This window comes from Bradyrhizobium sp. BTAi1 (genome assembly GCF_000015165.1).
Classification (GTDB): Bacteria; Pseudomonadota; Alphaproteobacteria; order Rhizobiales; family Xanthobacteraceae; genus Bradyrhizobium; species Bradyrhizobium denitrificans.
The window spans coordinates 111,632-169,136 of sequence record NC_009475.1 but is presented as its reverse complement, the minus strand read 5'-3'; the positions used below and the strand labels follow the sequence as shown (position 1 = coordinate 169,136).

The following is a 57,505-nucleotide window of genomic DNA, read 5'->3' as shown; positions in this document are numbered from 1 at the left end:
ACTTGATGCAGCTTGGAATGATCGGCCTCGGTCGGATGGGCGGCAACATCGTGCGGCGACTGTTGCGCACTGGGCACGGCTGCGTCGTCTACGACCGCAACCCTGAACGGGTCTGGCATTTGGCTGACGAAGGCGCGTCCGCTGCGGCAAGCCTCAAAGACATGATCGCGAGGAGCGACCGTGCCACATCTGGGTCATGCTTCCGGCGGGAGAGATCACGGAAACAACCATCCGGGAGCTTTCCGACTTGCTCGAGCCGGGCGACGTCATTATCGATGGCGGCAATTCGTTTTACAAGGATGACATCCGCCGGGCGCGCCAACTTGCGGCGAAAGGACTGAAATGCATCGATGTCGGCACCAGCGGCGGCATCTGAGGCAGTCAGCGCGGCTACTGCATGATCATTGGCGGAGACAACGAGATCGTGGAGCGCCTCGATCCGATCTTCTCCGTACTTGCCACCGGTTTTCGGAACTCACGTGCACCCCGGCCGCGAGCGGCGCGACGAACGGGTGGAGCGCGGCTATCTGCGTGCCGGGCCGGACATTTCGTCAAGATGGTCCACAATGGCATCGAATATGGTTGATGCAGGCCTATGCCGAGGGTTTTGAGATCCTCAAACATGCCAATTCGCTGGAATTGCCGGCCGAACTGGGCTTCGAGCTCGACCCGAGATTGCCGAGGTTTGGCGACGCGGCAGCGTGATCGCCTCGTGGCTTCTTGATCTCACCGCCATGGCGATTGCCGCAGATCCACAGCTTGAGGCGGTCGACGGCTATGTCATGGATTCCGGAGAGGCCGTTGGACCGTCAATGCGGCGATCGAAGAGGCGGTGCCTGCTCCGGTGCTGTCGGCCGCTCTCTATGCGCGCTTTGCCTCGCGCGCGCAGCGCAGCTTCGCCAACAAGATGCTGTCAGTCAAGCGCAAGGTTTTTGGCGGATACCAAGAGGCGAAAGGTAGCTGAATAGATTTCGGCGATAACTGCGAATGATCGATAGGCTGAAAATAGAAGAGAACGCGGCGACGCCCGCTCACTAAAGCACGTTCGTCATTCTTGGGATCACCGGCGACCTGGTCTACCGACTCTTGATGCCGGCGCTCTACAATTTTGCGCTGTGGAAGTGCTTGCCTGCTGATTTCGCCATCGTCGGTGGAAGCAGCAGCGAAATCAGTATCGAGTAACTCCGGAATGTTTTTTCCGCAGGCGTTGCAGCGCTACACCGGAGCCAAGGCGGAAGAAGCCCGGCTCGAAGCTTTCGACCAGAACGCCTGGGAAAGTGTCATTCATCGGTTGGCCTATGTGAGTGGTCACGTCGACGATCCCGTGACCTTTCAAAACCTGTTTCGATGCCTCACCAGACTAAAGCCCGACACGGGAGGCAATGTCCTGTTCTATTTAGCCCGAGCGCCGCAATTCTTCGTGTCCGTTGTGCAACGGATCGGCGAGGCGGGTCTTGCAAGGGAAGGAGAGGGAGCATGGCGGCGGATCGTCACCGAAAAACCGTTCGGACGCGATCTCGCTTCGGCAAAGGTGCTTAACCAGACCAGTCTGCAGGTCTTCCGCGAGGATCAGATTTTTCGGATGGATCATTTCCTGGGCAAGGATACGGTCCAGAACATCCTGGCGTTCCGATTCAATTTATCCCGCCTGACATCGGTGAGACGGCGGCTCGAGAAGGCCCGGCTAAGAGTGGCGCTCGAGTTTTGAGTTCCTCGTCTCCGCCGCCATCAGTTATGAACGCCTTTCTCCAGCCCCACAAGCTTCGCAGGGCTGCTGCAAGATCAAGCGCGCTCATGAGCGGCTGCGACGTTTGATCATTCCGTGGTCGGTCCAGACCCGCCGGACCCGGGAACGGCGATACCGCGCGCGCGCGGCCAGACCAGGCGGTCGACCTGCCACCTCAAACCCTTCAATCTCATCTCGAGTTCGATATTCGGATATTGCGGCTCGTTCATCCTTAGTGTCATTAAGAAGCGCGTCGGGGTCCGGAAGAACGCGTAGCTCGTGGCCTCCCACAACGTGCTCGATCGGCCCGATCTTCGTGCGTCCGAATACCAGGCGATGAGTCCGGACGGCGAGATAACGCGGTCCGCTACGGGATCGAACACATATGGACTTAAGGCCAGCGCGAAAGCGGCGCCGATCGCTTCCGGCCCGCTTGCGCCATAGGCCTGCGTTGCGAGCGACGCCGTAACGTCCGCTTTCAGCTGCGTCCGAACGCTCGGCCAGTCGATCAGTTGTGCAACAACGCGAGTATCGCTGGCTTCCAGTGCCCGATCAAGCCGATACAGGGTCACATACGGATAGGACAGATAACTGGCGAGCAAAGCGCCGAGAACCACATATGCCACCGTGCGGCGGCGAACGTGATGGTGCGCCGCTATCACCTCGGTCTCCAGGTATGCCATGTCGATCTCCCGTCGCAGCTTCGCTACGTATTGCGGTCCCAGCAGCGTCCATGAGGTTGCCATGCAAGCCGTGACGTGTGTTGATCTGCCTCAATCCTAGAAAAATGGGATCGCCATCCTGATTGATCGCGTGGGATTGGTGGGAGAATTCGAGCTCTTGGTCTTCTTGTCGAAGGAGGCGACTTTATCTTCCCCCGCCGCATCACTAGAACAAAATCGCTGTGAGTTCTCGGTTCAAGATGACGCTCATTCTTTCAGTTCGGACCGATTGATAAGCAGTTTCATCCATATAACTATTACCTCTCACACTGTCACAGTCGGTCGAGAAATAATGGCATTCAAGTTCAAGGAGGTGTTCTCGGGTACGCCGGCTGCACTGAGCGTTGACCCTGCCCAGGCGTTAGCGGCCTTCCGAGCGCAATCCCGTCTCGTAAACGGCGTTGACAGCGCCGTCTCGATTCGCCAGTTCAGCGTCCAGGTAGACGAGCCGGCGGGCAGGACACAGCACCCAATCCAGTGGAGTACATCTTAGCGGCCCTGGGCTCTTGTCAAGAAATCACCTACCGACTCTATGCCGATGCGCTCGGCATTCCCCTCAATGGCGCTTCGGTTCGGCTTTCGGGCACGATTGACTTGCGCGGCTCGTTCGACGTCGAAGGGGACGTTCGGCCGGGTTATCAAGTCATTAAAGCCGAGGTAGGTTTGACAGTTCGGCTTCCGAAGGCGAGTTGGCGCGCCTGAAGGAAATCGTCGACCGTCATTGCCCCGTGCTGGACATCTTACAGAATCCGACCCCGGTGCAGCTTTCACTTCGTGTGGACCGATTGCGGAGCGCGGCTGAGTGAGCCGCCTGCCGTTCGCGTCATCCCCGGAAGGTCGTTCGAACGATCTAAATGGCTGATCAGTTCGGGAGGATAATGGTCCCGTGAGCCGGCCCTTTTTGGCGGAGACGGCTCGAGGGCTTCGGGCCCTGAGCATCCTCGTTGAGGGTACGTGCGGTCTTCCACTGCGCAGCAGCACTGGAGCTTCCGGTTGGCTTACCCCTGTGGGTCACCGCCAAATTCGCGAGAATTCCCCGCCCCATCCGAATTTGTCAGCTGAAGCGGCGAGCGCGTAAGGCGCCACTGCATCCAACAAGGACGCGCAGGCTTGTTATCGATTGTCGAGCTGTTAAAGTCTCCCAGTTGAACGAGACCGCAAAGATGTCAGACAGTCTTTCCAACGAGGGGCTGCCGCTCACAACCAGGGGGGCATTGGTATTGGCCGCCTTTACGACCGCCTTGGCGTTCAGAATCATTCTGCCCAACCTGCCGTCGAGGATTGCGGCTGTGTCCGGCTTCGACGATCCCGCGACGATCTCCCGGCATACAGGTCTCATGACGGCGGCCTATACGGCTGCCATTTTCGTTTCCGCTCCCTACCTTGGAAGGATCTCGGACGGCTGGGGGCCGTCGTCCCGTGCTCGTTCTGGGTCTTGCAGGATTTTCGACCAGCCTGATGCTGTTCGAACTTACCAGCGATTTGTTGCTTCTTTACACGGCGCGTGCGCTGGCCGGAGTTTCGGCGGCGGCAATCACACCGGTGGCGCTGGCGACCGTTGGCGACTGGTCTCCCGATGATGGGTGGCGTGCGCGGCGGTTCGCCTGGATCGGAGCGGCGACCATGATCGGCTTTATGGTTGGTCCGCTGCTCGGCGGCACCTTCCGTCCTGAGCTCGAAGCAAGCTCAACTTGATGCAGGAGCTCCGCTGTTATGGCCAATCGTGCTCGCGCTGGTTAGCGCCTGCGTGATCGCACGGACTGTTCCCGTCACGAAGAGCGCACCCAGTTCACCTGCAATACAATCTTGCTCCGCGGCACCGATGAACCGCGGACTTCCCAAAGCCCGCTTGTGCTGGCCGCGATCGTTGCGGGCTCGGTCGCGGCGTTTGACGTTCACCTGGCCTTGCGCGGCAATCTTGGCTCAAGCGCCTCCGGGTTGACCATCGGATTGATGCTCGCCGAGTGCAGCGCTGTGATGCTGCTCGCCCAAATACTCGTGTTCTCGCCGCTTGTGCCGCCGAAGGCGACGCGCTGGTTGATCGCGCCCGCACTAGTCTAGGCATGCTTGGCCTCGCTCTTGCTCTCCCTTCGGCCGCGACAACTGCGGCAGCACTCGCGCTTGGCGTCGGCGCGATTGCGATGGCTGCAGGAATAGCTGCACCGATCATCACCTATTGGATCTCCCTGATCGCGGGTGAGCACCAGGGCGAGGATTTGGACCGATGGATTGAGGCCGTGGGCTCGGCCGCTGCTGGCCTGTTGCTGTCACTTGGGTTGTCCAACGCCATGTTCGCCATCGCAAGCGCGCTTGCACTCGCCGGGATGATCATCGCCGCGTGGTCGGCAAGCGGTTGGCATAAACACCGGGATCAGCTGGTTTTTCCGCAGAAATCGGGAGTTCCGCCGAGCAATCACCCGAGCGCGCCGAGTTGGCTCCGGAACAAATAACTTCTCCCATGGGTCCGTAGCGATGTGCAGTCGCAAACGGCATCAGCGGCCATCGGGCCTTTGCAATCGGAGCAGCGGGACGGCCTCGATTGTGTCAATTGCCACAGCAATCGAGATTCTTACCGCGAATTATACGGACGCGACTGCGCGGCGTGTCACCGCACGGCCAGCTGGCAGATCGCGGGCTATGTCCATCCGTCCGTGACATCGAAGGACTGCGTCCAGTGCCATCAGGCTCGGCCGAGCCATTACATGGAGCACTTCGTGATGATGGACCGCATGATCACTGATCTAGAGACCGCCGAAGTCAACCAGTGTACCTTGCCACCGACAGACTCATTTAACAAACATTGGTTGGCCGAAGCATCACTTCCGGTCCGGGGCTCGGCGAATAGACACTCTGGAATTGCGGATTCCTTGGCCGTGGGAGGGGAAGCGCGGCGCACGACCAGGCACGAACTATTGAGGCCGAGGCATGCCCGGTTGCCAGCATCACTTGGTTAACGACAGGCCAGACCAGTGAGACGGGTATCGGCCCCTTCCGCCCGGGAAGGATGCTTGCCGAAGGCTGAAGCATCGGCACGCTCCTTGCTGGCGAGCTCCAGGAGTCCCGGCAAGAGTCTACATTTCGTCTCAGCCCGATGCGCAAAAGGACGATTTACGATGAGATCCGTCTTGGTTAGAGACATAATTGAGCCTGATCGAAACAACTTTACGCTTCTGCGCCTGGTTGCGGCACTTGCCGTCCTGGTCTCTCACGCGTTTTTCCTTCGCGCTGGCACGAGAGCCGACGAGTTTGTCGGCACAACCGTCTACAACCTTGGTGATCATGCCGTTAATGTTTTTTTTGTGCTGTCGGGGCTGACCGTTGCGGCAAGCTTGGCTCGCTGCCGGAACTCGATCGACTTCATCATCGCTCGTGCATTGCGCATCTTTCCTGGCTTGATCCTCTGCACGATCGTCATCGTGGCCTCCGGGATTGTGCTCGCCGAATGCGGCGTCGCGAACTACTTGGAAGACGCGCGCGTGCTGGAGTACATGGTGAAGACGATCTCGCTCAGCACCGGGGCCGCCGAACTCCCGGGACTGTTCAGGCATAATCCCTATCCATCGGTCGTGAACGGCTCCCTCTGGACATTAAAATTTGAATTCTTATGCTACCTGCTGCTGGCCTTAATGGGCAGCATGCGGCTTCTGACGCCGGGTATGATGACGAAGCTCTTGCCGATTGGGTTCGTTGCAGTGGCCGCGTTTCTGGCCTATCGGCACGGTGGCCAGCCGGACCAACTCGTGCAGTTCGCTCGTTTTTGGTTGAGTTTTTCTTTTGGCGTCGCACTCTTCTTGTTCAGGGACCGAATCGTGTTGTCATGGGGCGTGGCAGTCGGACTTGGGGCCGCGATGTGGTTTGTGCTCGGCACGGGATTGGAGCGGACCGTCGCGCCGATTGCAATCGGCTATCTCGCCGTTGTTCTTGGAACGGTTCGCCTTCGATGGCTTCGTCACGCGACCAACAAGCTGGACCTCTCGTACGGTGTCTACATCTACAGCTGGCCTATCTCTCAAGCTGTCCTGACGGCATGGCCTGATATCGGGACTACTAATCTGATTTGTTTATCCGCACTGCTTGCGATGGGTATTGCTGCGCTGTCCTGGCGCTTGGTCGAGAAGCCGAGCCTTGACCTGACGGATATTTTGGACCAGCGGGATAGAGACTACTGCATCGCTGCGCTCCGATCCAGATGCTGCAGTGTCGGCGCCGATGTTTGCGGCGCCGGGGGCCGGTAGCTCAGCGATGAGTGCGGTCGGATCGTGTTGAAGTGCTTGCGCCATTGCTCGATGACGACAGTGGCCTCCTTCAGGCTGTAAAAGATTTCACCGTTCAGGCATTCGTCGCGCAGTTTGCCGTTGAAGGACTCGCAGTAGCCGTTTTCCCATGGGCTGCCGGGCGCAATGTAGAGCGTCTTTGCTCCGAGCTTGGCGAACCAGTTGCGCACGACCTTGGCTGTCATCTCCGCGCCGTTGTCCGACCGGATGTGTTCTGGCACACCGCGTTCGAGCATTACGTCGGCCATCGTCTCGATGACACCGAAGCTGTTGATCCGGCGAGCCACCCTGATTGCCAGGCATTCCCGGGTGAACTCGTCGATCAAAGTCATCAACCGCAGCTTGCGCCCATCGTGGGTCTGCGCCTCGACGAAGTCGTAGCTCCAGACATGATTACGATGCTGCGGCCTCAAACGGATGCAGGATCCGTCGTTGAGCCAGAGCCGACCCCGCGGCTTCTGCTTCCTGGGTACCTTTAGCCCCTCACGGCGCCAGATCCGCTGGACCCGATCACATCCGACGTGCCAGCCGGCATCGACCAGCAGCGACGTGATCCGACGATAGCCATATCGCCCATATTGGGACGCGAGAGAGATAATCGCTCTCGTCAACGCATCCTCATCAGATCGAACGATGGTGGCGTATCGCTGTGTTCCGCGGTGCTGGCCGACGATCCGGCAGGCCTGGCGTTCGGAGAGACCGTACTTCCCTCGAATGCCATCGACCGCCTGCCGGCGCCGTTCGGGGCTTATAAGTTTCCCGAGGCAACGTCCTTGAGCACCTGCTTCTCCAGCGACAGATCGGCAACGAGACGCTTGAGGCGGATATTCTCCCGCTCCAGATCCTTCATCCGCTTCGCCTGATCGAGCTCAAGACCACCGTATTCCTTTCGCCAGCGATAATAACTCTGCTGCGAAATTCCGGCTTCCCGGCAGGCCACCGGCGCGGCCTTGCCCTGCGACATCAACACTTCAATCTGGCGCAGCAGCACCACGATCTGCTCCGCATTGAACCTCTTCTTCGGCATGATCAAAGCTCCTTTCCAAGCTCACTTTCTCACAAAGCTTGGTTCAAAAAAGCCCGGTCAGGTCATTCACAGATCCGCCTTTCCAGATAGGCCTCAAATCCGACGCGGAATGACGGGGTGAGGGAGCGAGGAGCCGTCGTGGAGAATTCAGCGGCGGTCGGCCGTGATCACCGGATTGACTTGTTTCGCGGCCTGTCGCTGTGGCTCATTTTCATTGACCACATTCCCGAGGTCTACCTCAACAGAATCACGCCAAAGAATTTTGGCTTCAGCGATGCTGCGGAGATTCTGGTCTTCTTGTCTGGTGTCGCCTCCGGGATGGTTTACACCCCCATTGTTCGACAATCTGGACTGAGGATTGCTCTCCAGCGGGCGATCAAACGTGGCTTCGAGATCTACTTTGCCCAACTCTGCACCACCGCGCTTCTCTTGCTCATAGCGTCTTTGCTGGCGATCTGGCAGCCGGATCTCCTGCACCACGCAAATGTGGCCGTATTCTTTGCCGATCCCTTCGAGGCTTTGTGGCAGGCGGTGACGATGAGGTATTCGCCCGTCAACCTCGATCCGCTGCTGCTGATGATCACGCTGCACTTCGCGCTAGTGTTAGTTCTGCCAGGCATTCTCCGATATCCGGCAGCAACGCTCATGGCCTCCGCTTTGCTCTACGTTACGTCACACCTGCTGGATTGGTACATTCCGGCTTATCCCGCGGGCCAAGTGTATTTCAATCCCATGAATTGGCAGTTTCTCTATGTGATCGGGGTGTGGTGGGGCGCAAAGCCGGCTCACGCCGCACTCCACTATCTCGACTTGAAGCTTTGGATGCTTTTGGCGGTCGGGTACGTCGCGTTCTCATTCTTTATTGCACTGGGATGGCAATTTCATTCCCTGGAAGCTTACGTACCCGCGCCGATCTTTCGATTGATCTATCCAATCGACAAGGGGCATATGGATATTCTGAGATTGCTGCACTTTTTCGCGCTGGCATTCGTTATCAAAAAAGGTCTCCCAGCCGACATCCCAGACCGATGGCAGCACTACTTGCGTCCGGTGCTTTGGTGTGGCGAGCATCCCCTCGCGGTGTATTGCGCAAGTGTGCTGCTATCGTTTGCAGGTCATGCCGTCTTGCGAATGGCATGGAACAATTTCTTGACGCAAGCGCTGGTGACTCTGGGCGGTATCGTGATCATGACAGGGATCGCGGCCAAGCTCGCGCACCTAAATCAATCCCGCGGGAGCCCCGCTCCCATTTGATGCCGCGCCATTAGGTTCAGTAAACGCGCCAAACCCGAGGCGTCGCGGTCCCGCCACGGGTGGCGGGACTGCGACGCAAAAGGCGTTGAGCGCTTGCTCCTTGCGGCCTGTTTTGTTCGGCCTTACTTCGCACCCGTGTGATGCGGGACATCCGAATTTGGCCCCCCACTATAATGATGGCTTCCGCCAGCACCTTTTTTCTTATCGGAAGCCATGCCCATGTCCTTCTTCCCCATGTGATGGGGGACTTCGGTCTTCGGGCCACCGGAATAATGGTGGCCATTGTTCTCAGTATCGGGAGTCGTTTGCGTGCTCTGGGCAAGAGCAGACCCCGTGGCCAGGGCGGCGACTGCAGCGATGGCGAGCATCTTTGTCAGGTTCATGATTTCCTTCTCCGGGCAGCGATAATACCGACCTTGGCTCTGATAATACCGACCTTGGCTCTAAAGATAAAAGCAGAATCGAACGTCTGCCAATTGATCCATGTCAAAAGCGCGTTCTAATTCGCCCCTTTATGCTGCCTGCAATTTCGGCAAAATGCGCCGCATGCTTGCGGAGAGCGGGTTGCGAGACCTTCTGCCAGCCTCTGTTTTGATAAGAAGCATGGGGTTGATTTGGCGCAAGTCTCGGCGGCCAAAATCGGTCGATTATTATCGAGTGCCGAACAGCTTTAGAGGCGGCCCGTGCCAACCGCTCCTGCCGCAAGCCTAACAGTCCACCAGTGACCTGACGGATATTTTGGACCAGCGGGATAGAGACTACTGCATCGCTGCGCTCCGATCCAGATGCTGCAGTGTCGGCGCCGATGTTTGCGGCGCCGGGGGCCGGTAGCTCAGCGATGAGTGCGGTCGGATCGTGTTGAAGTGCTTGCGCCATTGCTCGATGACGACAGTGGCCTCCTTCAGGCTGTAAAAGATTTCACCGTTCAGGCATTCGTCGCGCAGTTTGCCGTTGAAGGACTCGCAGTAGCCGTTTTCCCATGGGCTGCCGGGCGCAATGTAGAGCGTCTTTGCTCCGAGCTTGGCGAACCAGTTGCGCACGACCTTGGCTGTCATCTCCGCGCCGTTGTCCGACCGGATGTGTTCTGGCACACCGCGTTCGAGCATTACGTCGGCCATCGTCTCGATGACACCGAAGCTGTTGATCCGGCGAGCCACCCTGATTGCCAGGCATTCCCGGGTGAACTCGTCGATCAAAGTCATCAACCGCAGCTTGCGCCCATCGTGGGTCTGCGCCTCGACGAAGTCGTAGCTCCAGACATGATTACGATGCTGCGGCCTCAAACGGATGCAGGATCCGTCGTTGAGCCAGAGCCGACCCCGCGGCTTCTGCTTCCTGGGTACCTTTAGCCCCTCACGGCGCCAGATCCGCTGGACCCGATCACATCCGACGTGCCAGCCGGCATCGACCAGCAGCGACGTGATCCGACGATAGCCATATCGCCCATATTGGGACGCGAGAGAGATAATCGCTCTCGTCAACGCATCCTCATCAGATCGAACGATGGTGGCGTATCGCTGTGTTCCGCGGTGCTGGCCGACGATCCGGCAGGCCTGGCGTTCGGAGAGACCGTACTTCCCTCGAATGCCATCGACCGCCTGCCGGCGCCGTTCGGGGCTTATAAGTTTCCCGAGGCAACGTCCTTGAGCACCTGCTTCTCCAGCGACAGATCGGCAACGAGACGCTTGAGGCGGATATTCTCCCGCTCCAGATCCTTCATCCGCTTCGCCTGATCGAGCTCAAGACCACCGTATTCCTTTCGCCAGCGATAATAACTCTGCTGCGAAATTCCGGCTTCCCGGCAGGCCACCGGCGCGGCCTTGCCCTGCGACATCAACACTTCAATCTGGCGCAGCAGCACCACGATCTGCTCCGCATTGAACCTCTTCTTCGGCATGATCAAAGCTCCTTTCCAAGCTCACTTTCTCACAAAGCTTGGTTCAAAAAAGCCCGGTCAGGTCAAACGGGTTAATCCGAAGCTGCACATGACGGTCACGATGTCAGGCGCCGAAGGGACGGACTGGAAGGGCCCGCGAGGACGTCTCACCAAGGAATTGCTCACGCACACGATTCCTAATCTCTCTTCACGGAGAGTGCATCTGTGCGGGCCGCCATCGATGATGGAGGCAACCAAGGCGATCCTCACCGAGCTCGGAGTTGCTCCCGGGCAAGTGAAGACCGAAGTGTTTGGGGCGACCAAGCCCAAGCCGTCGGCCGCGGGAACCTCCTCAAAACCGACTGCTCCCGCGACGGGGCCACTGGTCACGTTTTCGAAGAATAGCAAGTCCGCCAAGATTCATGTCGATCAGAGCATCCTTGAGCTCTCCGAGGAGCTTGCCATCGGAATCGAATTCTCCTGCCGCGTCGGCACCTGCGGCGTATGCAAGGTGAAGATGACTTCCGGCGAAGTCGAGATGGCGGTTGAGGACGCTCTCGAGCCTGACGACAAGGTCAATGGCATCATTCTAGCCTGTCAAGCAAAGCCTAAGGACGATGTCGCGGTGGAGGCTTAGGCGTGAAGGAGCGGCAGGGCATCATCGTCGCCGGGATTTTCAGTGTCTTGCTACTGGCGTGGCTTGGCTTCCTCCTTCACCGCTCGTCACGCTTTCCGGGCAGCGGAGTAGGGGCAGTGTTCGGCATAGCGGGTGCCGCACTCATGCTCGTCCCACTCGCGTACCCAATCGCGAAGCGGATTCCCTTCCTCAACGCTCGAATAACAAAGCATGTCTCGATGCAGTCACTACTCGCCATCCACGTCTACGCGGGCATCTTCGGCCCCTTTCTCGCGATCATTCATACCGGTCACAAGTTCGACAGCGGGTTGGGAATCGCGCTGACGGCGGTGATGCTGCTCGTGGTCGTGAGCGGGTTTGCGGTTCGCTACCTGCTCACTTATGTCACCAGTGATATCACCGACAAGTTGGCGCTCCTGCAGACCGCCAGGGGCGATCTCGACAGTGCATGGGGAACACTCGAGAATTCCCCATCCGAAAAGAGGGCCCTGCCGAAGGCGCCGGTTCTGATGGCCGGTCTCGCGTCGCTAGGGTTCGAACTCCCCTCCGGCGGACCCGCTTCTGACGTGACCCGCATCGCCGAATCCGTGGCAGACTTGGAGTACGCCGTGCGAACGGATGAGTTCTTTAAACGGTGGTTCCGTCGATCTCTGACTCTGCACATCGTTCTCTCCGTCATTCTCTACATGCTGGTCGCACTGCACATCGGGTCCGGAATCTACTTCGGGCTACGGTGGCTGCGATGAAGCCGCTCGCAATCTGGCTCGCGCTGACCTTCGCTATCGCCACAGCGGCGTCGCTTGCCGTGATGTACTCGAAGCTCGGATCCTCAGCGCTTCAACAGTCCGTTAGTCCGGGCCCGCTGTCGCCGAAGCATGCATACCTCAGTGATAAATGCACATCATGCCATGAGCCGACGGTCGGCGTGACGGTTGCGAAGTGTACAACGTGCCATGCGAATTCCGAGCGGCTGCTCGGTCGTCAGCCGACCGGATTTCACGCGAGCATCGAAGAGTGCTCGACATGTCACATCGAGCATCAGCCTACAAACATTCGGCCAGTGGTGATGGACCACGTCGAGCTGGCCAAAGTCGGCGCGCGGACATTGGCGCGCGCCTCTCGATGGGACGCGGACAGCGAGGGCACGCTTAAATCGCTGGAGACTTGGCTCCGCATTCAAGCCCCCGGTCAGTTCGACGCAGTCACCGCGCGCGATTCCCTCAATTGCGCCGGGTGCCACGACCGGCGCGACCCGCATCTCAAGCGGTTCGGCAGTGACTGCGCGCAATGTCACAAACTCGAGTCGTGGACCGTGTCCGGCTATCAGCACCCGTCAGCCGAATCCAAGGTATGCGTACAGTGCCACCAGCCGCCGCCGAGCCATTTCATGGAACACTTCTCGATGATATCGCAGAAGGTTGCCGGCAAGGAGCACGCGCGCGTTGAAGAGTGTTTCGAATGCCACAACACGACCGGTTGGAACGACATCGCGAACGTCGGCTACTATAAGCACCATTAGCCTTATCTCGTCGGATGCGTTGGCCCGGGCGTTCAGAGTACTTAGGTCGTTTGGCCCATCGAAACATTTTCTCGCCAGTTTCGTCGGACGTATTGAATCGACCACATGGATCTTCTACTGGCGGCCATGATCGGACTGTTCATGGTTGTGAAGTTGGTACCCGCAGCTGGGGGGCATCTCTTCATGTTCCCAGAACCATTGCTGTTAGTCCGACCCTCTCTAGTGAGTGAAACGCCGCGCGAGTCACGAAGGTCGTTCATGTTTCTCGACACAGCGGCTCCACGGCCCACTGGGGCTAACATTGTGAGACGTTCTGCTGAACGTCTATAAGACCTCCCGCGGCGAACAAACATCATCATGGTCGACACGAAACGGGGCAGTCCGAACCAATAACCTCCAGCTCATCGGTAATACGACATTTTATCGCTGCGACGATCAGCAATCAAGCGACTTACGACAACATTAGAATCTCCTCTCAGAACCTCATGACGGGTTTCTTCGCCTTCTCGCCAGAAGCGAATGTCGAAACTCTGTGCTCCCAGATGCAGGTCGATTACCGTCAGGTCGGAAAGCCAGGCTGGCAGCCTGGGATCAATGTATAGACGGCCTGATATTGCATCAGGCTCAAGTCCTAAAATTGACTGCAGCAGCATAAAGGCAGAGCCTGCAGCCCAAGCTTGCGGGACGTTGGCACCAAGATACTGGACTGGAAATCCGCCAAGCTCGCGCGAGATACCGGCATAGAGCTCGGGTAGCTGATTAAGCAGGAAGTGGCTGGCTGCCTCGGTCACATCGCGAGCAATTTGAGCTGCTTCGACGGCATAACCATAACGCCTGAAGCCGAGCGCGATGATGCCGTTGTCGTGCGGCCACACTGAGCCGCACTGATAGGAGTAAGGGTTGTAGGACGGGTGCAGCGCAGAAAGCGTGCGAATTCCCCATCCACTCCACATGTCAGGCGCCATCAGGCGTGTCACCACGCGTCCGGCGCGATCAGGTGGGACGATTCCGGACCACAAACAGTGTCCGGGATTGGAGGCAACAGTGAGGACCTTCTGCTTCTCGCCGTCAAGCGCGTAAGCGTAAAAGCCCATCTCCTCGTCCCAGAAGGCTTCATTGAAGCGCCGAAACAGCGAATTCGCCTTCTCCCGCAAGTCCCGGGCCCGATCCGCACGGCCGAGCGCGTCGTAGATCTCTGCCATCCGTATCCAGGCATCATACACATAGCCCTGCAATTCGCAGAGGGCCTTGGGTCCCTTGACGAGTGAACCGTCCGGATAAGGAACGGCATCACCAGCGTCCTTCCAGGACATATTTTCGTACCCTACGGGAGAGCGCGTCTGATACTCCTGAAAGCCGTCGCCATCGCGATCACCAGACTCGTCGATCCAGACCAGGCAGGCCTCCGCCGCCGCCAAATTACCTTCGACCAAGCCTTGGTCGCCCGTGGCGCGCCAAGCGGCATGCAAGGTGATCAAGTAGAGCGGCGTCGCATCTGCCGTGCCATAATAGGGCGTGTGAGGAATGAGCTTGAAATGCGCCAATTCTCCATGGCGCATCTCGTGCAGGATCTTGCCCGGTTCGGCATCACGGTAGTCGTCCCGTTCACGCGCCTGAAGGTCGCCAAGCACCTCCAGCGTGCCGCGGGCAAGGTCCGGATTGACCATCATGTTCTGTAGGCTGACGATCAGACTGTCGCGACCGAACAGGGCGAGAAACCATGGCAGCCCAGCGGCGGGGACAGAAACCGTGTGATCGACGCCCGCGTGCGGTAACCGCAATGCAGTGGTATCGTCGATTGCTTGGTGGAAGAAGCGATAGAATTCCTCGTTGCTGGTGCGAATTTTAAGTGCGGCTTGCGGCTTGTCGAACTGTATCTCTGCAGCATGGGTGCTCGGGGCATGAATAATGCAGTGGGTCGGAGCTGCGAAACCTCGACCGCAGTCGGTCATCTCGTAAATTAGGCAGCAATGCCAAGCCTCGCCTGGAGCAAGCTCCACCTCGAAACTAAGGCGGCCGTTGGCATAGACGGCATTAGGTTTGCCATCTCGCGGACCGACTTCGATCGCGCGAGAGAACTCGGCGTTGCGGTAAGTCGTGCGCAGACGCTGTTGCTTATCCAACCATTCGGTGGTTACGCGACCGCGACGAACGATGTGGCCAGATTTTACTTCGAAGATGTCGGCGAAGTCGCACCGGACCGCAATCTCCAGGTTGAAGCGCACCGTCTTCGGGCCGTAATTGGTGACGTCCAGGTCCTCGTGCATGCCACCGCGAATGAAGCGGCCGATGACAAGCCCCATGGTGCAGGCCGGAATCGCGCCGTCCTCAGTGTCGAAGGCCCGATTGGCCAGGAAAATCCGCGCGGCGTCGTAGCCGATAGGGCCGCCATTTAGAAGATCCCAAGAAACTCCATTCGCAGAGATGGCCCAAGCGCTAATGAGGCGAGTGTCGAGGAAGTAGAGTCCTTTATCGGACGGATAATCGATCTGTCCGCTCAGATCGCTAACCAGTACGGTCTGACCTTCACAAATGACAATTTGCGGCGGGCCTACCTGCACCTTGAAGGACATTAGTGTACTCCTTCTGCGATCACTGCTGGCGAGCGACCAAGTGGTTGGCAATTGCGTGCGTCTAAAACCGCCCCCGCAGCGCACAATAACGCACTATTCTTGCGTCATGCCTGCTTGTTCTCGACGGAGGCTCGAATAGGCACACACAATCAACCATTCCTGCGATCCTTAATTCGATCGGATCGGGTTTGACCTCGGCCCGATACTGCTTGCAGGATAGCTGAGGCGGTGCCTTCGATGTTGTAGGCTTTCACTCGGGGACGCGAATTGGCCGGCTGGAGTGACAGATATTTCGCCTTTCGTGACCGCAGTCTGCGCTTTTGGCGCGTCAAAGGCAGCGTGTTTACCTACTGGTGAGGTAAAGCTTGACAAACCGCACGGGGATTGGGTGGTGCATTTGGGGCAGTCGTCATCGACAACCGAGTTAAAGGAATATCTAACCGCTTTTCGGGCCTTACGGAGACACGCCCGCGGTAGAGCGAAGATCTTGCGCACCCTACGCCAGTACGGGAGCTGGATGCGCCGTCCAGAATTAGGTCATGCAAGATGCCGCGTTACGAGCCGCCAGTTCATGGTTGCATTTAGGTTGATCCCGACAGAATAAAAGGCCGCCAACCAAGGCGGCCTGCTAAATAGGGCGGCTGAGGTTACTTGCTCCCGTCCTTCTTCATGCCTTTCGGTGAACTATCTTTCGACATGTCCTTCATACCATCCTTGCCCATAGAGTCTTTGGCCATGCCATCCTTATTCATCCCCGTGGTTTCCATACCATTCTTCTTCGTATCGTCCTTGCCCATCTTTTCCTTCGACAGGTTGTCCTGAGCGGTAGGGCTGGTGGTTTGAGCCGACGCGCCGATCGCCGTAAAGGCAGAAATTGCAGCAACGCAAGCAGTAACGAGAATCGCTTTCTTCATCTGGGAAACTCCTGTTGAGACATATCCTCGCAGCAACAAGCCGCAAGGTAGAACCGGATAGATGTTCGACACTCGCCTGTCGTATTCTAGCACATTGGGTATTTGGATCGAGCATGACGCTTCAGCGTCACGGAACTCTCGGTCACACGCGAATTGGCGAGGACGGTCGGTGACCAATTTAGTTTGCGCCAAGCGCATGGGACAACACTGATCAATACTGCTCACTATTGACAATATTCGGACGAGATCATGGATTCTGGCGTCGATATTTTAGGGAACGATCTCTGCTGAAACGCTCCTTCTGAGTCGAAGGACTTGAAATAGAACCTGAGGATCAATTCGAGCCCTCGTCTGTCGTTATGACTGAAGACGACGCATCATCGTCTCATTCAGAGGACGACCGATATGTCAGGTCAAACGTCTTCTCCAGGGCTGCGTCTCGCTGCTTCCGAAATAGCTCCAACATCTTTGTCGTGTCGGCGATAAAATCGTGCTCCTTCTTTATCATTGGATGATCTGCAGGAAGCGGCTGACGGCGCTGAGCGATAGCGGAAGCGGCTCCGCTGAGAGCCCGAAGACCCGGCGCGAACGCCGACGAAATCATGTATCGGCTCATCCGCATCGGATGCAGCCACTTCGCCATGTCGGCAGTCCACGGGTTTGAAACCGCTTGGACCCAGGGGCTAAGGAAGGTCCGGTAAAGCGTTTCCGTCGCCTCCGAGATCTGCTGCACGCGCTTCAGGGCAGCTCGATTGTCGGGAAAATGCAGGGCCTCGACGCGTCTCGGCTCAAACCGGACAGTGTAATAGGGCTTGCGACATTCCGGGTCGCCGGCTGGATTTTCGATCGTCATTTCATACAAGCCCGGACTCAGGCTCTCGATCTCTCCGACATGCTCCAAGATGGCGCGGTGTTCAAAGCGGGCAACCGCCCCTGATACGAAGATCCCGAGATGGCCAACATGCGGGTTCGTTAGATAAACGATCCTTTGCTTGGCCGCCTGCAGATCTTCTGTGCTCTTGTAAACCGCTGGTATCCAGCCGAGGGCTTGATGGGGCGGGGTGATATTGTCTCCATACGAAGCGAAAATGACGATCGGATTGCGAATGCGCCGCAGATCGGCGACACAACCGCCGCAGATTCGAAATAGGCCTTGTTCCAGTTGATTTCCGACAAACAGATTTTCGACGATGGACAAAATTTCTTCCCGGCTCAGGAAATAGTAGCCGTTCCACCAGCGTTCGAACGAGAGAAAGCGTTCACGTTCATGATCAATATCAGTGAACAGGCCGGCGTACTTATCCCAAACGGATTCAGGCTTGAGATTCTCGAAATTCTGAACGAGCCAGGCGCCGTCGAACCGTCCGTCGCCGAAGTCTGCCATCAAATGAGCGAGCCAGGCTCCGCCGTTGAAGCCTGCCGAAAGGCGCATCGGATTGACGCCTGCTTCTCCCGACCAGTACGAGAGCGGAGAGCCGTTGAGTACGGCGGGGCCCACGAGACCGTGACAGTCAGCGGAGAGAAGCGTCACGGCCCAGCCCGCCTGGCAATTTCCGTAGAGAATCGGAGGCTGGTCGGGATGACGGGCCCGCACGGCCTCAACAAACCGTCGCAAGGTGTGCAGGACGTCAGCGAGCGTTTGCCCTTGGCATGGCTCAGGGAAAAACGAAACGAAATAGACCGGATAACCTTCATCGAGCGCAACGCCGGCCTCCGAATCGTGCTTAAATCCGCCGATGCTCGGGCCATGACCCGCGCGCGGATCTACGACGATGACCGGCGGACGGTCCAGGACCGTACAATGTCGTTCGCTGGCAGATTCCGGCGGCAGGATCCGCAACAGAACGTAGTTAACCGGTCGGGTAAAAGTTCTCGCGTCCAGGATTGTCTCGTATTTGAAATCGAGTAACGGCGGTAATCCCATCCGTTCGTGATCGAGTGCATTGTCGCCGCGTTCTCGAAGCGTGTCCCAAAACAGGATTGTCCGTTCCCAGACATCCCGCTGATAGTCCCAAAATTCCGATAGGCTAGGAATGGTATTCGAGACGGAGTTCGCTGCTTGACCTTCTGAAGATGGGCCAATCGTTTTTGAGGTAAATTGTTCAGGGCGCGCGAGCTGATTGGCGATCGAAGTCGGCATTGATGGAACTTCCGTATGGCTAGGCAAAACTGGGGGCCGACATCGCCTTCCAAGCAGTGGTCTTGTCGCGAAGAGCGAAAAAACGGAATTTGGACGGATATCTCTGGCCCCATTGCAGCGTGCCCGATTTCTCGGCGCAAATTTTGATCCAGGTCAACTTGGGACGACTATTTGGATACTACCAAGGCTATGTTTGGCATTTGCCGAAAGCAGCGATTGAGGAGAATACGATGAGCAATTCTGGCAAGCTGGTAGCAATCGCGGTGACAATCGTTGCTGTTTCCGGAAGTCCGCAGAGCGTGTCAGCTGCACCGCAACTGTCTCGCGGCACGTTCATCGTTGCGATGGACGACATGAAACCCATGCAGCCCGACTCTTCGAAAAAGTCGGACCCCGGCATGGGGCAGCCCGCCGGGCAGTCCCAGCCGATGGGGCGCATGATGGACGACGATAAGATGGGAATGCCGCAAAAGGATCAGGACAAAATGGGGCCGGGCTCTATGAACCAGTCCGGTGGCATGATGATGATGATGGAACGGATGATGCGGGGGTGCGGCATGCCGGGCAGCTTGGGAACCGCAGCGGCGTCAACTGACCTTGCCGATCGGACCGAAGGGCGGATCGCCTTTCTGAAAGCAGAACTACAGATCTCGGACAAGCAGCTTGCCGACTGGAATGCGCTAGCGGACGCGCTACGATCTGCACGCTCGCACCTGGTCGAGGCACAGCAACTTGTGGCCTCCGATAAGAAAATGACCTCGGCCGAGCGTCTTGAAGCTTACGAGAAACACTTGGCGGAGCGGCTCGAGGCTGTCAAATCCTCGCGTGCAGCGTTCAATCGCCTGTACGCGACGCTGAACGAGGAGCAGAAGCGTACTTCAGATGCGATAGTTCTGCCGCTGATTGGGGCATTCTGACTTCCCGGTGCTCATGACGGGGGGATATACGACGTTGAAAAGTCCGCTGCAGCTAACAATCGCGGTAAGTGCCACGCTTGCCGTCTTCGGCCTTGTGGAGGTCCGGGCGGCAAACGCGGATCATTTGCATGACAATCCGATATCGGTTGGAGCCCATCGGCCGGTACCGTCTAACACTCTTGTCACAACAGCGCGCGCGACCACCCAAAGCCGTTGGGTCGTCGCTCAAGCGCCCGACGGTCACTCCGAGCATCATCCCAATGCCGCGACCAGCCCGGCTTCCCCCAAGACGGAGACGCCGCCAAATTCCATGGGGGCCCCTGCGGCCAGTACGAGCACGGCGCCCGCTGTAGGGGGGACGGGTTCAGGCAGCGCCGGCGTCGGGGCCAGCCCTATGGGCGGGATGATGGGTGGCGGTTGCATGGGCGGCGGCTGCATGGGTGGTGGACGTAAGGAGTTTTACCCGTCTTTGATGGCTCTCCCGTCGTTGACCCCCGAGCAGCGGCAAAACATCGAGGCGCAGGCGCGCGGATGGATCAGTTCAGGCACGGATGAGATCGCGCGCGCGCAGGATGCGCTGCGTCACGCCAACGCGGCAGGCGACACGGCTGGCGCCGAGCAGGCGGCGTCGCGTCTCCGGGATGCCCTGAATCAGGTGAAGAGCGGAACCACGACGCTGCGATCGCTCGCTGAGGGAACGCCGCCCCAGCAAATCGCCTTGGACTGGTTCAAGGGTCAGATGAGTCTCGTAGCCGATCGGCACGATCAAGATGTAGTCGGGCCGCTTGGCCTCTCCTGGTTTCACTTGATCACGATGTCATTGGTGGCGACGTTCGCGGCTGCCATGCTTGCCATCTATCTCGTCCGCATGCGCCGCGCGAATGCGCTGGTGGATCGCTTGGTCAGCGCCGCTCCCGCGCATTTTGCCGCAGCGCCCAGCCTGGCGGGCACCACCCCGCCGGCTCCGGCATCTTCTGGCGGAACATCAGGTCCCGCAAATCCGACCACGCCACCTTCCCCCGCGCCGGCGGGGCCGCCATCTTCCGTTGCAGGGTTTGCCCCCGCGGGTCAGCCGGCCCGCACAGGGCTCTGGAAAGGGAAATTGCGCGTTGCCGCCATCTTCGACGAAACTCCCAACGTCAAGACGTTCAGGCTGAGGGATCCGGGTGGTGGGCCGATTCCCTTTAGTTTTGCGCCGGGGCAGTTTCTTACCTATTCCGCCGAGATAGACGGCAAGTTGGTGAAGCGATCTTATACGATCGCATCATCGGCCGCTCAGACCGCCTATGTCGAGACGACCATCAAGCGTGAGGACAAGGGGATATTCTCGGACTACATGCACCAGAAGGTCTCCGAGGGTGACTTGCTCGACGTAATGGGCCCCTCCGGGGCATTCACGTTTACAGGTAAGGAAGCGGACAGCGTGGTCTTGATCGGCGGCGGCGTCGGCATCACGCCTTTGATGGCCGCCATTCGCTATCTCGACGATACGGCCTGGCCGGGAGAGATCTTCCTCATTTACGGCGCTCAGACGACCGAGCACTTCATTTTCCGCAGTGAGCTTGAAGATCGCCAGCGCCGCATGCGCAACCTGCACGTGGCGGCCACGATGGCGCGGGCGGCCGGTACGTCCTGGATGGGGGCCGAAGGACAAATCAATCGGGATTTTCTTACGCAGTCCGTTCCAGATCTCGTAAAGCGTCGCATCCATCTGTGCGGCCCGCCGGGCATGATGCAAGCGATGAAGAAGCTTCTTACCGAGATTGGAGTGCCGGCAGGACAGATCAAAACAGAGGCCTTCGGACCAGCCCTCGGAGCCGTGCCGCCCCCGGGTCTCACCGTGGTGAGCGAGCTCAGATCCCCCGTTAGCCCGCAGGCCACCGTAAGCGCTCCGTCCGAAGCAAATGCACCCGTTACCGGTCCGGCGACCGCCTTGATCCGCTTTTCGAAGTCGAACAAGGTGGCGCCGCTGCCACCGGACAAGAGCGTTCTCGAAGTCGCGGAATCCGTGGGTGTGCCGATCGATTATTCCTGCCGCGCGGGCATTTGCGGGGTTTGCAAGACCCAGCTTATCGAGGGCAAGGTGACGATGGAAGTCCAAGAAGCACTGACGGCCGATGAAAAGGCTCATGGCCTAATCCTGGCGTGCCAAGCGAAGTCGATCGGTAACCTGGTCGTCGAGTCCTGATATGAGTGGGACAGAACGCGCCATAGTCGGGGCGGTACTCACCATATTGCTGTTCTTGGTCCCTGCGTTCGTCCTTCACACATCGCCGCGGTTTGCCGGCAGCTTGGGCGGATTTGCTTTTGGCGTCGCCGCCGCAACGTTGATGGTCTCCCTGCTTATCTATCCGCTTGCCAAACATAGCCTGTTGCTCAGGTCACCGATCACGCGGTTGGTATCGATGCGCTCTCTTCTAGAGTTTCACGTCTATGCCGGCGTGTTCGGAGCGTTTCTCGCGATCCTGCATACCGGGCACAAGTACCAGAGCCCGCTTGGTGTCGCGCTGGTGATCAGCATGCTGGTGGTGGTGGTGACCGGGCTTGTGGGCAGGTACTACCTGCCTGAGACGGTAGCGGAGCTTAGGGACGAGCAAACGCGGCTGGCGACATTGAGGTCCGCCTATGACCGCACAGCAGCCGCCCTGGCGACCCGCAACGTGGTGGCAAACGGAGACCCGCTGCCCAGCGCCTCGACCTTGATTGAAGTGCCGATCTTGCAACTCGTCGACGGCATCGCGGATCTCGAATACGCTATCGGCTCGCGCGAGGGGGTGAAGCGCATGTTCACGCTATGGATCGTTGCGCATGTTGTCGCAGCGGTTGTGATGTATTTCCTGCTGTCGCTTCACATCGCGGGCGAGATCTATTACGGGCTGCGGTGGCTGTCGTGAAGAAGCTCGGCATATTCTATACGGCGCTGATCACGCTGGCGGTGGTGGGCAGCCTAACGACGATCGCGACTCTATATAAAAAGGGATCGATAGCGGCGCCAGGTTGGCAGATATCGTTTCAGCCAGGGCCGCTCTCCGCGAAGCACGCGTTCCTCGCCGAGAAGTGCGAATCATGCCACACACCCACTCGGGGCGTCGAGGCGACCGCCTGTATAAATTGTCATACCACGGCCGCCGCGGATCTGGCCAAGCCATCGACCGCGTTTCACGCAACTGCCCAGAACTGCAGTGGCTGCCATGTCGAGCACTCCGGTGCTGCGCGCCCGGTCAAGATGGATCACGCTTCTCTTGTCCGGAGCGGTTCACATGCTGCTTTCGGGGACGCCGGACATCCGAACGTTCCACGCCAAATGGTGAACGATTTGAAAGAGCTTCTCGGGATACCGGTGTCGCAGCCAATCGAGAAGGCGCAGCTCGACTGTGCAGGCTGCCACAGCAACCGCGATCCGCATCGCGAATTTTTTGGGCGAGAATGCGCGAACTGCCATGAGACCGCCGCTTGGCGGATTTCCACATTCTTGCATCCGTCACCGACGTCGAAAGACTGCGCGCAATGCCACCAGGCCCCCCCCAGTCACTACATGATGCATTTCCAGATGATGGACAGGGGCATTACCGGCCGGGAACATGCTCAGGTGAACCAGTGTTTCGAATGCCATCGCACCGACTCGTTCAACGACATCAAAGGAGTCGGTTGGTTCAAACATCATTGAGAAAGCATAGCTTGTTGCGAGCGTTCGTCAGGTCTGAGCTCGACATCCTTAATCCTACGTCGCTTAATCTCGCCCATTGAGTGAACGGCCGAGCCCCGGGCGCCCTAAGATTCGCCATCAGGAAACAAGACGTATGAGCGCAGCTTGATTCTTCAGTTGGATTTGACGAGGGCTCATGGATTCGATCCAGCCGGCGGACTCAAGCTGCCCTAGCGTGCGCGAAATGGTTTCGACCGTGACTCCAAGATAGTCTGCGATATCCCGGCGAGGCATCGGGAGAGATACCGTACTGGATGAAGTGGTGCGGCGCGCCATCTGGAGGATGAACCAAGCGATGCGCTCTTCGGCTGTCTTCGTCAGCAAGAGTGTCTGGTCTTGAAGATTCTGGATTTCTTTGCCCCTGATCACCAGGAGTTGCTTGGCGACGTCCCGTCGACGATCGGCGCGCCTTGCGACCAACTCACGTTCCGTTACGATCGCTTGCACGTCGCTGATTGCAAAAGCGTAGGACGCATGTTGGTCGCCTGGCTCAAGTCCGAAATAATCACCCGGCAGGTGGAATGCGCAGATCTGTCGTCGTCCATCAGTCAGAATCCGAAATGTACGCACTGCTCCGGTGACGACCTGATAAAGATATTCTGCCGGCTGGTCTTGGCCGAATATCTCTGCTCCCCGTGGATAGCGAACGAGCGTACCCATCTTTGCGATGGGGTCATCGGCTAGTGCGCGGCCAGTCAATTTAGCCGGCGGCAGGACACAATCGTCATAACAGCTTACCGAGCAGCGCGGCACCGGTAGTTCGGCGGCCATAGCTTAGTCCTCAAGATCATTCGCAAAGGGCGCGGAACGGTGCACCGTGATCAAGAGCATCAAACAGCATCATATATCGAGGATACCGCCGCGCGCTTCCTGTTGCGTGAAAGCATCAAGCATGAGAGATCGTGGCGGTTTCTGATCTAGATCAATATTGTACATCAGAAAAATCCTAGTTTCACCTCGGCCTTTACGCTACGCTGCCCGATTAAGGCGCGACGTCCGCCTCGATAAGATGCGTCCAAAAGGGGGGGTGGCATGCATAAGATATGGAGTGCAGCCTGGTTTGTCGTGGTTGCCTGCATCCCCGTGAGCAGCGTGTCGGCGATCGCGGGAACCCATGACATCGTCATCGAGCGTCATCTTGTCAATGTCACGGGACGCGAGCGCGTTGGCATGCTCATCAATGGCCAACTCCCGGGACCAATTTTGAGACTCAAGGAAGGGGAAGACGCCGTCATCAACGTCACTAACAGGCTTGATGAGAATGCGTCCATCCATTGGCACGGGCTGATCGTGCCGCCCGAAATGGACGGCGTACCGGGAATTGCTCCGGGGTATGGCGACGGCATCAAGCCGGGAGAGACTTTCACTTACCGGTTCAAAGTCCGGCAGTCGGGGACGTATTGGTTCCACAGTCACTCCTCTGGGGAGCAGGAACAGCTCGGGATCTATGCCCCCCTTATTATTGAACCAAGGACCCGCGATCCGTTCAAATATGACAGCGAATACGTGATCATGTTCTCGGATTGGACGGACGAAGATCCGAAGCGCATCATCAGCAACCTCAAAAAAGACAGCAGCTGGTACAATTTCAACCGCCAAACGTTGGTCGGCTTGATCCAGGAACTCAGTAACGCTCCTAACGAGGAGGCGCGGAAAGCCAGCGTCAATAGCCGGATTGCCTGGGGCCTGATGCGTATGGATCCGACTGATGTCGCGGATGTGGCCGGTTATACGTTCCTGGTGAACGGTCAGTCGCCGGAGCGGAATTTTACCGCGCTGGCGCGGCGCGGCGAACGTGTCCGCCTACGGTTTATCAACGCTTCCACTTCGACGTATTTCGATGTCCGTATTCCGGGCCTCAAGATGACAGTCGTGCAGGCCGACGGGAACAATGTGTCGCCTGTTCGAGTGGATGAGTTCCGAATCGCTGTGGCCGAGACTTACGATGTGATCGTGCAACCGACCGAGGACCGAGCCTACACCATCGTCGGCGAGCCCATGGATCGCACCGGCTTTGCGCGGGCTACCCTGGCACCACGGCCAGGAATGGTCGGAGAATTGCCGCCGCACCGGCTGCGTCCCCTCATGCAAATGTCTGACATGGCGATGAATCCTGGCCCCAAAGGGCTGGACCGGGGCACTCTTCAGCCCGAGCAGGATATGATTGGTCACGTGGCGCCGGAAGACCCTGTGGCGATGGCGATCGGGGGCATGGGCGATATGAGTGGCATGTCAGATGCTAGCAAACCCAAAGGAATGCAGCGCGGCGGCGGGATGTCGGATGGGAAGATGGCAATGCCAAAATCGAGCCCTGCTCGAGAGGGCCAGGGAACCAAGACCGGAAAGCCGCCGGAAGCTTCTCCGATGCCTGGAATGGGCCCTGGCAGTATGCCCGGGATGAATAGCCAAAACCAGATGCCCATGCCGAAAGAAAAGCAGGCAATGGATCATGGTGCGATGTCCAGCATGGGTCCGAAATCTTCGGCAGACCACCAGAGCCAGGTCACCAGTTCAACAAGTGGTGTGCAGCAAGGACCGCAGGCCTACGTGCTTCGTGACGGCGAAGACATGCCGAATGTAGGCCCCTCGGTGCAGCAGACGATGCCCGATCCGATCACCAACGACACTGGCGCGCCTCTCGGAACGAGGGTTTTGTCATACCGTGATCTGCGGGCGCTAAATCCATATCCCTATAAACGTTACGACCGCATCATCGAGATCCGCTTGACGGGAAACATGCAGCGATACTTCTGGTCGATCAACGGACGCAAATTCAGCGAAGCTGAGCCAATTGTCCTGCGCTTCGGCGAACGAGCCCGGTTCCGTTTCATCAATGAAACCATGATGAATCATCCGATGCATATCCATGGCACATGGATGTTGCCGGAGGTCGGAAACGGTGCGCGGAATCCAAAGAAGCATACGGTCAACATCAAGCCGGGCACGACGTTGGACGTCGATATCCCCGCGGATGCCGAGGGGCCATGGGCATTTCACTGCCATCTGCTCTACCACATGGAGACTGGCATGATGCGTCAGGTCAACGTGGTGCGCCAGACGGCGTCGTTGAAATAGGAGGACAACATGAAGTCCTTGCTTGCCTCCCTCAGCATCTTTCTTCTCGCCTCTGCAGCGCTGGGGAATGCGGCCGCCGCTCAGACCGCGCCGGCCGGTTCTCAAGGCACCCCGTATTCAGGCTTACGCAGCACGCCCGCGACCGGCTTTCCCGACCAAGCGCTATTCGGTGGTGTACGTTTCGATAAATTTGAATGGTATGGTTTGGGCGGACCCAATAACGGCCGCTGGGACATGGAGGCATTTGTCGGGAACGACTACGACAAGTTCTTTTTCAAATCGGAGGGTATCTTCGAGGGACGCACCCAAAAATTCGACGAGGCCCAGTTCCAGGCGCTCTATTCGCGCATGATCAGTTACTTTTTCGACTTCCAGGTCGGTGTTCGTCACGATATTTCGCCCAAGCCCTCGCGCACCTATGCCGTAATCGGCATCGAAGGTCTGGCGCCGGGATTTTTTGAAATCGATGCCGACGCCTATATCAGTCAAAAGGGAGAGATTTCCGGCTCATTTACCGGGTGGTACGATCTCCTAATAACGAACCGTCTTATTCTGCAGCCGCGCGTCGATATGAGATTGCAACTGCAGTCCGTTCCAGAGCTAGAGCTCGGTAGCGGCTTAACTGACTTCGAGCTTGGTGCCCGGCTCCGCTACGAATTCACGCGCAATTTTGCCCCCTATATTGGTGTGAGCTGGGATCGCAAGGTCGGCGAGACTGCGGCTATTGCTGAGCGCAATCAGAAGCAGATTTCGTCTGTGAATTTCGTTGCTGGGGTCCGTCTCTTATGGTGATCGGAGCAGTTTCGGACTCGAAAGGTGGTCGGGTGTGCCGAGCCGACCGTTTTTGCGAGTGGAGGCTCGTTCCACGAGAAGCAATAGAATGCGACGAACTGGTTTCATAGGCTCCTGTTGGCGCTCTTGGCGATCCACAATTTCAGACGGCAGGTAGTGGTCAAGCGATGTCAGACCGCACGCATACTTCCCGTCTTATACCGCCACCGGCTCAGTTCCTACAGGGAAAAGATAGAGGCAACAAGCTGTCTCAAGGATGAACGCAATCGCGATCGTCCTACGAACCTATAAAAAGCCAAAGATGGTTGGACCCGGCCCTGAAGAGTCAGAGTTGCCGCGCGCAAGAGGACGAAATTGCGTGACGGGGCGGCGAGGCTCGTCGTAACGGGCTAAGCCTTGTCTTGCTGGAGCCGATTGCGTGGCCTCTCAATCCATTTGCGCCAATGCGTCGGTTGAATATCTATGTGCTTCTTACTTGATGCATCGACCCAAGCGGCTCCACTTTTGTGACAGGGGTACCCAAGCGCGACAACGATCCCATCATAGTCCATGACGCATATTTCGAGGTCGCCCTCAGGTGGCGTAATTGAAACAGGTAACCATTCTGCTGACATAGAATCGATGTGGGCCATGACTGGCGCTCTCCACAAAAGTAATGCGCTGAACAGCGTGTTGAATCGCAGCTCGTTTTACAAGGATCACGAGTCCGAGGGCGTAGCGTTGCGCCCTCGCTTCCGTCGGTTGTGAAATCGCCAACGCTCCTACCGGTTACTTCAACATTCGGCTTGCGGTCGCTGGATCAATTCCTGCCAGAAAATACATCGCCATTTCGGACCACAAGTTGATCTACGTCAAAATCCGAGGGACGTTAACGAAGCACGGCTGCTGGCGCCTCCACGTCAGGAGCAATCAGCCCCATTAGCCTCAGAAAGTAAGCGTAGCTCTGCGGCCCTTTTGATTGGCGGTTGACGCCTATTTTGTTCGCGTGGCGCGTCGCCGCGGTATCCATGTGTCGGACAACGCGTTGACGGCGGCTTCGAGCGCCTTCCGGTCGACGACGTTGGGATCGAACCGCTCCGGGCCCCAGAGGCGCATGTGTTCGTGCTCGGGATGGCCGGGGTCGCTGATGGCGGCGAGGTATTCGGCATAGCCTGGCGCACCGCCGACGTCTTCCGGAGGACAACGACCGGGTGCCTCGAGCAGGAAGGGAAGCCCCTCCGTCGTGGTGTTCTCGAACCATTTTTCGAGCTTGATCACATGGTCCCAGCTGTCGCCGAAGTCATAGAGATAGTGGATCGTCTTGGCGCCGGTTTCGCGAACGATATCGCAAAGCCGCGCTTTGCTGGCATCCATGGGCTGGTGGCCGTAATCATTGTCGGGGTCGGGAATCCCCCAATGTGCCTCACCAGCGAAGAACTCGAAGAGGTGGCTGTTCGTCCAGCCGAATGCCTCCTGAAGCGTCAGATGCAGCCGATCAAGGCGTAAGGTGACGGGTACAACAAGGCGACGCATCACCTCCGGTTTCACGTCCTTGAGGGTCACCTTGATTCGGACCGCGGTCGTGTTCAGGCTCATGCCGCCAGCCGATCGTGCGCATGCATCGTGTAGATCGATGCCCAGGGAAGCAGTTCGTCCAGTCGCGTCGCAGGCCAACCATTGACGAGCTTCGCGAGAACGTCAGCAAGCCAGTGCTCGGCACTGACGCTATTGAGCTTACAGGTCTCGATTAACGAAGCCAGGACGGCCCAACTCTCGGCGCCCTCGTCGCAACCGGCAAAAAGAGAGTTCTTGGCGTTGAGCTTGATCGGCCGCATCGCTCGCTCGACCGCATTGGTGTCCATCTCGATGCGCCCGTCATCAAGGTAGAGCGTCAGTCCGTCCCAATGACGCAGCGCATAACGTAAAGCCTTCGCCGTGTCGCTCTTTTGCGCAAGGTGATCAAGCTTGGCCTCAAACCACTGCTTCAAGGCTGCAGCCAGAGGTCGGGCGTGCGCCTGCCTGCCAGCACGGCGCTCGGCATCTGATCGGCCGCGGAGCGCTTTCTCGACCGCGTAAAGCTGAGCGATGCGCTCAAGAGCCTCGCGGGCAACCGGAGCTGGCGCCGGCGCAGCCTCCCGCTCGATCTTCACAAACTGGCGCCGCAGATGCGACCAGCAGAAGGCGAGCGTCCCGGACAAGGCGTCCGCACGCGTCTCTCGGGTCATGGTCTTGTAGGCCTGATAGCCGTCGCAGTGGATGATGCCGCGATAGCCCTCAAGCAGCCGCAAGCCATGAACGGCGCCGCGGCCCGGTGCATAGGCATAGACCACACCAGGCGGATCAGGTCCGGCCCAAGGCCTGTCATCGCGTGACAGCGCCCAGAAGTAGCCGGTTTTGGTCCTGCCGCGCCCCGGATCCAGCACCGGCGCCGGCGTCTCATCGACACAGAGCTTCGAGGAGGCGAGCAGAAGCTGGCGCAGACGATGCCACAAAGGTTTCAATTCCTGGGCGGCATAGCCGACCCAGAAGGCGAGCGTGGAACGGTCGATGGCGATACCGTGCGTCGCCAGCATCTGCGCCTGGCGGTAAAGCGGCAAATGCCAATGATACTTCGCGTCGATCACATGCGCGACCAGCCGCTCGGTGGGCAATCCACCCCTGATCAGTCGCTCGGGAGCAGCGTGCTGGAGGACGACGCCATGACAGGCACGGCAGGCCAGCTTGGGCCGGCGGGTGACGATGACGCGATACTGCGCCGGAACGACGTCCAGCCTCTGGCTCTCATCCCGACCAATCTCAAAGAGGTCGCCCTTACAAGACGGGCAACAAGTCTCCGCCGGCATCAGGGTCTCGACGATGCGCGGCAAATGCTCCGGAAGCTGACCACGGTTGGTTCTACGCTCGGCCGCTCTCTTCTCGGAGGTTCTGGGATTAGCGCGATCCTCGGCTGTTTCGAGAGCCGCGACGGCCCCTTCGACGTCCTCCAGAACAAGCTGTAGCTGATCAGCGTCCAGCTTTTCCGAGGACCGACCGAACTGCGCATCTTTTGCAAGCTTGAGCAACCGCTCGAGCCGGGCACAGCGATCCAGCAGAGCCGTGGCAAAGACACGCAACTCGGCTGGATCGCTCGGCAGCTCATCGGGCAAATCACTCATTGGCCCGAGCTTGCCATGCTTCGCGTCACGATGCAGCGATGATTTGCATTTTTACGCAAGCGCTTTCGGCTGCGGGATTCGAGGCGCGTGCATGCGCGTCCAATCCATGCCGGCCAGAAGCGCGGACAGCTGGGCGGCATTCATCCGCATCACGCCGGCCACGATGGGAGGCCATTTGAAGCCGCTGCCATCGAGCCGCTTCCAATACATCACAAGGCCGCTGCCATCCCAGACGACGATCTTCACCCGATCGGCGCGCTTCGCACGGAACACCACCGCCACGCCCTTCATCGGGTCATGGCCCAGCGTCTCCTTCGCCAGCAGCGCCAAGCCTTCCGCTCCCTTCCTGAAGTCGACAGGTTGCGTCGCCACGTAGATCATGAGGCTCGCGGGTGGCGTCAGCATGAACGTGTCCGGCGGAGCGCAATGAACACATCGCTCAATACAGCAAGGCCAGGCGCCCCGCGCACCTCCACGCGCGCGCCCTGGAACTCAACCGTCACAACGGCGGCTTCCGGCGACCCGGAGGGGTCTGCGGCCGCAGGCAACGCCGATTCCGACATCACCGGCACGAACGACAGCGTGTCCGCCGACGCCGGCAATACCAATTGGCCCAAACGCGCCCGGCGCCGCCAGTCATGCACCTGCTGGGGCCGGCAGCCATGGCGACGGGCGACGTCTGTGACAACCGCCCCCGGCTCGAGGCTTTCCGCAGCAATCTGCGCCTTCAAATCATCCGGCCAGCGCTTGCGACCTGCGCCTGCGAACACTTCAATACGCGGTGACAACGGTCGTCTTATGTCGTCCGAATGGTCGTCCATTATGAGCACCCTTGCAGAAGATGACTCTTCTAACGGTGCTCTCAAGACTCCGCACAAAAAATCCAAAGGGCCTCGGCGCCACGCTTACCTCAGAAACGAATAGGGCGCTATGGACCTCTCGCCGCGGTTTTCCAATCGGTTAGCGACGCGGACGAACCAAGGGCGCGGGAAGACGAGAACTTAGAATCCGACGCATGGCTCGCCTTCGTGCGCGCATTCGGCAAAGCGGCAATGTACTGAACGCGAACGACGGAACACGCTCCTCGGCATGGACGCACCGAACCGGGCGGTCGGAGACGTTCGCTGTTAAAAGTCCCGTCGCCGCGATGCCATGCATGGACGAGATCGTGGCCAGAAAGGCGAATGCTCCAAGGATTGCGGGGAACGCCTAGTGCTTTTGCTGGCGTAAAGATCGGCGCCAGCATCCTTTGTGTCGCCGCGTGCAGGATCATTGGTAGCTTTTCATCTGCGTGATGTCGCTGTCGAGCTCTGTTTGATGCATCTGACTATATCTCGGCCGGCGCGATTGTTCGCAAAATTTGCCAACTCTCCATCAGGGCATCGGTCCAAATCTTGATTTGGATCAATATTTCGTTCGCAGCTTGGGCTTCAATGCGCCTTGGCGCGCCTGACTGCACGCGCTGCGCGTGAGTGATGCTAGGAGCCGCAACCGGCGGGACAACTCTCGAAACGAACCGCAAAATAATCTTTCACGGATTGAAACCTCTCCACGACTTGATGCGAATTAAGCAAAAGATCCCGTGACGCATATGGGAATTATCAGGAGCCCGGAGGGGCGGCTCGAATCGAAAACCAAAGAATATGGAGTAACATCAATGAACGCGACACATAGCCCATTCATTCCATTCCGCAACCTGTTGGTCACGGGCACCTTTGTGGCCGCGCTCGCAGTGACAGCTGCTTCCGCGCAAACCCAGCAAGCTGCGCCACCGGCAGATCAGCAGCAGCCTGCTGCACCCTCGACAGGGTCGTCGTCCATGCCCATGCAAGGCATGGAGCATGGCCGTCAGATGCAGAACATGGGGCCCAAAATGATGGAGAGGGAAATGGGCAAAGACGGCCAGCCCTGTTCGCCGGGCGGCCAGACGACGTCGTCGGGCCAGACTGGGGCTGGCGGATCAAGTAATTGCAAATGATCTGCAGGTCAGTTTTAATCGGGGTAACGGTCGGATGCCACGCAATCGCGCGGCACCCGGTTTGTAATCGGCGAGAAAGCGCATGAGCAGCTCAGACGCCCGCCCATCCATATACGATGATCTGAAGCGGCAAGGCGTCTCGCGGCGGAGCTTTATTAGCTATTGCACATATATGGCCTCGCTATTGGCGCTACCTCCTAGCGCGGCGCAAGCAATCGCGGATACTCTAACAAACAAGTCCCGTCCAAGCGTGATATGGCTCTCGGTCCAGGAATGCACTGGCTGCAGCGAATCGTTGCTCCGCTCGTTTGAACCGACGCTCGAGGGGTTGATCTTCGACCAATTTTCGCTTGACTACCATCATGTGCTGCAGGCGGCCGCGGGAATCGCGGCCGAGCGGGCGCGCGATCAAGCTATTGAGAGAAATTTCGGCAAGTACGTGTTGATCATCGATGGCGGCATTCCGACCGGTCGATCCGGCGTGCTCTCGACCACGGGTGGAAAAAGCGGGGTAGAGCTCATCCGGGCCGCAGCGCGCGGCGCAGCGCTCATCGTCGCGGTAGGTTCATGCGCCGCCTATGGCGGTATTCCGGCAGCGGCGCCAAATCCTACGAACTCTGGCGGCGCCCTTGATGCATTGCGCGACTTGATCGATCAGGGTGCGGTAACGGCGCCCATCATCAACGCGCCGGGCTGTCCCCCGGTGCCGGAAGTCATGACCGGTGTCATCGTCTACTTCCTGACCTACGGCAAGTCACCGCCGCTCGATGATCTCAGCCGACCTATACCTTTCTTCGGGCGCACTGTGCATGACGACTGCCCTCGGCTGCCATTCTTCGATCAAGGCCTGTTTGCGAAGACCTTCGACGATGAGGGCGCCCGGAGAGGATATTGCCTTAAGGATCTCGGCTGCAAAGGCCCGACGACCTTTAATGCCTGCACCACCGTGAAGTGGAATCAGAAGACCAGTTTTCCCATGCTGTCCGGCCATGGCTGCCTCGGCTGCGCGCAGCCAAAATTTTGGGATCGTGAAGGGGGATTCTATGGCAAGCTCTTCTGAGCGGGCAGGTCGTAAGGGTCTCCCAAAGAAGCAAGCTGGCGGGGATACTGAAGGCAAGACCCGTAGGGTCGTGGTCGATCCGGTCACGCGTATCGAAGGCCATCTCCGCATCGAGGCGGAGACGGATGCGCAGGGCAACATCACTCGAGCATCGAGCTCCGGGACGATGGTTCGCGGCATCGAAGTGATCCTGAAGGGGCGTGATCCGCGGGATGCTTGGGCATTTACGCAGCGGTTCTGCGGCGTGTGCACGGTCGTACACAGCATCGCCTCGGTACGCGCGGTCGAATATGCCCTCGGTTACGTCATCCCGCAGAACGCGCAGCACATTCGAAATCTCATGATCGCCGCGCAGTTCGTACACGACCACGTCATGCACTTCTACCATCTACATGCTCTGGACTGGGTCGACATCGTTTCGGCGCTGAAGGCGGATCCGGCAGCCACCGCGAAGCTTCAGACCACCCTAAGCGCATGGCCGAACAATTCCGCCGAATATTTTCGGAGCACCCAACAGAAGCTCAAGGGCTTCGTGGAAGGCGGTCAGCTCGGCATCTTTACCAACGGCTATTGGGGGCATCCGGCATACAAGCTGCCGCCCGAGGTCAATCTGCTCGCCGTAACGCACTATCTGGAAGCGCTTGCCTGGCAGCGCGATGTCGTGAAGATTCACGCCATATTCGGTGGCAAGAACCCGCATCCTAATTTCGTGGTCGGCGGCGCACCCTGCGCGATCTCGGAGACGGCGCACGCGACCGCGGTGACACCCGACAACCTGCGTTTTGTCGGAGAGATGATCGGCAAGATGCGGTCCTTCGTCGATCAAGTGTATTTGCCCGACACGCTTGCGATCGCCGGTTACTATAAGGACTGGGCAAGCCGAGGGGAGGGTGTCGGCAATTTCCTGTCGTTCGGCGAGTTCCCGCGAGGCGTCGGTGCGGCGGAACGGACCACCCTACGTATCCCGCCAGGCGTAATTCTGAACCGCGACCTGTCGAAGGTGATGTCGGTGGATTTCGAGGATCCGACCGAGATCCAGGAGTTCGTCGCACATTCCTGGTACGATTATAGTGCGGGCAAGCAGACTGGCCTCCACCCCTACGATGGCGAAACCAACCTCAACTACACCGGCCCGACGCCGCCCTACGAGCAGCTCGACGTCGACCAGTCATATTCCTGGATCAAGTCGCCGCGCTGGAAGGGATTGCCGATGGAAGTGGGGCCCCTCGCACGCGTGCTGATCTTGTACGCGAGCGGCGACCGGGCAACCCGCGGTCTCGTCGATCACAGCCTGGGCCGGCTGGACCTGCCGGTCTCAGCTCTCTTTTCGACGCTTGGCCGCATCGCCGCCCGGACGCTGGAAACAAAATTGATCGCCGACGAAATGAGCGGGATGTACGATGCACTGATTGCCAGGATTGCGAGCGGCGATCTCGCGACCTTCAACGATCTTCTGTTCGACCCCTCGACTTGGCCGAAGCAGGCGCGCGGCGTCGGCGTGATGGAAGCGCCACGCGGCGCACTCGCCCATTGGGTGACCATCGAGGATCGGCGAATCGCTAACTATCAGGCGGTAGTACCCAGCACCTGGAATGCCGGCCCGCGCGACACGGCGGGGCGCGAAGGTCCGTATGAGGCGGCGCTACGCGGACATCGGCTCCACGATCCCGCAAAACCGATCGAAATCCTTCGCACCATCCATAGCTTCGATCCTTGCCTTGCCTGTGCCGTCCACGTCGTCGATCCGCATGGCGAAGAGTTGGTACGGGTAAACGTGCTATGATGAAAAGCCAGATGTTCGAGCATTGCCGCACGGTGGCGGCGCCGCCTGCGGAAGGTGTCGACGACAGGGCGCAACATCGACGCTCGCGTTACCTCAGACCGTCGCTCCTCTGCGCACTGTTCGTTCTGGCGCTAGACGGCTCGGCGGTGGCGCGGCCCGGTTCGGGCTACGGCGACCTGATCGATAGTTACTGCATCGATCGTGGACGTTTGCGGGTTCGCGCCCACCAGGGGCATTGCGCGATGTGCCACCACCTCGGGACCTTCGACAGCGCGCCGGAGCACCGCATCGAGCCGAATTGGACGGAATTCGACCGTGGCCGCGCCGGCGCCGGTTTCGATTTCTTCTGCCCCGGCGGTTCGGCCAGTTCGCAGATGCCGATGCCAGCCGCGCCCCAGCAGCGCGCAACGATCGAGCCCGCCGGCCCTTCTGTATCGCCGAAGACCTCTCCCGGCGCCGGTGCTATGGGCATCCCCCCCGACACGGGAACCCCAGGCACGACGCAGGCGCCGGTCGCTGCCGCACCCGACGCCGGTGGGCCGACTGTAACGGCCCCGGCTGAACCACCGCCGACCAAGCCGCAGAGCCAGTCGGCCGTTCAAGTGTCTCCTGCAGAGCTGACCAGCCGGTTGACGACTTTGCATGACACCATCGGCATCAAGCTTGGGCAGGAGCCGGCCTGGCGGGAATTCATTGACGCGATCGCGACTGCAGCACCGCGCGAGGCAATTGCTCCCGGGGCCACCGAGCCGACGGCTCGGCTAAGGGCGCGCGAACGCGATCTGTCGGAACGCATCGCCGCTCTGCGTGCGGCGGGTACCGCATTGTCTCGCCTCAGCAAGGTGCTCGACGAAACGCAGCGGCGCGCACTATCCGATGGTGTCGCACCATTACTCGACAACATGTAGCCAAGCAGCCTTTTATTTGGAGCCGCACCATGTGTCTGGCGATACCGATGCGGATCGAGTCGATCGAAGGTTTCCTTGCGCGCTGCGAGATCAAGGGAGTGTCGCGCGACGTCAGCCTGTTTCTCCTGCAGGACCGACCGGTCTCGGTGGGTGATCACGTGCTCGTTCATTTTGGCTACGCGATCGAGGTCCTCGACCTCGCCGAGACCCAACGTTATTGGGAGACATTCGACGCGGTGCTTGCTGCAACGGACGGGCGACATGCATGAACTGTCTGTCTGTCTGGCTCTGATTGGTGAAGTGGAACGTGTGGCTTTTGCCGCGGAAGCGACGGCCGTATGGTCCGTCTCCGTTCGCGTCGGCCCGCTGTCCGGCGTCGAACCCGGATTGCTGAAGCGGGCATTCGCGGTAGCGAGAATTGGCACCATTGCACAGAGTGCCGAACTGAATGTCGATTTGGCCCCTGTACGCATCCGCTGCCTGGCATGCGGGGCGGAAGGCGAAGTAGCGGTGAACAGGTTGCTGTGCGCGCATTGCGGCGGGTATCGGGCGCGGGTCATTGAGGGTGAGGAACTAATTCTGTCGGCGATCGAGATGGATGTCACGGACTATGATAGACCAGCAGTGAAGAATGCGCGCCAATCGCAGGTGATCGGCGCTGGTCTTTCTGACAGCAAAAAGGGAGGTTCGCATGTGTAAGGACTGTGGTTGCGCGGCGCCCGACGAACATCGCTTGCACGATTCTACTGGAGGGCAAGTTGATGTGACGGTCCGGCGACGCGATCCGTCCGTCACGCATCTCGTCGCCGATTTGCTCGATGCGAATCGCAAGGAGGCACTGCACAACCGCGAACACTTTGACCGGCATGGCGTGCTTGCTATCAATCTGATGTCATCGCCCGGGGCCGGCAAGACGTCGCTACTGGAAGCCACCATCGATCGCCTCGGCACAGAGCTCGCGATCGCGGTGATCGAAGGTGATCTCGAGACCCAGAATGACGCCAACCGCATCAAGGCAAAAGGCGTACCTGCGATTCAAATCAATACCGGTAGCGCATGTCATCTCGATGCGGTGATGGTGCACGATGCACTCCATCATCTCGAACTTGATGATCTGGACGTTGTGTTTATCGAGAACGTTGGCAATCTGGTATGTCCGGCTGCCTTCGATCTCGGGCAGCACTTCAACGTCACCCTTTTGTCGGTGACCGAGGGAGATGACAAGCCGTCAAAATATCCCGTGATGTTTCGAGGCAGTGACCTGGTCGTCCTGACCAAGACTGATCTGCTTCCTTATCTTGAAGAGTTCAGCCCGGCGCGTGCCGCGGCGGCGCTCAAAGCCTCGGGATACGGCGGACCTCTGTTTGAAACGACAGCCCGCCGATCGGAGGGTCAAAGCGGATGGATCGAATGGCTGCGCAAAACCGTGGCGGAGCGTCGCCGAGGCGATCGTGGGTCGAAGTTGGCCGGGGTGGAGAAGCGTTATCACACGCACGTCCATCCGGTGTCCGCCGCGGGACGAAGGCCATGACAACGCCTGCACGGGCCTGGCTCAAGCGCATCCACGATCTTCCGCTCACCCGGCCGGTCGGAATCCTCAACGTGTGTGGCGGTCATGAGCGGACGTTGGCGGCGGCAGGGCTCAGAGCGCTAATGCCATCGGGTGTGAATCTGATTCCGGGCCCGGGATGTCCGGTTTGTGTTTGTCCCGAAGAAGACGTTTTCGAGGCCATACGCCTAGCCCTGTCTGAGCGGGTCATTCTGGTCGCATTCGGGGATATGTTGCGGGTGCCGGTCAATGAGCCCAAGGGACAGCCGAGGTCGCTTGAACAGGCCAAGGCTGCAGGCGCCGACATCCGACCCATCGCCAGCCCAATGGAAGCTGCCGCGATCGCCAAAGACAATCCGACGCGCTCAATCGTATTTTTCGTTGCCGGCTTTGAGACCACGCTCGCCCCGGTGGCGGCGTTGATAAGCCAGGAACTACCGCGAAATCTGCTGCTCCTGGTGTCGGGGCGGCTGACCTGGCCGGCGGTCGCGATGCTGTTGCAGTCCGAGCGGCCCGGCTTCCAGGCCCTGATTGCGCCGGGTCATGTAGCCACGGTCATGGGGCCGGAAGAGTGGGATTTCGTCGTCCGCGATCACGACATGCCTGCCGCTATAGCCGGCTTCACCTCGGAAAGCCTCTTGGCCGCGATCTATTCGACGTTGCGTCAGATCGCCGATGGCCGGGTCTTCCTCGACAATTGTTACCGCGAGAGCGTCAGGCCGGGCGGCAACCCGACGGCGCGCCGTTGCATCGCTGAGACCATGGAAGTGGTCGATGCGGACTGGCGGGGTATAGGGTCCATTGCACGTTCTGGCTACCGGCTGCTTCCCGAGTTCGCCGCGCACGACGCAAGGCTTCGCTTTCCGTTGGAGAACGGCAAGGAACGGCTGCGTCGCGGCGAAATGCCGCCCGGCTGCGACTGTGCCAGGGTCATCCTTGGAAAAGTGTTGCCAACCGACTGCCGGCTCTATGGCGCCGCTTGCACGCCCGCGACACCCATCGGCCCCTGCATGGTTTCCGACGAGGGAGCCTGCCATGTTTGGTGGAGTGCGGGCCATCGACATGGCGCGAGATCCCGCTCAGGGTCGGTTGGGCCGGCTCTCAGGGAGGTGGGATGACTTGCGCGCTTCAGGCTGAGCAACGTCCCGGTGTGACCATACTTGGCGTGGGAAATACCCTGCTCGCCGATGAGGGAATCGGTGTTCACGTCGTACGGCGGCTGCAAGACCTCGCTGGAGACTGCGACGATATCGAGCTAGTCGATGGCGGAACCCTGAGCTTTAATCTCGTTCCGGTCATTGAAGCGGCCAAGCGCCTGATCGTCATTGATGCCGCCAATCTCGGCAGTTCGCCGGGCTCGTTCCGTTGTTTCGTCGGAGACGAACTGGATCGGTTCCTTGGAAGCTCAAAGCACACCGCGCACGAGGTCGGGCTACGAGAATTGTTTGATATGGCGCGCCTTGATGGTTGTCTACCAAGTCACCGAGCGCTGATCGGGATTCAACCGCTGCGCATCGATTGGGGCGAGGAGCCGACTTCGCCGGTCGCTGCTGCGATTTCGCAGGTGTCTGGTCTCGCCATTCGCTTAGCGAGGCAGTGGTGCGATCGGCCAGTCGAGGACGTTTAGCGTGCCTGAGGCTTCCCAAATTGCGGCTTTGGAAGGCCGCAGCATCGAGGTTGTCGGACGTGTTCAGGGCGTTGGCTTCAGGCCATTTGTCCAGCGTTTGGCTAAGCAGTTGGGGCTTGCCGGATGGGTCCGTAACTACTCAGGCCACGTTCAGATTCTCGTGCGCGGCGACCGGGGTAGCCTAGATCAATTCGCCATGGATCTGATTGCCAAGGCTCCGGCATTCGCAAGGCCACAGATTGAATCAATCGTTCCGACTTATACCGACGAGTTCGACGATTTCTTAATTGTCGAAAGTGGAAGTGGAGGACTCAGCGCGGTCGAGCTCGCGCCAGATCAATCGATTTGCGAAGATTGTCTTGCAGAGATTCATGATCCCACCGCTCGTAGATACCGTTATCCCTTTGCAAATTGCACGCAGTGCGGCCCACGTTATACTATCATTCGCAAGCTTCCCTATGATCGCGCGAACACCACGATGGCGGATTTCGCGTTGTGTCGGCGCTGCCGCGGGGAGTACGCCGACCCTAATGACCGCCGGTTCCACGCCGAGCCAATCGCCTGTCCGGATTGTGGGCCGCGCTTGCGGTTCGTCGCCGCAGACGGCGACCTCGCGGTCGAAAACGACGATGCTCTGGCCGCGGCTGTCGATCTTTTGCGGCGCGGCTTGACGGTGGCCGTAAAGGGAATCGGTGGCTATCACCTCCTGTGTGACGCTACGCGCGAGAGTGCGGTGGCTCGACTGCGGCAATCCAAAAATAGACCGCACAAGCCGTTTGCCGTCATGGTGCCGACGGACGATAAGCTCGCATGGCGACGTCTGGCGGCAATTGACGTGGTCGAAGAAGCTGCGCTGCTTGATCCCTCCCGTCCGATCGTCCTCGTCCGCAAGCGTCCGGAGTCGCCTCTTGCGCCCGCTGTGGCCTCAGGAATGGCGTATGTGGGCCTGATGCTGCCATACAGTCCGTTGCATCACTTACTGCTCGACGCGTTTGAAAAACCGGTGGTCGCCACCAGCGCCAATATCAGCGGTGAGCCAGTGCTCACGGATGCGGCGGACGTTGAACGTCGGCTGGCCCGCTGCTGCGACGGCTTTCTGCATCATGACCGAGCAATCGAACGCCCCGCAGACGATCCAGTCGTGCAGGTCATCGCCGGACAAATGAAGTCCCTGCGGCTCGGACGGGGAACGGCACCCCTGACGATCAAGACTCCATATCTGTTGCCCGAACCCATCTTGGCGTGCGGCGGCCAGTTGAAGACAACGGTCGCTTTGGCGTTCGGCGATCGGATCGTGATCTCCCCCCATATTGGGGATATGGGCAACATGCGCTCCTTGCGCGTCTTTGAGCAGGCCGCGAACGGCCTTCAATCGCTCTATGGCACCGTCGCGCGACACATCGTTCACGATGCCCATCCCGATTTCACCAGTACTCGGTGGACATCTCGGCAACGCCTGAAGTCTGCGGCGATCCAGCATCACCTTGCGCACGCGTCTGCGCTGGCAGGGGAGCACGGCAGAGAGGCGCCGATGCTGGTGTTTGCATGGGACGGTTTGGGATTCGGTCAGGACGGAACGTCATGGGGCGGCGAGACGCTGATGGGATCTCCCGGTCGCTGGCGGCGCGTCGGGACAATCCGTCCGATCCGCTTGGTTGGTGGTGATCGCGTCGCCCTCGAGCCATGGCGCAGCGCCTGTTCGGTTTGCTGGGAAGCCGGCATCGACTGGGGCAACCACCGGCCCGAATTTGTCGACGTCCGTCGTGTGTGGGAGACGAAGTCCGGCACGCTTGAAACGAGCGCCGTGGGTCGATTGTTCGATGCGGCCGCGGCGCTGCTCGGCCTCGCAGAGGCGGTGAGCTATGACGGGCATGCTCCGGCGTTGGTCGAAAGCATCGCCGGTAGCCTGCCAGACGCCTCGCCGCTTCCGGTGCTTGAGGCTGGCGATCTCCGCATCATGGATTGGACACCGCTCGTGCCGCTATTGCTGGAGGCGGAGGTGCCCGTCAGCCGCCGCGCGGCGGCGTTTCACGCGGCTCTGGCCGCCACAATCCTGGCCGACGCGAGATATCGGCGCTCCGTGGACGGCACAAATTCGGTGGGTCTGACCGGCGGCGTGTTTCAGAATCGGCTGCTTACGGAGCGCGCGGTCGCCTTGCTGAAGTGTGATGGTTTCGAGATACTGCTCCACGAACGCGTGCCGCCGAACGACGGCGGCCTCAGTTTTGGACAGGCGGTCGAGTTCGCGGCCAGGAGTGCGGGCACATGAACTCGCAGGGAAAAGGCGACTTCGCCTCGTCTGATGGCCGCGTGTCATTGGCCCACGGCAATGGCGGACGGCGGATGCGCCAGTTGATCGAGGAGTTGTTCGTCCGCCACTTGGGGAATGCGCTGCTCGATACCGATGCCGACGCCGCGGCTTTGCCGCCTTTGCCGACAGGCGCCACGCCGATGATCACCACGGACGGGTTCACAGTCGACCCGCTGGAATTTCCCGGGGGCAACATCGGAAGCTTGGCGGTGCATGGCACTGTAAACGACCTCGCGGTGTCCGGAGCGGAACCGTTGTATCTAACGCTTAACTGCTTCCTCGAAGAGGGGCTCGATCTGGGCCTGCTGGATCGGCTGACCGCATCCATGGCCGCGGCGGCCACGGAGGCCGGCGTCAAGGTCGTCGCAGGCGACACCAAAGTGGTCCGGAGAGGCGAGGGCGGCGGGGTTTATCTGGCAACGTCGGGGGTCGGACTCCGCCGCGCCGGTCTTGATCTCGGTCTGGGGCGGATTGCAGCCGGCGACCACATCTTGGTAAGCGGACCGGTGGGAGATCACGGCACCGCCGTCCTTTTGGCTCGCGGCCAATTCGGGCTCCGCGGCGATCTCGTCTCGGACTCGGCAAGCGTGTTGCCGGTGACGCGCGCGCTTGTCGACGTGCCCGGACTACGTTTCATGCGTGATCCGACCCGCGGCGGATTGGCGACCGTGGCGCATGAGATCGTTCGGCACACGGGTATGGGCATCCGATTGTCCGAGCCGGCTATCCCGATCCGCGATCAAGTACGAGCGGTATGCGAAATGCTCGGTTACAACCCGTTGTATCTTGCGAGTGAAGGCCGCGTCGTTGCCGTGGTTGATCCTGCCTCGGCGCCCGCCGCGTTGGCGGCCATGCGAGGTCCCGGACAATCGCCGGACGCCGTGGAGATCGGCACGGTCGGCTGCGAGGAACCATACGTCGTACTGGAGACGGAGATCGGCGGGGAGCGGTTGATCGAGGAACTCGAAGCCGATCCTCTGCCGCGAATTTGCTGAGGCGCGGCTTATGTTATTATTAGATCGAGCCGTGAACTCCCACCGTTGCAAGCCGCATTCGTAGGTCTTCGACGGAGTCGCGTATCTCGACATCCCCAGACTTCAACAGCTCGGGGACCCGTGCGACCTCGATGAACTCGCCGATGACGTCGCCCGCGGTGTTGCGTTGGGTCATCCACCATACGCCGTACGTGCGCGTTTCTTGGAAAATGCACGAGCCTACGCCGCGTACCGTCGCATGGACTTCGCCTTCCCCGAGAAAGTCCCGAATCTTATGAAGACCATCAGCGGGCAGTGGCAATCGTCTTAGGTCGATGCGATTCGTTTCTCCGGTCGCGAGCAGGCTCTCCAATTTCGCGAGGATCTCAGCGAACAGCGCACGGATCATTGCCTCAGCTGCAGAAGTCACGTGTCCAGCCATCGGTTAGGAGCGCATCTTCGGCCATCCGCTGATGGATCTTCAACGAAGCCAAGTAACAATACATTATTAACTAGCTCCAAAATAGCCCTGTTCGAACTCTGACTCCAGAGTCGAGCATCGAATTGATGAATGTGTAAGCAAGAAGCTGCAATTTTTTGGTTTTAGCTCTTTTATTGCTATGAAATGTAGCGCCAAAATTACTCGACTTTGAATGTCGTGCATCGCTAACTTGTGTGGGCGTTAACAGAAGCTACGCGTGCAGCAGTTGCACCGCTAGTTTAAGCGTCGTTCGAAGCCAGATCTGAGGGGTCAATGTTCAAGGGCTTTATTGCAATAGTCGCGACACTTTCGATCATATCTGCGGAATTTCTGGTATCCAACCGCGCGGAGGCCGGTGCGTCGAACAGTGCGCCTTCAAAGTACGGAACTCCCGAGCACACTGCCCGCATGTTGGCGGCCCGACGAGTTCTTCAACCAAACTCCCTGCAGACTGCTTGGGTCAGCGCCCAAGTGAAGAAGATAAACGTTCTCGCTCAGAGAATCGAGGTCTCTCATGTGGCAGTCAAGAGCATCCGCATGCCCGCGATGACAATGACCCTCGCCGTCAATGACTCGGCGTTGCTTGCCACACTTAAACCGGGCTACCAGCTCGACATCGAAGTGGCCAATATCGCCGGAGCCGCTACCGTAGTCAATTTCCGCCAGCATTGAACGTTATCGGTCGCCGCCGGGCGATATTGCAGTCAGCGAATTTTTAGTCTAGGTCGCGTCGACATGACGGTCTCATTTTTTATGTGTACAAACGACCTTTCCCGGGTTCGCTTAGTGGAATCGGCTAAGTTTGCACGCTAAGCGCACGGGTCTATTTCGTGCTGTACTCGCCATTCAAGTCGAACTTCGGTACCAGCGGAGCTCGAATTTCTTATGGGCAAATTACGAAATCCGTTGAACGCAAATCACGCGCTATTTGGCCATTCGTTTAAGCACCATCCTTTTGATTTTCTGAACCTGCCCGGATGTTCGATCGGACAATGCGATCACGGGGCATCAACAGGCGCGGCAGGCCAATGCTGGCACCCGCGCCCGCCAGTGCCATCAGTGCAGCGGAACTGAAGACTGCATTTGGCAGGATCAATGCATCGAACAGCAGTCCGCCGGCAGTCGAGCCGAGTGCCTGCCCGAGGCTCGCAGCCGCCGTTACGCGGCCGAGATCGGCTCCTCGGGTACCGTTGGACCCGAGAGGCACCCAATACGTCACAATTGGATACACGAGGCCGGCGCCTGCAGCAACGACTGCAATCCCGACGGAGGTAAGCACATAGCTGCTGGCCAACGGGATCGCGATGAGGCCTGCGGTTAAAGCAATCAGGCCGGGGGTCAAAAACCAGCGCGTTGTTTGTGGTTTGATTAGCGGCGAAAACACAATTGCTTGAACAAACAGCATCACCAAACCGCACTCGGCGAACATCGCGCCTAGTTGCCAGGCATCCATGCGAAGAACCTGTTTGCCTCGCAACAGCAGCCCGACGTCGAACGCGCTGACCGCGGCGGTCGTGACAAACATAAGGCCGCATAGACGTAGCACGAGCTCGCGATCACCCGGTGCAGATGCCGCAAAGGCCATTTCACTATCTTTTCTCTGCGCTGTCGCAGGCACCAAGCCTTGTATCGCCAACGCTGCCGCCAACGCAACACTCACCGCCGCGACAACGGGCGAAGTGAACCTCCCAGCAATTGCCTCGGCAAAGCGTGCCTGCAGAATCATGCCGCCTACCGTCGGCCCAGCAAATGACCCAGCCGCGCCTGCGACGTTGATCAAGGCAAAACGGTGCGCCCGCCACTCATCGGAGGGCGCGTGATCGCAAACGAGGGCATAGGCCGCTGGCGCGACCGCCGCCGCGAACAGACCGGCGAGAAAGCGTCCCACGTAGAGCAACGGCAGGCTGTCCGCGAGCACGAAGATACCCAACGTGATTGCAAAACCGACCAATCCCGTGACGATGACCGGGCGCCGTCCGCGCTGGTCCGAAACCCTGCCCCAAGCCGGCGCGAACAGAAAAATAGCGAGCGCATAGACCCCCGCCAGGAATCCTGTATGCCGCGAAAGGGTCGTGGCGTCCGCAGTCATCGCGAGACGCTCGATGACGAAGGGCAAGATCGGCATCACAATGCCATAGCCGACGGCGACCGCGAATATTCCGAGGAGCAGGGCAAACCTTGCGCGGATCGAAAGGGGTTGAAGGCGCACTTGTTCGGTCACATCAGCGCCTCTCGCGTCGTATCGCGGAGCGCGCCTCCGGCCGTTTGAGAGTGGACGAGCATGACGACCTCGGCGCGATAGCCTGCCCGACCATTGACCAGCGCAGTCGCTCTCAATGATGGACTCCCTAAACTGTCGGGAGTCGGCTGTAACCGATTGAAGTAGCCATGAGCGTAGAATCCGCCCCAGACGGCTACCGTCCATTTTGATAATTCTTGCGCGGCTTGCAAGACCAGAATTGCGGCATTCGGATCGACGGACTAGTCGCGGAGGTCAAAAATTGATGTAGGTCAAGCTCACTATCTCGCTTCAATATAGCATGACTGGTACACTGATGAAGGGAAATAAGAATAACATGTTGGACCGTCGCCAGCTTCTCGGATCGTCCACGGTCCTTGCCGCAGTCAGTACCGTCGGAGGGACGGTATTAGCCCAAGGATCAGATCCCACTTCGTCTGCCATGCCGGGAATGTCGGCGATTACCATGACGCGGGAAGGTTGCATAGAAGTGTGCCTCAAATCCCATCGTGTGTGCATCGAGACCGCACGGTACTGTACCGAAATGGGAGGAAGTCATGTAACGGCGGCGCATATGGCCCTCCTGCTCGATTGCGCGGAAATGTGTCAGACCACAGCTAATTCCTTGCTCCGCTTTTCGCCGCAGCACGGGGTTATTTGCGGAGCATGTGCCCAATTATGTGAGGCCTGCGCCGAGGATTGCGAAGCGATCGCCGGTGACGATCGGATGGCGCGTTGCGCTGCGACATGTCGCGACTGCGCGCAGGATTGCCGTGGAATGGTCAACATGAAGCTATGAGTTGAAAGCAATCGCAAGGACGACCAGGCTGCGCGTTGCCTCATTTAGCAGGCAACCGCAACTTTGACGGCTAGGCGCTATGTATCGTCGGTTCGGAAGGCAGGTTGGTTAGCCTCTTCCCGTCCCGCCCTCTCCGGCCGGGAAGACCCAGCCCCCCGTCGGGATTGTCCTTTTGAGCCGGTGCAGCATCACGGACGGGGGCATACCATTGGGGCAGGAGGGACTCTACCCCGCCTCACTTTGAGTGCGTAACGGTGGAGAGTTGCCGCAGATAGTCGCCAATCATGATTGTTGTCGGCACCAAAACTTCGATGTGATTTAGGCTTTGAGCGGCTACTCGCGTCGCGAGACGCACCAGCTCGTCATCATGAGTTTTCGTTCCGGCTTCGATCAGGTCATTCATCAGGGACGTGATCTGAACGTGCTCGTTCTCAAGTTCTGGCATCGCAGCACGCGTGCGGCTGGCCATCGTAATAGCCGGTTCCATATCCTTCGAGAGATCGCCATTTGCTATGCGCGGCAGCAGGCCCAGAGGAGGCAGTACAAACGCTTCCTCCTTGGCGTAATGTGCATTCAGGGCAGCCAATGCTTTTGACGCAGTGGCCCCGACCGGGTTTTCGTGCTTCGAGTAGGAAGATAGGCGGGAGACAATCTGGTCGTGTTGCAGACGAATGGATTGCGGAATGGCGAAAGAAGCCTCCTGTGCGCTTACCATTGTTATCGGTGCAACCATCAACAAGGAAGCGAATAAGGCAGATTTGACGGATTTCATCTCGACTTCCTCCAATCATAGTTACAAGACTGCGTCTCTATTCAAGCAATTAGGCTTCTTAAACGGCGACAACGATTTCGTTTCTATCTCGCTACAGCTGCATTGGTCGTCATGCTTGGATGGCTCTACATGCAAACGCGGACGGACTTGGTCCCACCGGCATCCAGCACGCGTCCCCTGATCTTAGCGCGGGACATTGGTGAGATTGCTGTTGTGGGCGCCGCCTGCGGAAGCAGCCGGAGGAACGCCCTGGCCGATCGGATTCAAAAACGGATTTTTGCTGGGCTGCGTTGCTACCGTCGTGCGCGAAGCAGCAGACCCGGAGCCAACGACGCCGTTGTGTGGCTGGTTCGCGTTGATGCCCTGCGTGCCCTGCGCAAGGACCGAGGAAGCGAATACAAGCGGAGCGATCAGTAAGAATCTAAGCGTGAGCATTGAACGCCTCCATCCGCCAACCAGAATTACGACTTCGACATCATTTCCGTGACAATATTAGACTACTTTTGATCAGCCTCAGACCTGACCGGCCCCGTATTCGCGTCCAACGTCATGCCTTGCGCGACAAACGAAACACCAGCGTTCGACTGTAACATCACCAAGTCAGTCTTCTCTTTGGCCATGTAAGTGATCCAAAAATAATAAAACGGTATCTCCCCTGACCCCACCGATTGGAACGCGAGAACGATCTGCACATGTGCCACATTATTCCCGGAATAACTCGCTGCCAGAATAGAAAATCGACAGGTGCCGTCCGGATTACGGTGAGGGCACGAGTAGTGCCATTCGTAAACGACTGCTGCAGTCGAAAATGGGTGCGGTTGCCGCACAGAAGTCTGGGCGACAAGTGATCCGTTGGCAATTGTGCCCGAAACGCACAACACAAATGCGAGGAGATATCGGCCCGATCCGGCAACTGGCCCGACTTGTGCCAAGATCGTCTTCCTGATGGCCAAAACGTGCCCACTTAGCCTTCTCCGCCGACAGATCGATCTTCGATCATCCATGGTCATTGAACGTACTCAGGTTTATTGTAGACTCCGCAGCGCTTCACCGCTGCGCCGGAAAACTCTTGCCGCCCTTGTATGCGATCATTTGTGAGGCCCATGCCGCTGCTCCGAGGCCCAATCGTTATCCAATCCGCTCTAACGAAAAGGCTGTACTCTGTGATATCGGGAGCCTGGTCATTCGGCTGAGCCACTGAAAACGATATTCCAAGAGTTTTGATCATCGTTGATCTGGATCAATTAGTTCTGGAATACGTGATCGAATGGGTATGAAAATCGACTCGAAGAGCGAACGCATAATTCCGTCTATATCGCAGGCATCATCCGGCTTAGAGCCAGGAGAGGAGCCGTGCACCGGACGCGGGTCGCGATCGTTCCGTGCGAGTGTTCGAACAGATCGGATCGCCGCAGCCGACCGTGCAACGTTGATGAGAGACGCGACTCTCCTCACTCAAATTGTTCGACCTATTGATATGGCTCGGATTGGCTGAGGAGAGGGGCCGAGGTGCCGTCGCTGGAATGATTGGAATTGAAGCTGGCGTAGTCTCCGAGGTGATCAACCTCGAAACATCCGGCCGTCAGGCTCGATTTATTCACGGTCGAACCAAGTCGCGGTCGAACCAAGAAGGCCGGCTCGCGGAGGCACTACGTCCCTGCCACAACCGACCCGGCCGCGGCGCCGACGCTCTGGAGGTCGATCCTGGCGACGAATACTCCATGACCTTTTCAAGGCTCTAGTTCCCGGCCTCTACGTTTACTGCGCGCGACACCAATGGTTGCCGCGGATATTGCCAACGGCAGGTATGGATTGATCCTGGTCGAGCCCAAGGCGGGCCTTCCTCCGGTCGACCACAACATTTTTACATCATAAACGGCGAACTCTATATAGAGGCTTCGTTCCGTCTGCATGGAAATTCAGCGTCGAGAAGCGGCGGACAGAACTTGGAGCGGCAACCCTCGTCGATCACGGCCTTGGTCGGCGCGAAACATGGCATCGATGTACTGGCGTAGCCCTCGCTTGCTCGGCGAGCTGCAACAGACGCCGCAGCGTCTCGCCGGTTCTTCGGTTCTTGGAATTGGACCGCTCGCCGCGCTGGGCGTCCTCGGCAAGGAGCTGACGCAGGTGCAGGATCTCGATTTCCTGGTAGCGCCTTTGCAGCCATGTCCAAGCTGGCAGCGTCCGTAAGACGGATTGGGCGTTGGCTGGTCCTTCCGTGGCGGTGCCTCAGCTCACTTCCGGCATCTTGCTGCCCTCGGCGGCGACAGCGTTCATCAGATCGTTCCAGGACTTAACGAAGGATGCGGCACCCCTCATCTTGCAGGCGAGCGCGAGCGAAGCGGGCAAGGACCGCTTCGCAGTCGCCGCGGTCGAGTGCGAGGACGACGCCGGCCTCGCCATGATCGGCGAAGGCCTTGTTCGCTAAGCCATCACGACGCCGAGCCTCTTGTCGGTGACTGCGACGTCCCAGTGGGCGATGAATGATCGACGAGGTCCTCACTGGCTTCGACCCGCTGCTCGATCAAGACGCTACAAAAGGAGCCTCACGACCAACTCGCGTAGGCCCAGATCGGGTTGCTATTTTCCCATATTCATCTGCTTGGGCGGAGCTGAGGTGGACGAGGCACCTGCGCCAGGCATGGGTGCCAAGCCCAACACCACTTTTCGCTGATCGGCCGTAAGGCTCTTTGCTGCGTCGCCGACGGATCGAATGAAAGATAATCTCTGGTCCGCATTCACTTTTTCGATTTCCCTTACCTTTGCCTCGATCGCAACCGCATCTGGCTGCTCTGCCGCGGTCAAGAGCCACAGCGCCTGTTCCGCTTCGTCAATCTTGCGCTGTTGGTTCGACTGCTCGACCAAGGCCCTTTGCTTTATGTCGTTAAGGCTTGTCCTCTGCTCAGTCGAGAGGCCGAGTTTATCCGCATACTCCAGATAGAAACCGGTCGCACCGACGTGATAGATATGGGACGCGCCGGGAAAACCAGGAAGGTTGGTTTGCATCGACATCCCGGAAGCGGCAGCCGAGCCGGCACCGGGCGACTGCCCCATCGATCCCATGCAGCAGCCGCTTTCCATGCCACCAAGCGGGCTGCCACCCATTCCGGCGGACGGGTTGCCGGACGTGGCGCCCATGCCCGGCATGGGATTGGGTTGGGCGGCGGGCCCCATCGAACCCATCTCTTTCATGTCGTCCATCATGGCGGTTTTCAATGATTGCGCGGCCAGCGCGCCGGAATTGATCATCACCAGTGACGAAACCAGACAGGCTGCAGCTAATGCGGGCCAACAGCGGAGACGGGGCGGCTCAGTCGATCGGATTAGATTCATGATAATTCTCCTTGCAATACAATGATAGCTCGGATTCTCGCCCGCAGGCTTGATGCAGATCAAGTCTTTGCATCAATTCAAGTGCCCCACGCCGCTCGTAACTTTAGACCGTAAGAATTCGGCCAGTTAGGCGTCTTTCAATGCATCCTGCAGAATTAGGATGATCAGCGCCCGAACTTCCGCTCACCTGACGCCAGTAGCAAAATGGAGGCTTGGCACATGTATCTCATTCCGGGGCGAACACCTTGCGCGCTTCAGACGCGGCGCGCCAAAGACTACCACGAAGCATAATATCGCTTTGAATGCTGATTTATTGATCTACCGCAACGACTCCCAGCTGCCAATATGCTGTAAATTCTGACAGGAGGCTTTTGCCCCTGGATGGTCAAATCACCTCGATTGCCGGAGCTAGTCAGCAGCGCTTTCATTTCAGGGGCTAAATCGTAGCGAGTGTGCCGATGCATCAATCTCCACAGCCTCATGCATATCCGAAAATTGCCAAGCTGACCGTCGTCTCCCGGAACGGGTTCGGGCGGGACGAACAATCGTCGGGGGCGGCAAACTCTGAACAATCGAAGATTCTTTACGTCACTTCCGAAATGGCCGATTTCGTCAAAGTTGGAGGACTCGGCGATGTCTCTTCAGCCCTTCCGCGGGCCTTGCGCGGGTACCACGACGTCAGAGTTCTGTTGCCTGGCTATCGCGAGGTTCTCGCGCGGCACAAAGAACTCTCTGTCGTGGCCCGTCTACCTGCCGAGTCAGGTCTGCCGGCTTGCGATCTCGGCCGGCTAGAAATGCCGGATGGGCTCGTGGTTTACGTTATTCTCTGCCCTGAGCTCTATGATCGGGACGGGTCACCTTACGGTGACGCTTCAGGTGTGGACTGGCCTGACAACGATGTTCGCTTTGCCCGGCTCGGTCTCGCGGCGGCGGAGCTTACGGGTGGCCTGGGCGACCTGTCCTGGCGGCCCGATCTCCTGCACCTCAACGATTGGCCCTCGGCTCTCGCGGCAGCCTTTCTCAATTGGCGCGGCATTTCTACGCCGACGATCCTCACCATTCACAATCTCGCCTACCAAGGTCTCTTCGGGGCCGCGCGGTTGCCGGCACTGGGGATTCCCGAGGCTTCATTCCAGATCGATGGCGTGGAATTTTACGGCAAGCTGTCTTTCCTAAAGGCCGGCATTTACTACGCTTCGCATGTGACGACGGTCAGCTCGACCTATGCACAGGAGATTACAACGCCCGAGCTTGGATGCGGCCTTGACGGACTTCTGCGAGTGCGGTCGAGTCAGGGACGGCTGACCGGCATCCTTAATGGGATCGACGAAACCTGGGGCCCTCACGGCCTCCCCACGAGCCAGCATCCTGTGGGTCCTTTCGTTAACCGCGACTGGGCTGGCAAGCCTTCCAATGCGGAGCACGTTCGCCAAGCGTTCGGGCTCGCGGTTTCCCGCGGTCCGTTGTTTGCGGTGGTGTCACGTCTGGTCCATCAGAAGGGCATCGATCTCACCATCCAGGCAACCGAGACCATTCTGCGTGAGGGAGGACAGCTTGTCATCACGGGCCGCGGAGAAGCGCGTTTTGAAATGGCGTTGCAGGAGCTTGCGGTACGGCATCCGGGCAATGTCGGGGTCAGGATTGGCTTTGAAGAAGGCGAAGCTCGTCAAATGTTTGCAGGAAGCGATTTCCTGTTGATGCCCTCCCGCTTCGAGCCGTGCGGCCTGAGCCAGATGTATGCGCAGAGTTTCGGGACACTGCCGGTTGCGTCAAAGACTGGCGGATTGGCTGACACGGTGGAAGACGGCGTGACAGGCTTCCTGTTTGAGGAGACTTCGCTCGCCGAAATGTTGGGTGCGCTCTATCGGGCAGTGGACATTTATGCGTCGCCCCAAAAGCTGAAAACGATGCGCCGTGCCGCGATGCAGCGCCGCTTCGGATGGGACCGATCGGCCCGGCAGTATTGCGGCCTTTATGGAAGGGCTGTCGCGAACGCAACAGGCTGAGGAAGATCAGTCCGCAAAGTCGCCGCCGTTCATCGAAATGCAGCGAGCAGGCCCGCCGACCTGAAATGGTCCGGCAGTTCATTGCTACAGCACCAAAGACCGCGGACCGGTGTCTGCGCGAATGGTGTTCAGTCGCTGATCGGATCTTATCCTCTCGATTGTCGCAATCTCACTTTGATGCGGCTGGGCGGCCGCGTGAGCGTCCGTCATGCCTGGCAGGCCTCCTCGAATAAGTGTTGGACCATTGCTTGATCGAGTAATCTTACTGAGTCATTCGGTCGCGCCCACGGGGGCGGAGAATCAAATATTTGAAGAGATTCACAGTTTGGCATGCGGAGGGCCAGATGGATCTCAATCAGGGTGAAGGCAGCGAGGCACGGTTTACGGCGTATGTAGCGGGGCTTGGAAGTGTGATCGGTCAGGCAGTGCGGATGAGGCCACTGCGTGACTATTGCACCGGCTTGATGCTGCCGGGTGAACGCAAGAGCGTCGAGCCGATGGCGGCGCGCACGGCCCCGGCGCGGACGGCAGCCCAGCACCAATCACTGCTGCATTTTGTTGGTAACGCGACCTGGCCGGACGCTGACGTGCTTGCCAAGGTCCGCGAGATCGTGCTGCCCGCGGTTGAGAGGAGCGGGCCGATCGAGGCGTGGATCATCGACGACACGTCATTCCCCAAGCAAGGCAAGCATTCGGTCGGCGTTCACCACCAATATTGCGGTCAGCTCGGCAAGCAGGCCAACTGCCAGGTGGCAGTGTCTCTATCGATCGCCAACCATGCCGCCAGTCTTCCGGTGGCTTATCGGCTGTATCTGCCGGAAACCTGGGCGAAGGATCGTGCGCGCCGGAAGAAGGCGGGCGTTCCGAAGGAGATCAAGTTCCGGACCAAACCGGAGATCGCGCTGGAGCAGATACGCTGGGCTTGCGAAGCCGGCTTGCCGCGCGGCGTCGGATTGATGGACACGGCCTACGGCAACGACTCGCGGCTACGCGCGGGCATGACGGCCTTGGGCGTGCTCTACGTGGCCAGCATCTTGCCGAACACATTGATGTGGCGACCCGGCACCGGCCCGCGGCGCAAGGACAGGCCGCTGAACAATACCGGCCGACGCGACGAACCCGATCTGGTTTCGGCCAAGGAAGTGATGCTTGCTCTACCGAAGCAGGCCTGGCGCACGGTGACGTGGCGGGAAGGCTCGGCCGACCGGCTATCCTCGCGCTTTGCACGTGTGCGCGTCCGTGTCGGATACAACAAGCTGATCCCCGAGAAGCTGTCGCCGGAATGGCTGCTGATCGAATGGCCAGAGGGTGAAGCAGAGCCCACCAAATACTGGCTTGCCACGCTGTCGGAGACCATCAGCTTCGAGCGGCTCGTTGATCTCGCCAAGCTGCGTTGGCGCATCGAGCGTGACTATCAGGAACTCAAGCAAGAGGTCGGGCTCGGTCACTACGAGGGTCGCGGCTGGCGAGGCTTCCATCACCACGCAACTCTGTGCATCGCAGCCTACGGCTTCCTGATCGCCGAGCAGGCGACGATTCCCCCCTCAGGACCTCGTTCCGCCGCGCCAGTCCCGGTACCTCCCTTACCCGACGATTATCGACCCAGAGGCTCCGCCCGCGCGGCCTGAACGCCACGTCCCGAACTCGATCGCAACCATGCGCGCCCGATTAATCCGCGCACTGATCAAAACCTTACCGCGATGTCCATGCTGCGGCGCCGGCGCAGCATCCAGCAGATGGCGACGTCCGTGACGCAGTAGGAGTAAAGCGCGCTACATCCAAGATGCGTGCATCAACATGACCCGAAGATCATTGTCTGCCTTGTAATTCAATCAAGCGGCGAAAGATTCGTTCGACAGATTGCCGTCGAGAATTCTAGCGCAGGCTCGGACGTCTCATTCGACGCGGCGGGTACACCTCGCTTCGCAAGCATTCGGTCTCCTCTTCGAGTTCTCAAGCGAGTTATTCCCGGGGCTTATCCTAAGAAACGGCGTTTTCGGAGCGAGTCGAACTTTTTTTGAACCTAAATGAGGTGGCCCAACGTGCCTCGCAAGACGTCGGCCGTGTGCATTCGCCTCGTTGCGAAGCTGTCCGGCCTTCTTCAAGGCTATATTTCGTTCTGGACCGGGTGGCATCTTGCGGGCGGCTTCAAGCGCTTCGTCAGCACTCGCCTCGCGATCATGCGCCGCATGAGGCCGTTCTGCTCGTCTATCGCCGATCATCTACCTCTACCGCCTTGAACAAACATTGCAACGTGCCTCGTTTAGCCAGAAAACAAACATTCATCGGACAAATAAGAGGGGGCAGCGATCGGGAAAGAAGACATTTGGACTCCTTAGCACATCCGCACATCCGTTCCGCGAGGCAGTCATGCCGTTCGCCGGTCTCCTGCACGCCGGTTCCTTTCACCGCGAGTTCTTGGTGACCGCGGCACGAACCTCCCGCCGTTCCACCGATACGATCCGCTCGATCGCCCGCCGAACACTTCGATCACCAGCGCTCCGCCGTCGGAGCCCATCTTCAGATCCCGAGCGTAGGTGCTGAACACCGGGCGATAGCGGCGGTTCGCTTCCACGTAGATTTCGTGAAGGCAGCCGTCCGCGTTGCAAACGGCCGCACGATTGGTACAGGCGAACTCCTGGAAGTGGAGGGACCTGAGCAGCCGACCTCCGGCCACAGTCGACGTCGAAAAGTAGTGACCGGCAGCCGCCGCGTTGCCGCAGGCACGCTCGCGCGCGGTAACGGCGCGGCGGATATCGGCCGGTAGCCCGCCGACGTGCTCGGTTGCCAAGGGGTTCATGCTTTCCAGGCTGCCGCGCGCGGCAGGTTCGCCCACGTCAAGGCCAAGGGCGAGACGCATTCCGAGCCCGACGGACAAGGGAGCACTGCGGCCGCTCACGGCAGGCTCTCCTCGACGCCGGCGGGAACGGAGGCGTTCTTCCGGAGCAGCACATAGAGCGTCCGCAGCACCATCGGCGTCAGCATGGTCGACGAGATGATGCCCCCGATGACGACGATCGCGAGAGGCCGCTGAACTTCGCCGCCAGCGCCAGTCGTGAGCGCCATCGGCACGAAGCCGAGCGACGCGACGAGCGTCTTCATCAGCGACCGAACGCAAGCGCGTCTGAGCATCTTCATGGACCGCCTCGAAGACCGTTTTGCCCTGGACTGCAAAGTGGAGCAGCGGCAAGTAAACACGCTTCTCCACGCGCATGAACACGTTTTCCCTCTCTTCGATATCTATCGAAGAAGTGCAGCGCACTGGTGCCACGTACGCCAGAAGAAGCGCGGAGAGTGCACGGGCTGCACGGACGGCGACCTCCAAGTGTGGCGGCTGCGATGGTCACGTGGATGCTCTTCAAGGATGTGGCAGATAGTAGCATCTCACATCGACGATCGACCACCCGCATTAATGTGACGTTTCGGAAAGGCATTTCAGCCGCGAAAGCGGCATGAGGGTAGGGTTGAACCGCCGTCAAGAACGGGAAGCTGGTCACGATGAAGGCCCGCGTGATGAGGCGACTGAACTGCCGCCGAGGGTTTGCCGAAGGGCGGAATCCGAGGCTTTGACATGACTAAAATGCGAGGCCTTACAGGAAAGACCCGGCACGCCAAGTCCGCAAGAAAGCAGCTTCGACCATATATCTTCCGCTGTTTCGGCGAAGCGGAAAAGATCGCATTCCGATCTGTCGATCGTGCCGCTCTCAATTAACGCTTCAAAATTGACGGCAGAGCGCCAATATTGCTCGTCGAACAGCACGATTGGGATGGCTGGCGACTTTTTCGTCTGCCTCAAGGTCAGGATTTCGAATAGTTCGTCAAACGTGCCAAATCCTCCCGGGAATGCGACAAGCGCATTTGCGCGCATGGCCAAGTGCATCTTTCGCATTGCGAAATAATGAAACTGAAACGTGAGTTCCGGCGTGGAATAAGGATTGGGCTGCTGCTCCTGCGGCAGGGTGATATTGAAGCCGATGGAAGGCGCTCCCGCTTCGGTTGCTCCTCGGTTTGCGGCCTCCATAATCCCCGGACCGCCTCCGGTCGCAATGACGTTGTCGCGGACGCCATCGTTCGAGGTCAGAGCGCCTCCACGTTCGGAAGCCAAGCGCGCGAACGAGCGTGCTTCTCTGTACCATCTTGCGTGCCGTGACGGCCCGTTCTCTCGAACACGTGCCGATCCAAAGACCACGATGGTCGACCGTACACCCCACGACCTCAGAAACTCCTCCGCCTTTTCGTATTCCAGCATGAACCGCACGCCACGCATGGAGTCGCCAAGCAGGAAGTCTTGATCGAGTGCCGCCAGGGAATACGCGCGTGAGCGCGTCTGCTCGGTGTTCGAGAGCGGCAAGGTTTCCGTGGGCGTTCCCGGCTGGTCGTCCATTACAGCACCCGCTTCACAAGTTGCGGATTTCATTATTCTTCCTGTCGAGAGGGTTGTTGCGCTGGATCAATAAGCCTACGAAAGTCCCTCCTATTCTCCTTAAGCCGTTAGGGGGCGCACCGCCTCTGACGTGTACTGAGATTGGTCTGGCCGCTGGTGCGGCCGGAAGCATGAACAACGCGTCGGATCAGTCAGAGCACCAAACTAATGACTTAAAGGGGGACGGAATGGGCCTGAAGTTGTCTTTTCTCGGCGGGGCCGGAACGGTTACAGGCTCAAAATATCTTCTTGAATCAATATCTCATCGGCTTCTCATCGACTGCGGCCTCTTTCAGGGAGGCCGCACTCTTCGAGAGATGAACTGGAAGAGATTCGCGGTAGAGCCTGCCGGCATCTCGGCTGTTGTCCTGACCCATGCCCACCTTGATCATTCCGGCGCGCTCCCTCTGCTGGTCAAGCAGGGATTTAATGGAATGATCCTATGCTCCGAGGCGACGGCCGCCCTTTGCGAGGTGCTGCTGCGAGACTCCGGGCATCTGCAAGAGCAGGATGCGAAATATGCCAGTAAGCGCGGGTTCTCCAGACAAAAGCCTGCTCTTCCGCTTTACACGGTGAAGGACGCGGAAGCGGCCTTACGCCTGCTAAGGCCGATATCCTTCCATGCTGACTGCGAGTTACCTGGCGGTGGAAACCTGGTACTTCGGCGTGCCGGTCACATCCTCGGAGCCGCCTCGGTCGAACTTGAGTGGGAGCGAACGTCGGTCGCATTCTCAGGCGACTTGGGCCGGCACGATGATCCCATCATGTTCGAGCCCGAACCGTTGGTAAAAGGAGATTATCTGATCGTCGAATCGACCTATGGCGATCGCTCACACCCTAAAGTCGATCCTCAACGCGCGATAGAAGAAGTCGTCGGCGCGACGACGAAACGCGGTGGCACAGTCGTCATTCCAGCATTTGCCGTTGGCCGTGCTCAGGCGCTGCTCTACTATTTTGAACGCATCAAATTGGCCGG

Annotated in this window: 53 protein-coding genes and 2 pseudogenes (1 of these 55 only partly in view); 35 read left to right on the top strand and 20 right to left on the bottom strand. The window is 59.0% G+C overall.

Annotated features, from left to right (window positions below):
- Positions 1–5 precede the first annotated feature (5 nt).
- From gnd to BBTA_RS37695, 3 genes and pseudogenes are all read left to right on the top strand, one after another.
- Positions 6–964, top strand: a pseudogene (gene gnd, locus BBTA_RS37700) (phosphogluconate dehydrogenase (NAD(+)-dependent, decarboxylating)).
- 86 nt (positions 965–1,050) lie between these two features.
- Positions 1,051–1,182, top strand: a complete 132-nt coding sequence (locus BBTA_RS41930; protein WP_148221684.1) for a hypothetical protein — start codon at positions 1,051–1,053, stop codon at positions 1,180–1,182.
- Between the two features lie 7 nt (positions 1,183–1,189).
- Positions 1,190–1,708: a hypothetical protein gene (locus BBTA_RS37695; RefSeq protein WP_049795544.1), complete on the top strand. Its 519-nt coding sequence runs from the start codon at positions 1,190–1,192 to the stop codon at positions 1,706–1,708.
- A 107-nt stretch (positions 1,709–1,815) separates the two neighbouring features.
- On the opposite strand, the gene BBTA_RS37690 is transcribed toward BBTA_RS37695, so the two are convergent.
- Positions 1,816–2,409, bottom strand: coding sequence for a DUF2939 domain-containing protein (locus BBTA_RS37690; RefSeq protein WP_011931057.1), 594 nt, complete (start codon positions 2,407–2,409; stop codon positions 1,816–1,818).
- Positions 2,410–2,925: 516 nt separating this feature from the next.
- Here BBTA_RS37690 and BBTA_RS41575 point away from each other — a divergent pair.
- The 5 genes from BBTA_RS41575 (at position 2,926) to BBTA_RS37665 (ending at position 6,683) form a co-directional block, all read left to right on the top strand.
- Positions 2,926–3,150, top strand: a complete 225-nt coding sequence (locus BBTA_RS41575; protein WP_011931056.1) for an OsmC family protein — start codon at positions 2,926–2,928, stop codon at positions 3,148–3,150.
- Between the two features lie 717 nt (positions 3,151–3,867).
- Positions 3,868–4,143 carry an MFS transporter gene (locus BBTA_RS37680; protein WP_168167964.1) on the top strand — a complete coding sequence of 92 codons (276 nt, stop codon included), beginning with the start codon at positions 3,868–3,870 and terminating at the stop codon, positions 4,141–4,143.
- A gap of 156 nt (positions 4,144–4,299) precedes the next feature.
- Positions 4,300–4,509, top strand: a complete 210-nt coding sequence (locus BBTA_RS37675) for a hypothetical protein (protein ID WP_041751827.1) — start codon at positions 4,300–4,302, stop codon at positions 4,507–4,509.
- A gap of 80 nt (positions 4,510–4,589) precedes the next feature.
- Complete coding sequence (locus BBTA_RS37670) at positions 4,590–4,898, top strand: hypothetical protein (protein WP_148221675.1); 309 nt, start codon at positions 4,590–4,592, stop codon at positions 4,896–4,898.
- A 663-nt stretch (positions 4,899–5,561) separates the two neighbouring features.
- A complete protein-coding gene (locus tag BBTA_RS37665; RefSeq protein WP_011931053.1) occupies positions 5,562–6,683 on the top strand; it encodes an acyltransferase in 1,122 nt (373 codons plus the stop codon).
- On the opposite strand, the gene BBTA_RS37660 is transcribed toward BBTA_RS37665, so the two are convergent.
- Positions 6,611–7,749, bottom strand: a protein-coding gene (locus tag BBTA_RS37660; RefSeq protein WP_148221383.1) for an IS3 family transposase whose coding sequence is annotated in 2 segments (ribosomal slippage) — positions 6,611–7,485 and positions 7,485–7,749 — 1,140 coding nt in all. Because the reading frame shifts where the segments join, the coding sequence is not laid out codon by codon here. The two genes, BBTA_RS37665 and BBTA_RS37660, sit on opposite strands and share 73 nt — an antisense overlap.
- A gap of 138 nt (positions 7,750–7,887) precedes the next feature.
- Here BBTA_RS37660 and BBTA_RS37650 point away from each other — a divergent pair.
- Positions 7,888–9,003, top strand: coding sequence for an OpgC family protein (locus BBTA_RS37650; protein WP_011931052.1), 1,116 nt, complete (start codon positions 7,888–7,890; stop codon positions 9,001–9,003).
- Positions 9,004–9,125: 122 nt separating this feature from the next.
- Here the strand turns inward: BBTA_RS37650 and BBTA_RS39605 are convergent, their stop codons facing one another.
- Positions 9,126–9,386, bottom strand: a complete 261-nt coding sequence (locus tag BBTA_RS39605; RefSeq protein ID WP_011931051.1) for a hypothetical protein — start codon at positions 9,384–9,386, stop codon at positions 9,126–9,128.
- A gap of 375 nt (positions 9,387–9,761) precedes the next feature.
- Positions 9,762–10,900, bottom strand: a protein-coding gene (locus BBTA_RS37640; protein WP_148221383.1) for an IS3 family transposase whose coding sequence is annotated in 2 segments (ribosomal slippage) — positions 9,762–10,636 and positions 10,636–10,900 — 1,140 coding nt in all. Because the reading frame shifts where the segments join, the coding sequence is not laid out codon by codon here.
- Here BBTA_RS37640 and BBTA_RS39600 point away from each other — a divergent pair.
- Genes BBTA_RS39600 through BBTA_RS38525 form a run of 3 tightly spaced genes read left to right on the top strand, consistent with a single transcriptional unit; the run spans position 10,881 to position 13,035 of the window.
- A complete protein-coding gene (locus tag BBTA_RS39600; RefSeq protein WP_148221673.1) occupies positions 10,881–11,516 on the top strand; it encodes a 2Fe-2S iron-sulfur cluster-binding protein in 636 nt (211 codons plus the stop codon). The two genes, BBTA_RS37640 and BBTA_RS39600, sit on opposite strands and share 20 nt — an antisense overlap.
- A 2-nt stretch (positions 11,517–11,518) precedes the next feature.
- Positions 11,519–12,262, top strand: coding sequence for a hypothetical protein (locus BBTA_RS37625; RefSeq protein WP_011931048.1), 744 nt, complete (start codon positions 11,519–11,521; stop codon positions 12,260–12,262).
- Positions 12,259–13,035, top strand: coding sequence for a class III cytochrome C family protein (locus BBTA_RS38525; protein ID WP_011931047.1), 777 nt, complete (start codon positions 12,259–12,261; stop codon positions 13,033–13,035). Before BBTA_RS37625 ends, BBTA_RS38525 begins: the two co-directional genes overlap by 4 nt.
- Positions 13,036–13,436: 401 nt before the next feature.
- Here BBTA_RS38525 and BBTA_RS37615 read toward each other — a convergent pair whose 3' ends face one another.
- The 3 genes from BBTA_RS37615 to BBTA_RS37605 form a co-directional block, all read right to left on the bottom strand.
- A complete protein-coding gene (locus tag BBTA_RS37615) occupies positions 13,437–15,608 on the bottom strand; it encodes a glycogen debranching N-terminal domain-containing protein (protein ID WP_011931045.1) in 2,172 nt (723 codons plus the stop codon).
- Positions 15,609–16,255: 647 nt separating this feature from the next.
- Positions 16,256–16,522, bottom strand: a complete 267-nt coding sequence (locus BBTA_RS40565) for a hypothetical protein (RefSeq protein ID WP_041751824.1) — start codon at positions 16,520–16,522, stop codon at positions 16,256–16,258.
- 385 nt (positions 16,523–16,907) lie between these two features.
- Complete coding sequence (locus BBTA_RS37605; protein WP_011931043.1) at positions 16,908–18,662, bottom strand: DUF3141 domain-containing protein; 1,755 nt, start codon at positions 18,660–18,662, stop codon at positions 16,908–16,910.
- Between the two features lie 119 nt (positions 18,663–18,781).
- On the opposite strand from BBTA_RS37605, the gene BBTA_RS37600 reads away from it, so the two are divergent.
- From BBTA_RS37600 to BBTA_RS37580, 4 genes are all read left to right on the top strand, one after another.
- Positions 18,782–19,579 (top strand): Spy/CpxP family protein refolding chaperone, encoded by a 798-nt coding sequence (locus BBTA_RS37600; RefSeq protein WP_244424507.1) that lies wholly within the window; start codon positions 18,782–18,784, stop codon positions 19,577–19,579.
- Positions 19,580–19,973: 394 nt separating this feature from the next.
- Complete coding sequence (locus BBTA_RS37590) at positions 19,974–21,767, top strand: 2Fe-2S iron-sulfur cluster-binding protein (protein ID WP_011931041.1); 1,794 nt, start codon at positions 19,974–19,976, stop codon at positions 21,765–21,767.
- 1 nt (position 21,768) lies between these two features.
- The gene (locus tag BBTA_RS37585; RefSeq protein WP_011931040.1) at positions 21,769–22,473 is read left to right on the top strand and encodes an iron reductase; all 705 of its coding nucleotides are present in this window, start codon (positions 21,769–21,771) and stop codon (positions 22,471–22,473) included.
- On the top strand, positions 22,470–23,246 hold the full coding sequence (locus BBTA_RS37580; RefSeq protein WP_011931039.1) for a cytochrome c3 family protein: 777 nt from the start codon (positions 22,470–22,472) through the stop codon (positions 23,244–23,246). Before BBTA_RS37585 ends, BBTA_RS37580 begins: the two co-directional genes overlap by 4 nt.
- 117 nt (positions 23,247–23,363) lie before the next feature.
- On the opposite strand, the gene BBTA_RS38520 is transcribed toward BBTA_RS37580, so the two are convergent.
- Complete coding sequence (locus BBTA_RS38520) at positions 23,364–24,056, bottom strand: helix-turn-helix domain-containing protein (protein WP_011931038.1); 693 nt, start codon at positions 24,054–24,056, stop codon at positions 23,364–23,366.
- Positions 24,057–24,317: 261 nt separating this feature from the next.
- Between BBTA_RS38520 and BBTA_RS37570 the strand changes: the two genes are divergently transcribed.
- Together BBTA_RS37570 and BBTA_RS37565 are read left to right on the top strand one after the other, a co-directional pair.
- Positions 24,318–26,360, top strand: a complete 2,043-nt coding sequence (locus BBTA_RS37570; RefSeq protein ID WP_011931036.1) for a multicopper oxidase domain-containing protein — start codon at positions 24,318–24,320, stop codon at positions 26,358–26,360.
- Between the two features lie 9 nt (positions 26,361–26,369).
- A complete protein-coding gene (locus tag BBTA_RS37565) occupies positions 26,370–27,152 on the top strand; it encodes a copper resistance protein B (RefSeq protein WP_011931035.1) in 783 nt (260 codons plus the stop codon).
- Positions 27,153–28,124: 972 nt separating this feature from the next.
- Here the strand turns inward: BBTA_RS37565 and BBTA_RS37560 are convergent.
- Genes BBTA_RS37560 through BBTA_RS37545 form a run of 4 tightly spaced genes read right to left on the bottom strand, consistent with a single transcriptional unit; the run spans position 28,125 to position 31,107 of the window.
- Positions 28,125–28,727: a plasmid pRiA4b ORF-3 family protein gene (locus BBTA_RS37560; protein ID WP_011931033.1), complete on the bottom strand. Its 603-nt coding sequence runs from the start codon at positions 28,725–28,727 to the stop codon at positions 28,125–28,127.
- Positions 28,724–30,286, bottom strand: a complete 1,563-nt coding sequence (locus BBTA_RS37555) for an IS66-like element ISBrsp6 family transposase (protein ID WP_011931032.1) — start codon at positions 30,284–30,286, stop codon at positions 28,724–28,726. Before BBTA_RS37555 ends, BBTA_RS37560 begins: the two co-directional genes overlap by 4 nt.
- Before the next feature lie 51 nt (positions 30,287–30,337).
- A complete protein-coding gene (gene tnpB, locus BBTA_RS37550; RefSeq protein ID WP_011931031.1) occupies positions 30,338–30,691 on the bottom strand; it encodes an IS66 family insertion sequence element accessory protein TnpB in 354 nt (117 codons plus the stop codon).
- Positions 30,685–31,107 carry a transposase gene (locus tag BBTA_RS37545; protein ID WP_011931030.1) on the bottom strand — a complete coding sequence of 141 codons (423 nt, stop codon included), beginning with the start codon at positions 31,105–31,107 and terminating at the stop codon, positions 30,685–30,687. The genes tnpB and BBTA_RS37545 overlap by 7 nt, the downstream gene beginning before the upstream one ends.
- Before the next feature lie 836 nt (positions 31,108–31,943).
- Here BBTA_RS37545 and BBTA_RS39585 point away from each other — a divergent pair.
- The 11 genes from BBTA_RS39585 to hypE all read left to right on the top strand — a co-directional run bounded on the left by BBTA_RS39585 (position 31,944) and on the right by hypE (position 42,497).
- Complete coding sequence (locus BBTA_RS39585; RefSeq protein ID WP_148221672.1) at positions 31,944–32,264, top strand: hypothetical protein; 321 nt, start codon at positions 31,944–31,946, stop codon at positions 32,262–32,264.
- An 82-nt stretch (positions 32,265–32,346) separates the two neighbouring features.
- Entirely contained in the window at positions 32,347–33,324 is a 978-nt protein-coding gene (locus BBTA_RS37540) for a hydrogenase small subunit (RefSeq protein ID WP_011931028.1), read from the top strand.
- Positions 33,325–33,394: 70 nt separating this feature from the next.
- Entirely contained in the window at positions 33,395–35,107 is a 1,713-nt protein-coding gene (locus BBTA_RS37535) for a nickel-dependent hydrogenase large subunit (protein ID WP_011931027.1), read from the top strand.
- Positions 35,104–36,015 carry a hypothetical protein gene (locus tag BBTA_RS37530; protein ID WP_011931026.1) on the top strand — a complete coding sequence of 304 codons (912 nt, stop codon included), beginning with the start codon at positions 35,104–35,106 and terminating at the stop codon, positions 36,013–36,015. Before BBTA_RS37535 ends, BBTA_RS37530 begins: the two co-directional genes overlap by 4 nt.
- Before the next feature lie 29 nt (positions 36,016–36,044).
- Entirely contained in the window at positions 36,045–36,284 is a 240-nt protein-coding gene (locus BBTA_RS37525) for a HypC/HybG/HupF family hydrogenase formation chaperone (RefSeq protein ID WP_011931025.1), read from the top strand.
- A complete protein-coding gene (locus tag BBTA_RS37520) occupies positions 36,277–36,714 on the top strand; it encodes a hydrogenase maturation nickel metallochaperone HypA (RefSeq protein ID WP_011931024.1) in 438 nt (145 codons plus the stop codon). The genes BBTA_RS37525 and BBTA_RS37520 overlap by 8 nt, the downstream gene beginning before the upstream one ends.
- Positions 36,707–37,546 carry a hydrogenase nickel incorporation protein HypB gene (gene hypB, locus BBTA_RS37515; RefSeq protein ID WP_011931023.1) on the top strand — a complete coding sequence of 280 codons (840 nt, stop codon included), beginning with the start codon at positions 36,707–36,709 and terminating at the stop codon, positions 37,544–37,546. The genes BBTA_RS37520 and hypB overlap by 8 nt, the downstream gene beginning before the upstream one ends.
- Positions 37,543–38,682, top strand: a complete 1,140-nt coding sequence (gene hypD, locus BBTA_RS37510) for a hydrogenase formation protein HypD (RefSeq protein WP_011931022.1) — start codon at positions 37,543–37,545, stop codon at positions 38,680–38,682. The genes hypB and hypD overlap by 4 nt, the downstream gene beginning before the upstream one ends.
- The gene (locus tag BBTA_RS37505) at positions 38,679–39,191 is read left to right on the top strand and encodes a HyaD/HybD family hydrogenase maturation endopeptidase (RefSeq protein WP_011931021.1); all 513 of its coding nucleotides are present in this window, start codon (positions 38,679–38,681) and stop codon (positions 39,189–39,191) included. The genes hypD and BBTA_RS37505 overlap by 4 nt, the downstream gene beginning before the upstream one ends.
- Position 39,192: 1 nt before the next feature.
- Positions 39,193–41,460, top strand: a complete 2,268-nt coding sequence (hypF, locus tag BBTA_RS37500; protein WP_011931020.1) for a carbamoyltransferase HypF — start codon at positions 39,193–39,195, stop codon at positions 41,458–41,460.
- On the top strand, positions 41,457–42,497 hold the full coding sequence (gene hypE / locus BBTA_RS37495) for a hydrogenase expression/formation protein HypE (protein ID WP_011931019.1): 1,041 nt from the start codon (positions 41,457–41,459) through the stop codon (positions 42,495–42,497). The genes hypF and hypE overlap by 4 nt, the downstream gene beginning before the upstream one ends.
- Positions 42,498–42,516: 19 nt before the next feature.
- Here the strand turns inward: hypE and BBTA_RS37490 are convergent, their stop codons facing one another.
- On the bottom strand, positions 42,517–42,885 hold the full coding sequence (locus tag BBTA_RS37490) for a hydrogenase expression/formation C-terminal domain-containing protein (RefSeq protein WP_049795539.1): 369 nt from the start codon (positions 42,883–42,885) through the stop codon (positions 42,517–42,519).
- Between the two features lie 345 nt (positions 42,886–43,230).
- On the opposite strand from BBTA_RS37490, the gene BBTA_RS37485 reads away from it, so the two are divergent.
- Positions 43,231–43,629 (top strand): copper-binding protein, encoded by a 399-nt coding sequence (locus BBTA_RS37485; RefSeq protein WP_011931017.1) that lies wholly within the window; start codon positions 43,231–43,233, stop codon positions 43,627–43,629.
- Positions 43,630–43,897: 268 nt separating this feature from the next.
- Here the strand turns inward: BBTA_RS37485 and BBTA_RS37480 are convergent, their stop codons facing one another.
- The 3 genes from BBTA_RS37480 to BBTA_RS39570 all read right to left on the bottom strand — a co-directional run bounded on the left by BBTA_RS37480 (position 43,898) and on the right by BBTA_RS39570 (position 47,202).
- Positions 43,898–45,178 (bottom strand): MFS transporter, encoded by a 1,281-nt coding sequence (locus tag BBTA_RS37480; protein ID WP_011931016.1) that lies wholly within the window; start codon positions 45,176–45,178, stop codon positions 43,898–43,900.
- 1,052 nt (positions 45,179–46,230) lie between these two features.
- On the bottom strand, positions 46,231–46,767 hold the full coding sequence (locus tag BBTA_RS37475; protein ID WP_011931013.1) for a hypothetical protein: 537 nt from the start codon (positions 46,765–46,767) through the stop codon (positions 46,231–46,233).
- A 183-nt stretch (positions 46,768–46,950) separates the two neighbouring features.
- Entirely contained in the window at positions 46,951–47,202 is a 252-nt protein-coding gene (locus BBTA_RS39570; RefSeq protein ID WP_011931012.1) for a hypothetical protein, read from the bottom strand.
- A 1,587-nt stretch (positions 47,203–48,789) separates the two neighbouring features.
- Here BBTA_RS39570 and BBTA_RS41070 point away from each other — a divergent pair.
- Entirely contained in the window at positions 48,790–48,957 is a 168-nt protein-coding gene (locus BBTA_RS41070; RefSeq protein WP_168167963.1) for a hypothetical protein, read from the top strand.
- Positions 48,958–48,985: 28 nt separating this feature from the next.
- Positions 48,986–49,195 (top strand): hypothetical protein, encoded by a 210-nt coding sequence (locus tag BBTA_RS37465; RefSeq protein ID WP_041751818.1) that lies wholly within the window; start codon positions 48,986–48,988, stop codon positions 49,193–49,195.
- Between the two features lie 152 nt (positions 49,196–49,347).
- Here BBTA_RS37465 and BBTA_RS41565 read toward each other — a convergent pair whose 3' ends face one another.
- On the bottom strand, positions 49,348–50,016 hold the full coding sequence (locus BBTA_RS41565) for a Spy/CpxP family protein refolding chaperone (protein WP_049795538.1): 669 nt from the start codon (positions 50,014–50,016) through the stop codon (positions 49,348–49,350).
- Between the two features lie 542 nt (positions 50,017–50,558).
- On the opposite strand from BBTA_RS41565, the gene glgA reads away from it, so the two are divergent.
- Positions 50,559–52,106, top strand: coding sequence for a glycogen synthase GlgA (gene glgA, locus BBTA_RS37455; RefSeq protein WP_011931008.1), 1,548 nt, complete (start codon positions 50,559–50,561; stop codon positions 52,104–52,106).
- Between the two features lie 344 nt (positions 52,107–52,450).
- A complete protein-coding gene (locus BBTA_RS37450) occupies positions 52,451–53,734 on the top strand; it encodes an IS701 family transposase (protein ID WP_011931007.1) in 1,284 nt (427 codons plus the stop codon).
- A gap of 740 nt (positions 53,735–54,474) precedes the next feature.
- On the opposite strand, the gene BBTA_RS39555 is transcribed toward BBTA_RS37450, so the two are convergent.
- The 3 genes and pseudogenes from BBTA_RS39555 to BBTA_RS37440 all read right to left on the bottom strand — a co-directional run bounded on the left by BBTA_RS39555 (position 54,475) and on the right by BBTA_RS37440 (position 56,490).
- Positions 54,475–55,005, bottom strand: coding sequence for a hypothetical protein (locus BBTA_RS39555; protein ID WP_201767774.1), 531 nt, complete (start codon positions 55,003–55,005; stop codon positions 54,475–54,477).
- Positions 55,002–55,260: pseudogene (locus BBTA_RS41190) on the bottom strand (efflux RND transporter permease subunit); the annotation flags it as partial. The gene BBTA_RS39555 and the pseudogene BBTA_RS41190, both read right to left, overlap by 4 nt.
- Positions 55,261–55,599: 339 nt before the next feature.
- Entirely contained in the window at positions 55,600–56,490 is an 891-nt protein-coding gene (locus BBTA_RS37440) for a TIGR00730 family Rossman fold protein (RefSeq protein ID WP_011931005.1), read from the bottom strand.
- Between the two features lie 227 nt (positions 56,491–56,717).
- Between BBTA_RS37440 and BBTA_RS37435 the strand changes: the two genes are divergently transcribed.
- Positions 56,718–57,505, top strand: partial view of an MBL fold metallo-hydrolase gene (locus tag BBTA_RS37435; protein ID WP_011931004.1) — the 5' portion only. It continues 577 nt past the right edge of the window; 788 of the gene's 1,365 nt are visible here — the first part of the coding sequence; it begins with the start codon at positions 56,718–56,720; its stop codon lies beyond the right edge, outside the window.

What these genes read in the sequence shown, in the direction of transcription:
- BBTA_RS41565 (WP_049795538.1), bottom strand. Translation starts at nt 50,016, where the DNA reads ATGATCAATTCCGGCGCGCTGGCCGCGCAATCATTGAAAACCGCCATG.
- hypB (WP_011931023.1), top strand. Translation starts at nt 36,707, where the DNA reads ATGTGTAAGGACTGTGGTTGCGCGGCGCCCGACGAACATCGCTTGCAC.
- BBTA_RS37540 (WP_011931028.1), top strand. Translation starts at nt 32,347, where the DNA reads ATGAGCAGCTCAGACGCCCGCCCATCCATATACGATGATCTGAAGCGG.
- BBTA_RS37475 (WP_011931013.1), bottom strand. Translation starts at nt 46,767, where the DNA reads ATGAAATCCGTCAAATCTGCCTTATTCGCTTCCTTGTTGATGGTTGCA.
- BBTA_RS37555 (WP_011931032.1), bottom strand. Translation starts at nt 30,286, where the DNA reads ATGAGTGATTTGCCCGATGAGCTGCCGAGCGATCCAGCCGAGTTGCGT.
- BBTA_RS39570 (WP_011931012.1), bottom strand. Translation starts at nt 47,202, where the DNA reads ATGCTCACGCTTAGATTCTTACTGATCGCTCCGCTTGTATTCGCTTCC.
- BBTA_RS37530 (WP_011931026.1), top strand. Translation starts at nt 35,104, where the DNA reads ATGATGAAAAGCCAGATGTTCGAGCATTGCCGCACGGTGGCGGCGCCG.
- BBTA_RS37490 (WP_049795539.1), bottom strand. Translation starts at nt 42,885, where the DNA reads ATGATCCGTGCGCTGTTCGCTGAGATCCTCGCGAAATTGGAGAGCCTG.
- BBTA_RS40565 (WP_041751824.1), bottom strand. Translation starts at nt 16,522, where the DNA reads ATGAAGAAAGCGATTCTCGTTACTGCTTGCGTTGCTGCAATTTCTGCC.
- BBTA_RS38520 (WP_011931038.1), bottom strand. Translation starts at nt 24,056, where the DNA reads ATGGCCGCCGAACTACCGGTGCCGCGCTGCTCGGTAAGCTGTTATGAC.
- BBTA_RS37545 (WP_011931030.1), bottom strand. Translation starts at nt 31,107, where the DNA reads ATGGACGACCATTCGGACGACATAAGACGACCGTTGTCACCGCGTATT.
- BBTA_RS39585 (WP_148221672.1), top strand. Translation starts at nt 31,944, where the DNA reads ATGAACGCGACACATAGCCCATTCATTCCATTCCGCAACCTGTTGGTC.
- BBTA_RS37520 (WP_011931024.1), top strand. Translation starts at nt 36,277, where the DNA reads ATGCATGAACTGTCTGTCTGTCTGGCTCTGATTGGTGAAGTGGAACGT.
- BBTA_RS37665 (WP_011931053.1), top strand. Translation starts at nt 5,562, where the DNA reads ATGAGATCCGTCTTGGTTAGAGACATAATTGAGCCTGATCGAAACAAC.
- BBTA_RS37505 (WP_011931021.1), top strand. Translation starts at nt 38,679, where the DNA reads ATGACTTGCGCGCTTCAGGCTGAGCAACGTCCCGGTGTGACCATACTT.
- BBTA_RS37485 (WP_011931017.1), top strand. Translation starts at nt 43,231, where the DNA reads ATGTTCAAGGGCTTTATTGCAATAGTCGCGACACTTTCGATCATATCT.
- BBTA_RS38525 (WP_011931047.1), top strand. Translation starts at nt 12,259, where the DNA reads ATGAAGCCGCTCGCAATCTGGCTCGCGCTGACCTTCGCTATCGCCACA.
- hypD (WP_011931022.1), top strand. Translation starts at nt 37,543, where the DNA reads ATGACAACGCCTGCACGGGCCTGGCTCAAGCGCATCCACGATCTTCCG.
- BBTA_RS37440 (WP_011931005.1), bottom strand. Translation starts at nt 56,490, where the DNA reads ATGGACGACCAGCCGGGAACGCCCACGGAAACCTTGCCGCTCTCGAAC.
- BBTA_RS37690 (WP_011931057.1), bottom strand. Translation starts at nt 2,409, where the DNA reads ATGGCATACCTGGAGACCGAGGTGATAGCGGCGCACCATCACGTTCGC.
- glgA (WP_011931008.1), top strand. Translation starts at nt 50,559, where the DNA reads ATGCATCAATCTCCACAGCCTCATGCATATCCGAAAATTGCCAAGCTG.
- BBTA_RS37605 (WP_011931043.1), bottom strand. Translation starts at nt 18,662, where the DNA reads ATGCCGACTTCGATCGCCAATCAGCTCGCGCGCCCTGAACAATTTACC.
- tnpB (WP_011931031.1), bottom strand. Translation starts at nt 30,691, where the DNA reads ATGCTGACGCCACCCGCGAGCCTCATGATCTACGTGGCGACGCAACCT.
- hypE (WP_011931019.1), top strand. Translation starts at nt 41,457, where the DNA reads ATGAACTCGCAGGGAAAAGGCGACTTCGCCTCGTCTGATGGCCGCGTG.
- BBTA_RS37590 (WP_011931041.1), top strand. Translation starts at nt 19,974, where the DNA reads ATGGGCGGGATGATGGGTGGCGGTTGCATGGGCGGCGGCTGCATGGGT.
- BBTA_RS37525 (WP_011931025.1), top strand. Translation starts at nt 36,045, where the DNA reads ATGTGTCTGGCGATACCGATGCGGATCGAGTCGATCGAAGGTTTCCTT.
- BBTA_RS37570 (WP_011931036.1), top strand. Translation starts at nt 24,318, where the DNA reads ATGCATAAGATATGGAGTGCAGCCTGGTTTGTCGTGGTTGCCTGCATC.
- BBTA_RS37565 (WP_011931035.1), top strand. Translation starts at nt 26,370, where the DNA reads ATGAAGTCCTTGCTTGCCTCCCTCAGCATCTTTCTTCTCGCCTCTGCA.
- BBTA_RS39605 (WP_011931051.1), bottom strand. Translation starts at nt 9,386, where the DNA reads ATGAACCTGACAAAGATGCTCGCCATCGCTGCAGTCGCCGCCCTGGCC.
- BBTA_RS37615 (WP_011931045.1), bottom strand. Translation starts at nt 15,608, where the DNA reads ATGTCCTTCAAGGTGCAGGTAGGCCCGCCGCAAATTGTCATTTGTGAA.
- BBTA_RS37695 (WP_049795544.1), top strand. Translation starts at nt 1,190, where the DNA reads ATGTTTTTTCCGCAGGCGTTGCAGCGCTACACCGGAGCCAAGGCGGAA.
- BBTA_RS37560 (WP_011931033.1), bottom strand. Translation starts at nt 28,727, where the DNA reads ATGAGCCTGAACACGACCGCGGTCCGAATCAAGGTGACCCTCAAGGAC.
- BBTA_RS37585 (WP_011931040.1), top strand. Translation starts at nt 21,769, where the DNA reads ATGAGTGGGACAGAACGCGCCATAGTCGGGGCGGTACTCACCATATTG.
- BBTA_RS37450 (WP_011931007.1), top strand. Translation starts at nt 52,451, where the DNA reads ATGGATCTCAATCAGGGTGAAGGCAGCGAGGCACGGTTTACGGCGTAT.
- BBTA_RS37670 (WP_148221675.1), top strand. Translation starts at nt 4,590, where the DNA reads ATGGCTGCAGGAATAGCTGCACCGATCATCACCTATTGGATCTCCCTG.